The sequence below is a fragment of the Actinomyces graevenitzii C83 genome (genome assembly GCF_000239695.1).
Lineage (GTDB): Bacteria > Actinomycetota > Actinomycetes > Actinomycetales > Actinomycetaceae > Actinomyces > Actinomyces graevenitzii.
In genome coordinates, this window is sequence record NZ_JH470338.1 from 1,201,830 (window position 1) to 1,259,500 (window position 57,671).

The following is a 57,671-nucleotide window of genomic DNA, read 5'->3' on the forward strand; positions in this document are numbered from 1 at the left end:
CAGGAATAATATGGCGCTCACCGTATGCACGCGGAGCAATCAAGTCCATACGGCCAAATAGCCCATCACGTGCGATATCTTGCGCATAACTTAGCGGGTCTAGCGCAAAGCTATAGGCCTTGACATTAGAGCCATCCATAGGGGCCTGGGCATTAAAGCCAAAGTTGTTTAGGCAGTTAGCTCGCGCGATCGTTTCACTGGTAACTGAGAGCCCCGCAGCGTTAAAGGTTACTGCTTTCCCACCGGTAGCTAATGCGCCAGCTGAAGCCAGTTCACCGCCCAGCGAGTGACCGGTAAAGTCAACGTTTTCACGGCCCACCGCTAGAGCCAATTTAGTAGACACATCTATTGCATCCGACACCTGAAACGATGTAACAACAGCACCCTCAATATCATTGCGAAGATCTAAACCTGGTTGTCGATCAAGCTCAGTACCACGGAAAGCCAGCACATACTTACCGTCAGCATTCTGGTAGATAGTGGCCTGCATACCGTTTTCAGTGTCTAAGTCAGAGGGGTCAATCCCTAGCTTCTTCAGCTCGTCAGCATCAACCTTGCGCCAACCATCAGGGATCGGGTCGCCAGTTTCATAAGCAGCCTGAGCCAGACGCGCATAGTCCGCATCGCGTCCAGCTTCACCCTCGCGCGGTTTGCCGTTGTAAGGATCCGAACCAGAAGAACCATTTGCAGCTTTAGCAGCTGAACCTGCCCCAGCTGTACTCGCAGAGCCATTAACAGCGGAGGCTTTCTCCTGCTCATCAGCCTGCTGGTTAAGGTTAGTGTTGCGCTCACGCAGAGAGTCCACCACATTACGCACCAAAGCGGTCAGGTTTGAATCCCAATCAGCTTTAAAGGTGTCGGCGTCTTCGCCCACCCAGCCAGCGCTGTGCAGCTGCCCATTAATTGAGCTCACAACGTCTTCAAGTGAAGTCGCCTTGTCACCAAACAACTGCGCTAAAGCACGTAACTGCTCAACATCAGCACCAACACTAGCCACGAGCAACCCTTCCTAAACAAATTTCGCTGCGCGTCACTGACGCAACGCAATAACAGCTGCACCCAAATTACCCTGTTTAAACGAGCCTATGGGAGCAAAACCCCATTAGTGACTCAACTCAGATCCACTAAAAGCAGGGTTTTAGCTTTCTACTGAACGCTCAGGAATCTCCACAAAATCGGTGGGATATTGGGTGCTCAGCTTAGGCAGATCAGGCAGATAATTGATGGGGCTAGCGCCATCACCAAAAACATGCACGCCCTGCTGACCAAACTTGCCGCCCGCAGCGATCCCGCTGACCGCAAAACTGCCACTTGAGCCGGTTACGCCGGCATCTGCGAAGCTACCGCTCGAACCGCTTATACCGGCATCCTCAAAACTGCCAGTTGAGCCGGTTATGCCGGCGCTGCCACCACCGCCACCAAAACTACCGCTCGAACCGGTTACACCAGCGCCGCCATAGCTACTCCCGCCGACGCCGCCAGCGCCACCACCGCCGGAAGCCTGCTCCTGCTCGTCAGCGTTACGGTTTAGATCCCAGCCAGCTTGCGCCAGTGCCTGCGCAGCATTGCGCAGTTGCGGGGCTAAGACACTATCCCAGTCATCCTTGAACTTATCGCCGTCGCTACCTTCCCAATCCGTAGCAGAAACTAAGGCTTTTAAAGCCAAGTTGACGTCATTATCTAGAACCTGAGATTTATTGTTAAAAGTCTGTGCCAGCTGCCGCAGGCTCTCAACGTCTGCCCCATAAAGCGCCATAGAAACCCCTCAAACGGTGGTGTCAGAAAAGTTTTCTTAAAAAATCTTAAGCGAAAGTGAGGGCCGAGGCGCTTATAAAGCACCTCGGCCCCACTTTTAACACGCTAGAAGCCAATCAAGGCTGCTGCGATCAGTGACCAGAAGCCTGCTCCTGCTCGTCAGCGTTGTTGTTAGCGGTGGTCTGAGCCTGACGTAGAGCGTCAGCAACGTTGCGCAGCTGGGAGGACAGGGTGCCTTCCCACTCGCTCTTGAACTGGTCGGCGTCGGTACCCTTCCAGTCAACGGACTGGACCTGGCCGGAGATGGTGGAGATTACGTCCTCGACGGTCTGAGCCTTCTCACCGAACTGCTGCGCAAGTGCCCGTACGCCCTCAATGTCCATACCTAGGAATGCCATGGTATTTCCTTTCATGTAGTAGCTAAATTCCGTGCTTCAAGCCGGAACCTTTCGACAAGAAAATAATGCAACCTATCGCCACACCCAACAATGGGGACCAATCCCCCTACCAGCCCGGTTAAGTAGCAATTGCTTGCAAAACCGCCACTATCTGGGCTTTAACTAGCCACAATTTGCACCTTGACAGCCTTGGCGGCACTGATCCAGTACCCGCGTCCCGGCACCATTTCCCCACGCTGGATGCGCGGAGTGGGGGTGCGCAGCAGGGTTTCGCCGTCGCCCGTATCAGGCTGAATCAGCAAACCAGTACGCGAATTCTTAATCTCTGCCAGCATCGGCGAGTAACCAGACCAGCCGGAAGTCTCACCCTCAGCAATCACCAAGTGACCGCTGCGCTTAGCCTGCTTAACCGCAGCCAACAGGTCCTTTTCAACCGGCGTGCCCACAACTTCGGGGTAGTGCTCCACTACCAACACCAGCAGCGGGTGGTTGTCGGGGGCCTGCATGGCAACGTAATCCTTGATTTTCTCCAGGCCTTCCTTGATCTGCTCGTCGCCCACCATGGTCAAATCCCACAGCCCAGCCACATCGGCCAAAGCCGAGCGGCGCGGAGAAATAAACACCCGACGTACCTTGGGATCCCACTGCTTTAGCGAGCCAGCCAACCAAAGCAGCGCCGACGTCGTCGCCGCCTGAGGCGGACCCGCCACCATCATGGCCCCAGTAGGCACAAACGTGGCCGGATCCAGATCCTGCGAAGCCATACCCAACACCGGCCAGCCCTGGTAAACCTTAGGCAGATCAGCCTCGCTAAGCTCAGTAGGCAGGTTAGCGATAGCTTCAGGCTTGATGCGGCCTTGACGGCTCAGGTACTTACCGAAAGCCTCAATGAGCTGGGCCTGGGCCATCTCATTAGAAGAGTCACCCATAATCGCCAACTGCATTTCACGCCCGTCACCCATAATCATGGCGCGCCCAGGCGGGCTAGCAGGGCTGAGCACATCCTTGGCCACACCAAAGTTGATGTAGTCATCCATATTGGATTGGCGCAGCACTACCTTCATCAAGAAAGCAGACAAAACATTGCCGCGATAAGGCGTAGTCCAGTCACAGGTGGCCGCCACGTGTACGCCCACACTGCGTCCATCAGTCAAAATACGCTGCAAAATATCCAGGTTGGCAGCGCCGTAAACAGTCTTCTCATATTCACTGCGCATCGCCCCCAACCCATCAAGCAGCAGCAAAATCCGGTGATCATTGGTGTGACCACTAATGCGCTGATAGTCGCTGAGCGTGCCCGCACTAGCCGCCGTAAACCGGTCAGTGCGCTCATCAATAATGGAGCTGAGCTTACGCAGCAAACGCTCCACACCTTCAGAGTCATCGCCAGAAACAATCGTGCCCACACTGGGCAGCTTCTCCAGCACCTTCAAAGAAGCCCCGGCAAAGTCCATGCCGTAAATATCCACCGCACCCGAGCGCGGCGTAATCGAGGCTGCCAAAGCCAAACTACGCAACGCCGTCGACTTACCACTACCGGCAGCCCCAAAGAAACAAATATTGGAGTCTTTCTCAGGCAGGAAGTAAGCGGGCACCTGGCTTTGATGCACCGGATCATCCACCACACCCAGCACCAGTTTGGTGTCGCGCCGCTGCGGCAGACGGTTAAGGTCATAGGCGCTAGCCAGCTCATCGAGCCACGGTTTACGCGGCACCGGCAGGCCCGCAATGCGCGCCGCCTGACCCACCGTGGCCACCACGCGGTCAATATCCTTATCGATACTACGCCCGCTGGTTTGCACCTTCGCCACCTGCCAGGGGTTAAGGGCGCCGAAGGTCATCTCATCGACGCTCACCGACGCGCCGGTAGCCTCCGCGCTGGTACGCGCCCCCGGGTAGGCCGACTGGAACGGCGTAATACGCCCCGGACCGGTCTTAGCCGCCCCGCGTCCAGGAATTTCCGGCGGGAAGTGCGCGGCAATCTTCTCCCCCAGCACGTCTTGGGAGTCGGACTCGTCGGCCATACGCAGCGCCACACGCAAGTTAGTGTTAGCGCGCAGGTTGTCTTTAATGACGCCGGCGGGGCGCTGGGTGGCCATGATTAGGTGCAGTCCCAGCGAACGGCCACGTTGGGCGACGTCGACGACGCCGTCAACGAACTCAGGCACCTCACCTGCCAGGGCCGCGAACTCATCAACCACAATGATCAGCGACGGCGGGCACTCGGGGTCACCGGATTTTTCCAGCTCAGCCAGGTCTTTTTTGCCTTTTTCGTTAAGCAGGCGCTCGCGGTAGTGGATTTCGGCGCCCAGCGAGGTCAGGGCGCGGCGCACCATGGCGGGCGAAAGGTCAGTCACCAAACCCACACAGTGCGGCAGGTGAGTACAGGCAGCGAAAGCCGAACCACCCTTATAGTCCACAAACAGGAAGGTTAGGCGGTCAGGCGAGACCGCCTGGGCCATACCCAGCACCCAGGATTGGAGGAATTCACTCTTACCGGCACCGGTGGTACCACCCACCAGGGCGTGGGGTCCGTGCACGCGCAGATCCAGCGCCAAGGGCGCGTCGGCCCCCTGCCCCACCAGGGCGGAGAGGGAAACGGGCCGGTCCATGGGCACAGTCTTGGTGCGGTCAATGATGGAGTTGGTGGCTTGCCAACGGGCCACCTGGGCGGAGGCGTCGTCGGCCAATTCAGCGCCGGTAAGCGAGATGAAACTAATCGAACGCGGCAGGTCGGAGTCATCATCCACGGGCACACCCGCATCCACCATGGGCGACATGTGCTTAGCTAGCGCCCGCACCTGGCTTAACCCCAGATTTTCGGGGCGCACATTAGTGGCATTAACGCTGCGGCGCACAAAGCCCACAGTGGACTCATTGCCAGACACTGTCAGGTAAGAGCGGCAAGCAGCGGGCACCTGACTGGCAGCTTCAGCCACCCAAATCACGTGCACGCCCACATCCGGGCCACACTCCACAATGCGGTTAAGTCGGGCCTGATCCACCTGGGATTGGTCAACAATCACCACCACGTCGGGCACATACATGGGGTCTGTTTCTTCAACCGTGGGGTTGAGCGGGCCACGCGGGCGCGGGCGGGTTTGCAGACGCTGGAAAATGATTTCTTCCAGGTGCGAGACCAGCGAGGCGCCCACCGCTGCGTCAGCCGCTAAATGCAGCTCCCCTAGCGGCGAGAAGGGCGAAGCGGTGTGGGGTAGCCATTCAAGCCAGTCCCAGCGCGAACGCCCAGCCGGGTCGGTTAGGCAGGCCACCACCAGCTCAGCGGGTGAATGCATACACACCAGTTGGGTGATTACCGCGCGCGCCACCGGGTCAATATCGGCGCGCAGCCCGCTAATACCAAAAGCTCCGTCTTGGCGCAGGTTAACCACAATCGGCACGTCGTCGATCATGGCGTATTGGGCGCGCAGTGCCGCAATGGTGGACAGGCACTGGGGCAGCCCGTTTTTAGCTTCCTTGTCTTTTTCCATCCGGGCCACGGGCAGGTCTGTGCCCAGGCCGATACGGATCTGCATAAATTCGGGGTGCTCAGGGCGGCGCGACCACAGCAGCGGCCCACCCATTTCGGCGTGGCGCACAATGGCTTCAATGGGAGGATATTGCTGTTTACGCACTTCGCGTTCGTTAGCAAATACCTGCTCAATATGTTTTTGGGTTTCTTTAATTGAAACCTCGAAGGCTTCCAACTGCTCTTTAAGGGCGCGTTTACGCCGCCACTTGCCGTCAACCCACATACCACCCATCATCATGGGGCTCATGCATACGAACATGATCGAGTAGGGGTTGTGGGTTACTGAGTACATCATCAAACCCATAAAGGCCGGTGCCAGCATAGCGATGAACGGCAGCGGGTTTGGGTTTTGCTGGGTGGGAGCCTCAGGCAGTTTGATTTCTACCGCCGGGGTACGCGGCACTACGCGCGGGGTGCGGATGAAGTTAATGCCGGCGCTTCCGGCGGCGTCGGTGGCGCTTAGGGTGGTGGTCACCAGGGCCACCTTCACCTCAGATTTACCGATCTTGACGCTGTCTAGGGGTCCCAGCTTTAGGCGCTGGACCCGCTGGCCATTAACGACGACGCCGTTGGAGGAGTTTAGGTCACGTACTTCTACTTCGGTGCCTACTACCACCCGCATATGCTGCTTAGAAACCATCGGGTCGCTGAGGCTGACGTCTACATTGTCGTCACGCCCCACCAGGTTGGAGCCCTCATAGAGCGGGAAAACCCGGCCCCTATCAGGGCCTGAAACCACCGACAGTACAGCCACATGCTCGCCGGCCACATTAGTGTCTGCCGGGTTTTGCATTAGGGAGACTTTAGCGCCCGAGTGCAGCCCGGAGTCTTCCAGCAGGGTGTCGCTGGTTAGGGCGCGGGCGCGCCCACGCCCGGCGGTGTCAATAATGTTGATGGAGACTGTGGCCGGATCTATGGCCTGACCGGCTTCACTTGGTCCGGCGCTAGCCAGTGCGGCAGCTACGTCCCCTACCGTCGCGGTGGCGTCCGTGGTGATTTGCAGGTTATGCGAGCCGTCGCCGCGCAGTAGGTTAAGACGTAGTTTCATTCGTGGGCACCATCTAACAGGGGAAGGTCTTCAGGGGTTACCAGGCGTGAGGACAGAGCGTATTCCACTAGCTGCACGCGCCGGTGGGAGGCGTGGGAGCCGGCCCCACCGCGCATACCCTTGACTCCAGCCCGATCGAGCTTGTCACAGACATTGTCTAGCTTGCGGTTGAAACGGGTGATACCCCACCCTAGGCGCGCGGCGGCGTCGACGTTACGCGGCAGGGAAACCGTGCCGGTACCAGCCCTACGCAACCACGGCTCGGCCAAAGACAAAATCAGGAGCTTTTGGCTTTCAGTAAGCACCACCATGCCCATAGTGGCCTGACCAGCGTCACTATCTGCCTCAGCGGCCTCAGCTTCCTCTGGATCGCGGTTTTCATAGGAGGGGCAAGGCACTTCCGCCAGGATCTCATAGGTGGTAGAGCCGGCACTGAAAACCACTGCCATCTGCCCAAACACCATGGGGACGCGCACACCGGGGGTAACCCAGGCGCGTGAGGCCCCAGCCATGTCGGCCACGGTGGCCCCCAGACGCGAACCCTGGTTGTGCACCCACCATAGGCCGTTTTGGAATTCAAACACCAAGAACTTGCGGTGCAGGAAGGGGTTGTCGCTTAAAGCTAGGTCACCTTCACGGCCCACCGTGAAGGTCTGGGTGGGCTCAACCCGATAAATTTCCCCAGCAAAATCGATTACCAAGACATCTTTGCCGGTTACGTTATCGTCGGGCGTGGGCGCTACGCTCATGGTTTTACCTTCCTGTCTACGCGTTTAATAGGACTTTTATGCAATTGGGTGGCGCGGGCCGGGCGCGCTTAGTGAGCTACTGGCTAGCCGGGGTGTCGATGCAGTCAATGACTGGGTCTGATTCACGCCCTGCGCTGTCGCGGGCGGCTACTTGCACGCAGGTGCGCGGCGGTGTTGGCTTTAGCGTAGCGTGGTGGGCGCCGGTTTCCTGCAGGCCTTGCGGGGTCTGAGATTTTTGCGGGGCCCCCGAGTTGGTGACGCTGTAGAGGAACGTGGCGTTTTTGGCTTTATAGTCCCATGTGGCTTCCACCTGCCCGTTAGCATAGCTCAGCTTCAGGTTGGTGACAGGCTCAAGGTAGCCATTCACGTCCGGATCCATGGGGGCAGCAGTGCCTGCGGTGGTTACCGCCGGCTTGGGGTTAAGCCCGCCGCGTTGTAGGCCCCGGTAGGCTGCGAAAGCTATTACGCCTATTAATACCACTACTAAGGCGCTGATCAGCAGGGTTTTTAAGGATACGCTGGGGCCCTCTTGCGCCGCGCCAGCTGCCAGGGTGGAGTCGGGTGTCTCCGGTGAGAGCGGGCCCTGCTGGTTTGCGCTGCTCGCTAGGCCGCCCGGGCCGACGCCGCCGCTTTGGGCAGTGCCGACGCCGCCCGGGCCGACGGCGCCCTCTCCCGCCGCAGCTGGGGCGCCGCTTTGGGGGTTGAAGGGGCCGCCTGGGACAGTTCCTGGACCGGTCATGCCTGACAAGGCCGGATAGCCCGCGCCATAGCCAGAACCGGTATTGGCACCGGGACTGGTCGCAGAGCCCAGGGTCGTGTTGCGGTTAAAACCAGAAGTGTTACCGGTAAAAGTACGCGCGTCGGCTGGAGACTGGTGGGCGTTGGGGTAGAAAGTGCCCGAGTGGCTGCCTGAGCCAAGCGAATCACCCCAGCTATTGGCGCCGGCAGTGTTGATACGCGCATTGGTGTCGGCGGTGCGGCCAGTGTTTTCAGGGGAAATGGACACTACCGGACGCAGCCGGGTGGCGTCGTCGTCGCTACCGTCAGTAGCGATTACGGGCTGGTCCTCCCACACATCAATGTTGGTCAGCGGCAAGCCCAAAGAAGACTGAATCTGGCGTAAAGCCCGCGCGAACGCCATCGCCGAAGCAAAGCGATCTGAGGGGCGCTTAGACATGGCGGTAAACAGCACCCGCTCTAGCGCGGCGGGCACGTCATTGCGGCCAATGGGGGCGATAGAGCCGTGATGCAGGCGCTTAAGAATAGAGGCCGGGTCATTGTGCGCACCCGGGGTCATATCCACATGCGGAGGTCTACCTGCCAGCATGGTGTAGGTGGTGGCAGCTAGTGAATAGACGTCAGAAGCGGGCGTCAAAGGCCGGTTAAGCTGCTGCTCAGGCGGCGCCCAGTAGGGAGAAAACGCCGAGTCAACCCGATCGGCGGGAGTGTCTTGACTGATCGCAATTCCAAAGTCAGTCAAAACCGGGTGGCCAAAGGCGGTGAGCAAAATATTGGCCGGCTTAATGTCACGGTGAAGATAGCCGGCGCGGTGAATAGTTTCCACAGCGCCAGCAATCTTAATGGTGATTTCTAAAGCCTGCTCCACCCGCATTGGCGAAGTAGTAGAAAAGCGTTTACCCAGGTGAGGCGGCGGGCAATACTCCATGGTGAGGTAAGCACGCCCATCGCGCAGGCGCCCGGCGGCGTAAAGCGAAAGCACCGCCGGATGCGCCCCGAACTTGGCCATTAGGTCAGATTCGGCCTGGAATTTTTGTTTTTGGGCTGCACTGGCCCCCGAACGGATTACTTTAACCGCAACTTCACGCCGAGGCATGTCTTGGCGGTAAAGAAAAACGTCCGCGAAGCCGCCCGCACCGAGGAAGCGGATAAATTCCGCTCCCTCCAGGTGCGGGCCAACAGGTTCACGCAGCCGAGCAGCCATCAGGGCTCCACAGACAGAACTACACCGTCACCCAGATCAATCCGGTCGCCGTAACGCAGCAGTTCACGCTGCCCGCCGCCCAGGCGACGCGGCAACTGGCCTTCACGCAGCAGGTAGGTGCCGTTAGTGGAGTTCAGATCCTCCAAGTTCAGCTCCCAATCATCAATGTTGATGCGGCAGTGAGACTTGGAAATGGACTTGGTGGGGCTAGCCACCGCCATCAGGTGTACGCCAGCGCCAGGTGCAGCCTTAGGTAGGCGCCCCACAATGACGTCGGCATCTAAGGTTACTGACCCGCCGGTAGAAGCCACCAAAGTACCCAGGTTAGGGCGCTTTACGTGGACGATCTTGCCGTTTAGAGCCCCACCGCAGATGCGGCAGGAGCTGGCGTGTACCGGGTTGGGGTGACCGTTTACGCAGTTAATTGCCAGTACTTCAGGGCCATCACCATCTGCGTTGGCACTGTCAGCTACGGGCGGCGGCGGGGCCTGCACACCGCCGGTGGGGACAGCGATGGTGTAACCATCGTGCGTCCAGGGGGTACCCGGGGCCACGTCCAGTGCGCCGGTGGGGGCCTGCACACCGGGTAATGGCACCGCATTACCTACGGGGTTGATCTGGGTGGCTTGTGCCTCTAGCGGGAGCTCAGCGGATTGGGTTCGGGGATTGGGAACCGGATCCGACCCCGCAGTGGCGGGGTCACCACCAAAAGGGGAAGAGCTAAAGGGGTTACCCTCGTTGATACCCTGGATCGGGCCGGTAGGTTCCGCTTTTTTCTCCCCCTTTCGGCGCGAGAAGTCCAAGCCTTCGCCTTGTTCAAAGTTGAACTCTAGACCTGAAGCCTCATCATCGCGTAGTTCACGCACAGCAGCGTTCTCCACATCCACCCCAATGGTTTGGCCGTAAAGGTGGCCAAAGTACTGGTCTTCGGGGTTTTGCTGGCTCTGAGGTGCGGCCGGGGTAGCTGTAGCGCGGGCAGCGCGCGAATCAGCAATAACCAGTTCACCGGAGCCAGCCGGGGCGCTGGGTACAACCGGGGCGCTGTAAGCAGCCGGCTCCTGGAAGCTGGCAGCCGGGGCACTGGGGGCGGCCAGTGGCGCGCTAGGCACAGCCGGGGCGGCCGGCACAATCTCAGTGGGGACCGTGGCCGGGGCGTCATCCATGCGGTAGCTGGCGCCCGGGGCCACCGGTGCGCTGGGAGCCACCGGTACGCTGGGAGCTACCGGAGCCGGAGGCTGGTTTTTAGCGGCACTTGAGCCCCCCAGCATGGCAGCTAAAGCTGCGGCGGCCTTGGAAACCTTGGGTTGAGCCGGGGAGCTGGCAGGTTCTGCGCTAGCTACAGCCTCAGCGATTTCCGGGCTGGGGGCAGCCGGGGCCGGCACCGGGCCGGCACCAGCGGGCACATCCAGCAAGCTGGTGGGGGCAAAAGCGTTAGCAGCAGCTGAAGCAGCTGAGCTAGCGCTGGCCTGGCCAGGCAGGTCAACAGCTACTCGGGCAGCGTGCGCACCGCTAGGGGCTGGCGACGGCGCCGAGCTGATTGCCTCAAAATGCTCAGTGGCCGGGGTTTGAACTGCTGGGCTGGGCGCGGCAGGGCTGGAGCTAGCAGAGTTGAAGCTAGCCGGGCTGGGCACAGCCGGGCTGGCAGTGGCGATAGACAGATCCGGGTTTTGCCCAGGTACCAGCTCAGCTGCCAGTGAAGCACTGGCGGCCACCGGGTTGGGGCGGGGGCCGGCACTGCCGGCAGCTGCGGACTAGGCACACTCGGGCTGGGCGCGGCGGGGCTGAAGCTAGACGGGCTGAAGCTAGCTGGGCTTTCACTGCGCGCACTAGCGATAGCCTCACTAGGCTCCGGGGAAGGCACACTGGGCAGCAAGCCGGCTACCGGCTGGGAGCTGACCTCACTGATCGGGGTGTCTTCTAGCAGACTGCGGGCTGCTGAAGCTTCAGCGGCGCTGGGCACCACCGAGGCGGGGCTGTAAACCGAGGCGGCGCTACCGGCGCTGTAGCCAGAGTAGGCCGAGGCTACAGACTGTGCCGACCGCGTCGCCGGCGCGCTGGCTGCGCTGACTCCGCTGGCTGCCGAGTTGGAACTGTAAGCGCTGTAGACTTGACTTTTGTCGGCTCCCACCAGGCGGTTAACCTCACGTAGCTGCCAGTGCAGCATGGAGGCACGGGTAACACCACTGCGCAAAGGTAGCGCCTCAGTGCCAGCTCCGTGAGCCTGAATTACCAGGGCGGCGACGTCGTCGAGACGTACTTCCTCCCACGCAATAGGGTTAAGTGCCGAGACAGTGCGCACGAAACCATTAACCTGAGTGACCTCAGCGGTGATAGAACCACGCAGGGCCAGGTGGACGGCGCCGTCGGAGAAGACACCAGCCACAAAGTCAGGCAGGTGGAAGACGTTGTTGTTGTAGTAACCCGCCAGCACCTGCAGCAGACGCTGCAAATTAGCACCATCTTCAAGCTCGCGCCACAGGTCAAGCAACAGATCGTTGGGCCCCTCTAGGGCAACGAATCCGCTCTCGCTGACCGCACTGAGAGTGGTACCTGCGTACCAATTAACTTGAGTATTCATTCATTGTCCTTGAACATCCATGACCATTGCTCACTAGCAACCTCATCGCCGCCACGCCACGGTAGCGACCTATCCAGGGTGGGAGCATCCGGATCATAGTCCCAATCCTGCGTGCCAGGCAGGCTCTGGTGGGTCAGATCGTCATCCTCCCAAGGCGGATATGCGGCCGCAATATCCACCACGATCACCGAGATATTATCCCGACCGCCTGCGTTCCTCGCCGCTTTCACCAGCGCATCAACCACACCCTCCGGCTCACTAACCACAGCTGCGGTAGCCTCAATGAGAGTGTCGGTAACCATGGAAGAAAGCCCATCTGAACAGATGATGTAGCGGTCTCCCACACGTGCAGGCAAGACAAAATAGTCGGCGCGTACACGCGGGCCACAGCCGGCCCCTAACGCGCGCGTAATTACGTTACGACCAGGCAGGTGCTGGGCTTGTTCGGCAGAGATGAGCCCGGCATCAATCTGCTCTTGCACCTGCGAGTGGTCTTTAGTGATTTGCTCAAAGCCGTGCTTGCCTTGGTAGTAGGTGCGCGAGTCCCCAATGTTGAGTACACGCACGCACGGCATAGCCCCATTTTCGCTAAGCACCAAGCCGGTCAGGGTAGAGCCTGGCGCGGGCACACCCGGCAGGCCACTGACTGCCCGGGCTGCGCGTTTAACTGCTTTTTGCAGTTGGGAGGGGTCAACCAGATGATCCTGGGTTAGCTCAGAGAAAGCTGCCAGGGCGGTGGCGGAAGCGACGTCGCCCGCCTTGTGTCCACCCATACCGTCAGCCACTAAAAACACTGGACCGGAAGCTAGGTAGGCGTCTTCGTTGTGTTGACGCACTAATCCCACATCAGTCCCTGCGGCGTATTTGACCGCGATGCGTGTGCGCATCACTCAACCTCCAGGCGGCGGTCGCCGAAAACAATTGAATATCCCTTAGCAACTGGAACCATAGCCCCAGTAAGTACATGTGTGCGACTACCGTCAGGAGCAACCACGCTAGTGCCGTTGGTTGAGCCTAGATCGGTGACAAACATGTACTGTCCATCGACGCGCACCGCCAAGTGAGTTTTAGAGATAGAGAAGTTGGGGTCAACTACGGGCACCACGTCAGCTTGCGCCCACATGCCTGCGGGCACCGGGTTGCGCCCCAGCACCACGGCGCTGGTGACGTTAATGACGTCGCCGGTGTCAAGGCGCAAGCACTTACCTACATTGGTTTTAGCGATAGTGACATGCTCATCCCAATCCGTGCCGCTGATATCCACCTGGCCGGTTTCTTGGGCGGCGGTTGCCTCTCCCATTAATTCGTCGGGAACTACCACCGGGATGGGACCACTAAAAGGCTTGTTTGCCCCTAGCTGGCCAGAGACGGGGGCGCTGGCAGCGCTAGCTGGAGCCTGGAAGTTGTTTGGGCGCACTGGCTCCATGTCAACTTCAGTGTTGGCGCTGGGAACAATGGTTTCGTCGTAGCTGTTGCCTAGCGTCTGGGTGGAGTTGGGGGCGCTGGCACCGGGGGCGGTTTGGGCGGGAGCCTGCAGGTTCCAGTCCAGGGAAGTGATTACGCCGTCGCTGTCACGTTGGCCGCCTTCAGGGCCGGGGCTGGTTAGCTGGGGCTGGGGAGACTGGTTGGCTTGGTTTGCACTAAAACCGCCACTTTGATTGGCGACGCCGCCGGCAAAGTTGGCACTGGAGGCGGCGGGGGCTGAGGCGGAGCTGACCGCACCATTAGCTACGGCGCCAGCAGGGATACCGGCCATACCAGCGGCGCCAGCGCCGGGGGCGCCGGGGAAACCAGCGCCAGGGGCACCGTTAGCAGGCCCTACGCCACCAGGAGCGCCAGCGCCAAGGCCTGGGGCGCCACCAGGAGCGCCAGCGCCGGGGTTAAAAGCACCATTTGGGCCTGGGGCTGGGGGCATGGTGAAAGAGTTTTGGGCCATCTGTGCCGCTGCCTGTACTCCAGGTAGCTGCGGGTGCAGCCCGAACTCGTCCATATCCCCTGCCCCAGGCCCGGTTTGGGGCGCGAAAGGCTGGTTGGGAAGAGTTAGCGGGTTGCTTTGTAGACGCACCGGGTTTACGCCTTGGCGCACATTAAGCACAATCACGCCGCTAGCGCGGTCAAACCAAAAGCGGTTTAGGTGGTCGCGGCTAAGGGCGTAAATAACTAGGTTGCCGATCCCGGCAGTAACTAGGGACACCCCTAGCTGCAAGGCTAGCTTGTTGAAAGCTGCCCCACGCGGCGGGCCACTGTTTTTAAAACCGGCCCATGCTAAACCCAGTATCCGCAAACCTGGGGTTTGCCCACTGCGCATCAAAGCTACTAGGTAACCAATGCATAGCAGCACAGTTAGCGCAATTGATACACCTAGGCTAATCCAAAAAGGGGTGCGGTTAGATTGGTTGCCAGTACCAAAAAATATTACGGCCCCGCTGCCGGCACCAATGACTAGAGAAAAGATAAGCGAGTCAATTAGACGCGCAAACACCCTGGGCCAAAGTGCAGCAAGCCGGGTCCCCTGCAAATGCGCGGGGACCGGGGCCGGGCGACTATTTAGGCTCATTTCTTTCTCCTGAAGTTAGCGCGCATGGTCTGCAGCCACTGCGGCACACGCATCCCTAATGAAACTGGAGATACCGCAGCTAGCCATCGACGCGTGCGTCGCCTACTGGCACCAAGGTGCTGTTTAAGATTTTGCATCTCTAGCCATAAGGGTTCCTGGGAATCAGCTGAAAGTTGCTGCTCAGTTAGCTCCAGATTGGCGTTATTTGAACGTTTTTTAGACTTTTGTTTATCTCCAAAGCGCCCCTTGCGTTGCTTACGGTTCGCTTGGGGTGCTTCGTAACCACTTTCGGACCAAACTCCCTGGGGATCTGGCAGTTTGACGGGGTTTTGGACGCCGTCAGCGGTAGTTAGGCTCCCCTGCCCCGACTGGCCGAAAGCTACTGCGTTGACTGACAACGCAAAGTTACGCACGGATCCTGGCGGGAAGTTGGAGCCAAAGACTGGCTCTAGCGCATCGATTCTAGCCTGCGCTAGACGCTGGGAGCGTTCGCGGGCACGGGCCCATTTGGCTTTAAGGGCTTTAATGGGGTGACGACGGCGCTTCTGGCGCCCCTTTACGGGCACGTACAGGGGCGCCGCCACTGCGCCACCTGCACCACCTGCGCCACCAGCGGCTTGGCCACCGGCAAACTGGGCACCGCCTGCACCACCAGCGGCTTGGCCACCAGCAAACTGGGCGGCACCCGCCAAGCCCCCGGCGCCGTCGTTAGCAACGCCGTCGCCACCAGAGCCCGCCCCAACAGCAGCGCTACCAGCGGCGTTAGCAGCCGCAATGGCCTCCGCACCACGCAGTTTAGGCGCCAAATCAACCTGCCCACCCAGTGCCTGGGCGTTACGTTTAGCCTGCTGCTTGGCGCGCTTAGCCTGCGCTGCCTGGGCGGCGGCAGCGTCATAATCAGCCAGCGCAATATCCAAGTAGCGTGCCATCTGGGTGCGGGTGGCGTTAGTGGGCAGCTTGATGCCATAGTCGCGCATCCAGTCTTCCAGCTCCGCCCAGGCCCCCAGGGCGCTGCCAAGCTCGTCGCGGTTACGACGTCGGCGCCCACGCACCGCTTTAAGCGCCAAAATCAGCGCAAATGGGGAGCTAACCAAAGCGGCCACACCCAGCCCCTGCCCCACCAGCAGCAGGTAGTGGGCCCAGTCAAAACCATGCTTTTTCTTAGTGTCGCGGTCGTCAGACACGTCCGGGGTTAGGTCAGCTTGCTCCTGCGGAGGCGGCGGTGCCTGCAACACCTGCGGACGCGGCTTGGGCTTGGGCTGCGGCTTGGGGTTAACCAGTTTCTTGTCGCGCGGCGGGGTGGGGTCAAAAGCCACCCAGTCGCCGTCGAAGTTAACCTCCACCCAGGCGTGCGCCATAGTGCCCTTAACCTCTAACGTGCCCTTGGAGTAGTGCTCAGGGTAGAAACCCAGCACCACGCGGGCCGGGTAACCAGCCTGGCGGGCCATAAGCGCCATAGCCACGGCGTACTGCTCGTCATCACCCACCATGTAGTAGTTGGGTTCTAGCAGCTCATCGATGCGGGCGGTGCGGTGACCGGGGCGCGCCATCGAGTCTGAGCCGTCAGAGTAGTAGCCCTCATCATGGTATTTAGTGGCCATGGCGCGCACACGAGCCAGCGGGCTGTTAGCGTTACCCACAAACTCACGCAGACGCGTAGCCACCACAGCTGGCACATTAGTGTCTGTGCCATTTGCTACCTTCCCAAACCTACGCTTAGATAGCTGCGCATCCGAATAGGTAGGTACAGTAACCACATTTACGCTGTAGCTGTCGCCTTTAACCAGGGTACGGGTGCTAAGCAGGGCGCCCAGATTGGATGAATAGAACAGATCCTGAGTTAAACCCTGGCCTTTACGCGGGGTGAAGCTACGCACCTGTCCCCCACCTGGCAGCCAGTTACCCTGGTAATCAACCATGGTGAAAGTCAGGTTATGGGTTTTAGCGCCTTTAGGTAATACGCGCGTATCAACCTGGGCCCCAACCCGCTTAAAACCCTCACCGTTGTCTGACGTCCCAACTCGCATAACGTTTCCGTCATAGGCGTCCATTGTGGCGACACGGATACGCTCACCATTTTGCAACCCCGAAACCGTAAACAAAGTAGTGTCTTTTTGAGTATCCACCCAGTAGTGCAGGCGCGTAAGCGGAGCCTGATACTCGGCAATATTCAGCGGCGGCGTCACATAGCTACGCAAAACCTCACGGTTATTAGCCCCCGTCACCTGCGGGCCCAGCACCGCCCCCGCAGCCATGGCACAAGCCAGCATCAGCAGCGTGCCCAGGCGGGCTCGACGGCGCAGCCGCCCCGCCCCCAAAGCGATCAGCCCGCGCTGGCCCCGGCCGTGACGCTTATTAACCGCCCAAGCCGCCCACGCCAGCGCCACTAGCACCCCCACCAGCGCACTATCGCGCCCATAGGGAGCCTCAAAACCACCAAATAGCGCCCCCAGGGCAAACATCAGCCCAGCCGGAAGCAGCGCCCACAACTGGCCGCGCTGGTGGCGCAACACAATCGAAGCACCCAAGCCAGCACACACCATGGCACTCAAATACGGCACCACCGTAATACCCGCATAGGCGTTAGCCGGCGGCGCCAAAGTCAGCAAGTCACGCCAACTAGTCACCGCCCCCAACACCAGGGTTTGCACCATCTGCAAAGACGGAAACACCTTAGCGCTAGCCAAATTCGGTAAAGCCAAAGCCCCACCCAACAGGTAGGCAATCACCAGGGCCAAAATAGTTTCCAGCCGCCGCAACCCCAACGCATAAGCGACGCCAGTAACCACCACAGCCAGCAAAGCGCCGCCCATAGCCGCAATATAGCCAGACCAGTCCCCAAACACCGCCCCATGGCTAACACTGGCAGCTAGCATCAGCAGCGTAAAAGCAACCAGCCCCAGCCAGTTAAAAGCCCGGCGCTTACCAACCGACTCAAGCCCATCAACACTCATAGCGCCGCCTTTCGCAATAATGCCGGAAGCTCACTAAGCGCCCCCAAGTGCAGCAAATCCATTGCCCCCAAACGGTTACGCCCCGCCCGCCCCGGGCTCACCCGCAACACATAAGAACGCGCCGACACCGGCAGACGCACCCAAGCACGCTCAATTAGCTCCAAATCAGCCCCTGAACCAGTAATCAACACCGCCACCGAGGCACCCGGACAAGCCGCCACCGCCTCCTTAGTCAACTCCGGCAAGTCAGCGGCGCGCCCATCCATCTCCACCAGGCTCAACGCATCCAAAGCCCGCTTAGGGTTAGGCAGCGCCGGCACCCCCGCCTGAGTCACCAAAGTAACCTCACGGCTAGCCTTAATCGTGGCCACAATCAGCGACGCCGCCGCCGAGACAGCCACCTCAAACTCAGCCTCACTAGCCCAAGACGCCGCCCGCGTATCCAACACCACCAACAGGTGAGCCCGACGCGTCTCCTCAAACTGACGCACCATCAACTTGCCGGTGTGAGCCGTAGACTTCCAGTGAATATTGCGCCGATCATCGCCGGGCACATACTCACGCAAAGTATGAAAAGACACATCCGAGCTAGACAAATCCCGGATCGTAGCGCCCTCAATATCCTTAATGAAACCAATGGCTTCACTTTCCAAAGCCACCGTACGCGGATGCACATACAGCTCAATGCGCTGACTCCAGCGGCGCTCGCGGCGCACTAGGCCCAGCCCGTCACCGTTAACACTGCGCACTGGGCCGATTGGCACCAGGCCGCGTCGGGCGGTGGGGATAGCTAGAGGCTGGCTAATCATCTGGCCGGCGCGCAGGGAGGGCACCAGTACGTCAGCGGTGGATTTACCTACCGGTAGTTCCATCACGGCTTTGCGGGTACGCCGGGTGCCGGCGTTGGTGGCTTGTAGCTCGCCGTAGGCGTTATCGCCCACCACCACTCGCTCGTTTTGCACATACAGGTTGATGTTGTGTTTACCCAATCCCAGGGCGCTTAGCGGGGATAGTAGGGCCAGTACGCCTAGTACCAGGCCGATCACCGCCAGCTCCACCCAATGCGTTAGCAGGGCTAGGCCTAGCGCGCTTAGCGCCACTGCGGTCACGCCCCACCACAGGGGGGTGAGCACCTGGGTGGCGCGGGCGCGCAGGCGTCGCCAGCTAGTGGGTTTTTGGCCCTTTGCGCCAGGGTTTAAGTCGACGCCGCCGCGTGGGGGCGTAGAGCTAGTTTTAGCGGTCATGGTTTAGCTGTGTGCGGTGGGCGCGGGGACAGAAGCCAGAATCTGCTCAATGACACCTTCGGCGCTGGCGCCGGAGAACTGGGCGTCCACATCCAACACCAGGCGGTGAGCCCACACCACTGAGGCCAGCTCCCTGACGTCGTCGGGAATTACGTAGTTGCGCCCCTGAGCGGCAGCCCATACGCGCACCACGCGGGTCATGGCGATAGCGCCACGGGTAGAGACCCCAACGCGCACCTGCTGATGCAGGCGGGTGGCTTCAGCTAGGGCCGCAATGTAGTCCAGTACGGCGCCGTCGACATAGTTAGTTCCGGCTACATCCGCCAGCTGGGTGACCACAGCGGAGGAAACCACAGCCGACAATTTAGCGGAGCGGTCGGGGTTAGCTGAGTCAGCCAACACCTGGGCCATAGCTCCACGCTCGGGGTAGCCCACGGAGGTTTTCATCAAGAAACGGTCCAGCTGGGCTTCGGGCAGCGGGTAGGTGCCGGCCTGCTCAATGGGGTTTTGGGTGGCGATAACCATGAAGGGGCGCCCGGTGGAGTGGGTTTTGCCATCCACAGTAATTTGCGACTCTTCCATGACCTCCAGCAGCGCCGACTGGGTTTTGGGGCTGGCACGGTTGATCTCATCAGCCAGCACGATAGAGGCAAATACCGGGCCCTTGTGGAATTCCCACTGGCCGCTGCGCTGATCGTAGATAGTCACCCCGGTGATGTCGCTGGGTAGCAGGTCAGGGGTGAACTGGATACGCGAGTGGGTGCCTTGGATGGTGGCCGCCAGGGCGCGGGCCAGGGCGGTTTTGCCGGTGCCCGGGGCGTCTTCGAGCAGCAGGTGCCCCTCAGCCAGCATGGTGGTGACAGCCAGGCGAATTACCTGCTCTTTGCCCAGCAAGGCCTGCCCTACGTTAAGCACCATTTTGTTAAATAGATCAGCAAACTGGGCGGCGTTAGCCTGGGTGAGCGACATGGGTTATTCCTTTCAAAACTTTTCGCTGACGCTTATAACGACGACGCAGCTTTATGGCTGCAAAGCTGGTTTATTGGTGTGTACCTGACTCGCATTGCAAAGCGGCGTTATCTTCTTTTTCTTCCGCCGGGGTAATGCTGGTGGCGACATATAGAGTCGCTCCGCCTACAAATGAGGTGTAGCGTTTTTCTTCTTTACCGGCATCAGCGTTAATCGAGTAGGTTTTACCTGCCCAGGTAATGGTGCACTTGGTGGTGGTGCCGTCCTTCCAGTCCCACAGCTTGACGCCGTAGCGGTAGCAGTTGGGGCTGGTGCTGCCGCAGCTGCCGTTTACTACCTGGGAGCGGTCCACAAAGCCCTGGTAGTTGTTGGCTGGCTTGGGTTCTGCCGCCGACGGCGCCGCTAGGCTTTGGCAGCGCGGTTCAGATTCGCGGGTGCCGGCCTCGCTGGTTACCTGCTTGGAACTGGTGCAGATTTTTACTTCTTTACCTGCTTCAACCCCGTTTTGGAATTCCACAGTGCCGCCGCCTGCCGGCGGCTCCTGCTTATTGGTGTAGGCAGCACCAGTGCTGATGTAAGCCGAGCTGGTGGCGGTGCGCCCATTGCCGTTAGCGGGGCCAACTTGGCAGCTGACCTTAGTGCCCTCAGGGCGAGTGCAGGCCAAAGTGGGCGAGATTGGGGCGCCAAAAGGCGTCACCTTACCGGCCACTACTCCTTCAGAGCACTTACCTGAAGAGTTACAGGCGCGCACATAAATAGTGGATTCTTTACCGTTAGTTAAGCCGTTACCTGTTTTATTGGCTACCGACTGCCAGGTGTTCTGATCGGTTGACCATTCCAGGTTCTGGGAATTTTTGTCACCGCTGGTAGCCGTGAAGTCTACCGCGTTATCAGCGCCAGTAGCCTTGGGGGCTGCAGACACTGAAGGAGCAGATACTTTACCCTCCAGCTTCATAGTGTATGAGACTTCCTCAGACGTGCCGCCGCGAGTTACCGCCCTAACTGAGAACTTCACGGTCCTGTCTACGCTTGTATCAATTTCATAGGGCTTACTTAACCCATAAATCACTATGGCACTAGAGGCCGTAGGGCTATCGGTGTAAGAAAGGAGGTAGTGGGTAATCGGCAGCCCACCAGTGTTGGCTGGCGGGTTCCACGACACCAGCACCCTGGTGGTGCCATCTGAACCCTGGCCCTGTTTAACTGCCGTCAAATTAGTGGGCGGGCCAGGCTTGCCATAGGGAGTCACCGGCTGGCTAGCAGCTGATTCCTGACTGGCACCTTGAGCATTAACCGCGCGCACAGTGGCCGTATAGGCCGTGCCGTTGGTTAGGCCCGTGAAGGTAGCCTTAGGTTCGGTTACGTTCTGGCTGAGCCCACCTGGGGAGAGCGTAATTACGTAACCGGTGATACGCGAGCCGGGCGAGTTAGACCTGTTCCACGTGAAACTAGCGCTGCCGTCACCAGCCTTACCAACGGGGGCTCCGGGCGCCGTCGGCACCACACTGACTTGCACACTGGCAGTATTAGAACGCGGGGACTGACCCACCGCGTTACGGGCCACCACATAGAAGGAGTGGGTAATTCCCGGGGTGCGGCCGGGCATAATGCAGCTGGTGACCACGCCACAGTCAAGCAGGTCGCCCTGCACTGTGTCGTGGACGGTGAAGTTATTGATGTCGGCGCCGTTAGAAGCCCCGGCGGTGAAGGAAACTGTCACTGCGTCGGAGCCGTTAGCGGTGGCCCTAACCCCGCTGGGGGCGTCAGGCAAGCCGCGTACACTCACCGCAATGGTGCCCGTAACTTCACGGTCGGCGTCGTTAGTTTTATCGCCCACCCGGTAGGAGATGTTGTAGGTGCCGTGCAGGCCTTCCCGAGCGCTAATGGTTAGGGACGTGCCCGAGGCGCGCACGCTAATACCATCGCTGGAGCTAGGCGAGCCCACCAGGTGGATCGGGGTGTCAGTAAAGGGGTTAGTGGCGTAGTTGGCCACGTCAACCGTGGTGGATTTACCTGCATCCACGCTCACCTGAGCTTGGCTTAGCTGCACCAGCGGCTCTTTAGCGCCGGTGACACTAACCGGAATTACCGCTTTAGTGCTGGCTCCCTTGGCGTCGCGCACAGTCAACGCCAAGTTAGCGCTGTTGCCGCGCTTAGCCCCCGTGCCGGTCTGCACCTTGAGGGTGTGACCATCAACGCTGGCTTGGATACCATTGGCGGCCCCCGAAACCGTGTAGGTCATGGAGGCGGGGTCGTCGCCGTCGGGGTCGCTAACCCAGCTGCTCATATCCGCGCTGACGCTTTGACCACCCACGGCCACCTCAATGGCGGTGGGGCGCACCTGCGGGGGACGGTTAGCAGCGCCCGGATCCACAATCAGCGGGATCGTGAGCGTGGCAGACAGGGCTTTATCGTCGCTGCCGTCAGTTACCGTAACCGTGATTGAGGAGGGCCCGGAATAGTCAGCTTTAGCCCCAAACTCCAAGGTGGCAGAGTCTTTAACTAGTGTTGAGCCATCCCAACCGGCGGAGGCGCTAGCCTGCCCATCTTTCGGCACACTTACGCTGCGACCGCTACGTACACGCACATAATTCTTTAGTGCGATAGCGGTTTTAGTGCCGGCTTTAACATGGATAGGAGTCTTAGACACATTCAGCTCAGGGTTAGTTACCTGGTTGCCAGGCACCCACACCACAGCTGAAGCAGACAGGGAGTCCTTGTCGGTAACCGTGTAGAGCACGTAACGCCCCTGCGTGGCCGGCTCAATTAGCAGGTCTTTACCCGAAACTTTCACGCCCGGGTCAGAGCTGGTGACGCGGTCAGATTCAATATCGCCGTCGGGGTCTTCATCATTATCAAGCACAGACACCTTCACGGTGCCCTGGGCGGCGCGAACCTGCTCAACACTGACCTCGTCGTCGCGCGCAATAGGCGCAACCAGGGCGGCGTCGGGCGAAACCACCACGGTGACCAAGCCAATTACCGGCTCAGAGTGGCCGTCGCTGACCCCGTATTGCAGTGAATAGGTACCGGCTTTTTCAGGGGCCTTGAACACTACCCGTGAATGCTCAGCGCTGACCTCAATTGAGTCGTCGCTGCTGCGTACATCGTCTGCCACTAGTGAAAGTGGATCCCCATCGGGGTCAAGGTCGTTAGACAGCACCGGGACCGATACTTTCACGCCTGGACGCACCCGCACCGAGTCAGAGATAGCCACCGGCTGCTGGTTAGTGCCAGCTACGGCGCTTACCCCCACCTTGACCTGGCCGTTAGCGCTGCGCCCTAGGCGGTCGGTGACGGTGTAGCTAAACACGTCCGTGCCGGCCGCGCCGTTGGCGGCGGTGTAGGTCAGGTATGTGCCGCTAACTTCAGCGCTACCCAAAGTGGGTGAGGTTGCCAGGCCCGTCAAGCTCACCGAGTCACCTTCAGCGTCAATGCCCTGCAGCGGGATAGGAATAGTTACCTTCTCCCCCGCCACGGCGCGTGCCTGCACATCTTGCGGGTGGGGGGCGGTGTCGTTTTCAGGATCAGAGCCCACCACCGTCAAGTTCACGGCGGCACTAGCTACGTTCCCGGAGGCGTCGCGCACCGTGTAAATGAGCTTGCCGGAGCCAGGCTGGTTAGCGGCACGGAAACGCACCACATTGTCAGAGACGAAAGCTTTACCCAGGTTGGCTGACACTGAGCTTTGCAGATCAGGCTGCACGGTGAGCTTAAGCCCGCCCGGGGAGCGGTCATTGTTTAGCACCGAGATGCTACCCACGTCACCAACGCGCACCACCAGGTTGTCGTCGTTTAGCTGCGGGGGTTTAGTCATGTCAGCTGCCGGGGTGGGCACAACCCGGATAGTGCCCTGGGTGGCGCCAGACTGGTTGACGGCGGTGTAGGTCAAGCTGGCCGGCTCACTTAGGCCGCTGGGCGCCGTGATTTTCACGATCCGGTGTTCCAAAACTGCCGCCACCAGCGGGGAGCCGTCAGGGGTTTTAACTGACTGGACTGACAACACGCCCCCGGTGGGGTCGGTGTCGTTATCCAAGGCGGCTACCAAAGCCGAGCCACCCTCAGGCAGGGAAGTGACGTCGTCTTGCACAATTGGCACAGATTTTTCTGCGCTCTTAATGGCGTCAACCCTAATAAAGCCCGAGGCGGTCTTGGGGCCGTTAGAAACCTGATAGTTCAGGTAGTAGGTGCCTTCCAGACTGGGCGTGAAGGTAAGCACCCCGGTGGGCAGGTCACTGGTTACTGACAAGCCGGCAGGGGCATCAGATACCTGGGTTAGGCGCAGGGTGCCACCGTTGGGGTCAGAGTCGTTATCCATGGGGGTTAGCTGCGCGGAAACACCCACCGGAGTGACCAGGTGGTCACCGTTGGTGATGGGATCGAGGTTGCCCGGGGCTTTAACGGTCACGTTCAGGCTACCTTCGCCATCGGCGCGCCCGTCAGAGAAGATAACTTTCAGGCTTACATCGCCGGGGGAAGTGCCGGTGTCTTTAATGGTGATAGTGCCGTCAGCGCGCCAATTGACGTTCATGGTCGACGGCGCCTGCACGCTCTTGATGTAGATCTGGTCCCCATCTGGGTCTAGCCAGTCGTTAGAGACGTTGATTTGGCCCTGCGCCCCGGTGGCCAGGGTGAGCACAGAGCGGTTAGTTTGCTTGGGAGCTTCATTAACCGAGTCAGGGTGCACGGTTAGCTGCACGCTGGCTTGGGCGTTGGCACGCCCGTCACTGAGGTCATAGTTGAAGGTGCTAGAGCCGGTAGCGCCGGCATCTACCCGCACCTGCAGGGCGGCGCCGTCACGCACCGGGGCCACATTCCCCCAGCTGGGCTGGCTGAGCGGGGCAGCGGTGAGCACGTCGGCGTCTTCATCAGTGTCGTTGTTGATTACCGGTAGGTAAGCGGTACCGCCTGCGCGCACGCCGTACTCGTCGTTATTGGCTTTGGGCGGGTGGTTTTCGTCCTTGTGTTCTTTGGGGGCGTTTTGGTCGCGCTGGTTGGAGTCGTCTTCCTCGTCCTCGTTTTCCAGCTTGGATTTGACCTCTTCCCAGCCCTTTACCTCAACCATGTCCTTATCAGGCAGCCACAGCCCACCGGTTTTGACGTCGTTGAGTACGATCACGTCGCGGTTGGTGCGAAACACTGCCTGGCTGGCCTGGTTCAATGTGGAAACTTTACGGGCCAGGTCATTTTTGGTGCCGGGGCAGTCACGCAGGAAGCTACCTTGCCCACTCCAGGCCGCATATACACAGCCTCGGTGTAGCACCGGGCGCGAGGGGGAACCCTGGGCGGTTTTGGCTTTAACGGTGGTGACTTTTTTGTCATCCAGGTTTACTCGCAGCAGCGCCCCGCGCGCGCCCACCAGCACGTCTTTAGCTTCCGGGCCAGCTTCTTGTAGCTGCAGGTCGGTGCCGTTTAGGTGGACGGCCTCCCCGCTGGGCAGTACCAGCGTGTTGTTTTTGGTATCTAGCACCACTGCCTGCTTGCCTACCGCACTGACCTGCAATTTGGCGTTGTTGGCGAGTTTGGGCAGTTTAGTTTCGCTTACGTCTAACTGCTCACCTGCGGGGGTGAGGGTCTTAATTTTGCCGGCTTTTAGGCTTACTACGTGGGCGACGCCGTCGCTACCGATACTTAGCACCGCGCCGGGCATGTCGGTCACCACCGGGGAGGCGGTGGCGGGGTTGAAACTGGCGGCCTGAGCGGCGTCAGCTAGCCACACTTTGCCGGTTTTAGCATCCGCATAGCCGATACGTGAGCCGCCCATCTGGATTTTGTCAGCGCCAGCGAATTTAATGGATTCTTTCAGGGCCACGCGGGCAGGGTCTACGCGAGTAAAAGAGCCGCCATCAGTGTTAGCTACAAACACTGTGGCGCCGTTTTGGCGTACATCAAAGTTAGTGGAGTCGGTGCGTACGCGCCCGTCTAGGGCTTGGGCTTGGTAAGACAGGTGCCCAACCAGGCGCATGTCCTGGTTAGTTACCCACACGCCGCCGTCGTTGAGGTTTACTTCTTTGGAAACAATGCCCGGGTGGGCTACTGCCAGGGCCACCACGGAGGCAGTAGCTACGGCGGTGGCCGCACCGATTAGGTTGCGAAGTTTAATTCGGGCTCCCATGCCTGCACGTAAACGTGTATGGGCAGAGCTATCGGCGCCTTGGCGCTTGGAGCGCACCAACTTGGGCAGCTTCAATTTTTAACCTCACTGAAAATTTTGGAGCTGGCAGCCAGAGCTCGCGAGACTCTCACTGCTGGCCATTGTTCAGCCTGGTAGGGCCGGGGATTTGTAGGTTTATGTTGCCGCCAGCGCGCTTTGAGGGCGCAAGCAGGGCAACAAACACCCTAGGTCTAGCCTTCACCCTAGCGCGATGGGGAGCCTTCCCCATAAAACCTAGGTATTTAGTTAGCAATCTATCAGGGCATTTTTGAGCTTTGTCACCTCCTTTAGGAGCAGCCTTCGCGGCCTTCAGCACTGTTCTCAGCGCAGCCTTCAGCCCCACCCTCAGCTCGTCCTTCAGCGCTCCCCTAGCGCAATCAGCGCCCCACTCAGCGCGGCCTTCATTGCATCCCTCAGCGCAGTCTCAATTTTGTCCACCAGACAAACTGGTGATTGCACAGCCGCTCAGATGTGTTAGCATCAAACCACTATGAGTGTTTGGACCAAATTCGAATTCCCCCAGCGCATGTGCGTATGTGGATCGATTCGTGCTCGAATGTGCAGCTGACACTGTTGTCCGCCATTCACTGACCACTCCTTCGCACTAAACCATATTCATTAGTCTCACCATAACTACAGGCATATCTGTAGCTACTCCAGTGCAGCTACCAGGCGCCGCAACCAGCGCAATGCACTTATGCGAAGGCACGGTCACAAACACGAAAGTTTCTATAGTGCCTTTCTCTAACGACATTTACGCCTGCCCCTGTACCCACGACCATGAGCCCACCTTGCTCTCCTTTGAGGTTATGCCTCCGCGCAAACCCTCCCTGGAGGCCCCCTTCTGGCAGACAGTGGATCAGCTGCTGCAAGTGCGCCCCGACTTCATGTCTGTCACCTACGGGGCTGGTGGCAAGGACCGCTCAAACGCCCGCGCCACCGTGCACCGCCTGGTGGCAGACACCCCCATCCAGCCCATCGCCCACCTGACCTGCGTGGGTAACTCCACCGCTGAAGTGGTTTCCACGGTTTATGACTACCTAGACTCTGGGGTGCGTACCTTCCTAGCTCTGCGTGGTGACCCCCCAGCAGGCGAAACCAGTTGGGAGCCCGGCCCTGACGGCGTCGCCAGTGCCACTGAGCTAATCCACCTGATCCGCACGGTTGAACAGCGCCGCTGCGAAGCCCACCCCGGTGAGGCGCTGCGCTCAGCTTTTAAGCCCCTAACCATTGCGGTGGCCGCCTTCCCGGCCGGCAACCCGGCGGCTGGTACCACCCCCACCCAGGAGGTGGAGCGGCTGCTAGTTAAGCAGGCAGCCGGCGCTTCTTTCGCCATCACCCAGCTGTTTTGGAATGCAGAGGTGTACGCCTCCTTCGTGGAGCGCGCCCGCCGCGCCGGCGTACACATCCCGATTGTTCCCGGTATCCTGCCAGCCACCGACCCGGCGCGTCTGCGCCGCGTCCAAGACCTAACCGGCATTGAGGTGCCCGAACACCTGCTATCCACTTTGGCCGGCTACCAGCACCAAGAACAGCGTGACGCTTTCGGCGCCGCCTTCGGCTCCAAACTGATCCACTCGGTTTTGGAGGCGGGCGCCCCCGGCGTGCACCTATACACCTTCAACAAGGCCAAACCGGTACTAGACATTTTGTCTCTAATGGGTGTGGAGCCTACCGCGCACCACTCCCCGCTACTTGCGCGCTAAACCAGCGCCGTCGTCGTCAATCCGTAACCATCAACCATTAGCTACCCACTAGCGTGCGTCTACTTTCGTGCGCGCTAATCCAAGAAAATCAAGGAGAACACCCATGTCTGCTGCAACTACGCAGTTCCCCACCGCCACCATTTTGGCCTATCCGCGCATTGGCCGTCAGCGTCAGCTAAAGCGCGCCCTGGAGGCCTACTGGGCCGGGCGCAGCAGCGAGACTGAGCTGCTTGAAGCCGCCAGTAAGCTACGCCAGGAGAACCTGGCTCGTCTAGTTGAGCTAGGTTTGGACGCCTCTGACGCCTCCCTGGCTGACGCACCTTCCTTTTACGACCAGGTGCTAGACGCCACCGTTTTACTGGGCGCTATCCCCCCGCGTTTTGCCGGCCGGCAGGGCCTAGACCTCTACTTCGCCCTGGCCCGTGGCGACGAAAAGGTTGGCCCCGAGGAGATGACTAAGTGGTTTGACACTAACTACCACTACTTGGTCCCCGAGATCGGCCCCGACACTCCGCTGCGTTTTGCCGACGACGCCGTCACCCGTAAGTTCGTGCAGGCCCGTCAGTGGGGCTACGTGACCCGCCCGGTGCTGGTGGGCCCGCTGACCTACCTGGCACTAGCTAAGGCCGACCCGGCCACCCCCGACTTTGACCCGCTAACCCGCCTTGACGAGGCTGTGGCCGCCTACGAGCAGGCCCTAGCTTCCCTGCATGAGGCTGGCGCCCCCTGGGTGCAGCTAGATGAGCCGGCCCTGACCTCCGACAACCTCTCTCACCCCCGCGCTGAGCTGGCCAAGCTGGCTGTGGGCGTGTATGAGCGCCTAGCTAAAGCCACTAACCGCCCCCAGATCCTGGTGACCACCCCCTACGGGGACGCCTCCCAGGCTGTAGGTGCCCTAGCTAAGACCGGGGTGGAAGCTATCCACGTTGACACCCTGCGCGGTAGCCTACCTAAGGACGCGGACCTGTCTGGGGTGACCCTGGTGGTTGGCGCTGTGGATGGCCGCTACATTTGGCGCGCTGACCTGGCTGCTCTGCGCCAGACCCTGACCGCCGCCCAAGCCCTGGGCGCCACCAAGGTGGCTGTGGCTACCTCCAACTCCCTCCAGCACGTGCCTCACGACACCGCCCTGGAAACCTGGGATGACCCCACGCTGAACGAAAACCTGCACGCCTGGCTGGCTTTCGCCGACCAGAAGGTGCAGGAAGTGGTCACCCTGGCACGCGGCCTAGATGAGGGCTGGGAGGCCATTGACGGCGAGGTGGCCGAGGCGACCCGCGTCCTAGAACAGCGCGCCGCTGCCCCCGGCGTGGTACGCCCCGAGGTCCGCAGCCGCACCGCCGCCCTAACCGACGCCGACCGCGCCCGTGAGCCCTACCTGGAGCGTGAAGCTGCCCAGGCCCAGCGCCTGCACCTGCCTCCGCTGCCCACCACCACTATTGGTTCTTTCCCGCAGACCACCGAGATCCGTAAGGCTCGCGCCGCCAATGCGCGCGGCGAGCTTTCTGACGCCGACTACCAGGAGCGTATGCGTGAAGAGATCGCTGCGGTAATCAAGCTGCAGGAGGAGCTGGGCCTGGATGTGCTGGTGCACGGTGAGGCTGAGCGTAACGACATGGTGCAGTACTTCGCTGAGCTACTTGATGGTTTTGCCGCCACCCGTAACGGCTGGGTGCAGTCTTATGGTTCGCGTTGCACCCGTCCCTCAATCCTGTGGGGTGACGTGTCGCGTCCGGCCGCCATGACTGTGGGTTGGTCCAGCTACGCCCAGTCACTGACCGACAAGCCGGTTAAGGGTATGCTCACCGGCCCGGTAACCATCATTGCTTGGTCTTTCCCGCGTAATGACCTGCCCCTGGGCGAAATTGCTGACCAGATTGGTTTGGCGCTGCGTGACGAGGTTAGCGACCTGGAAGCTGCCGGCATTGGCGCCATCCAGGTGGATGAGCCGGCTCTGCGTGAGCTGCTGCCCCTGGACGCTGAGCGTCACGCCGACTACCTGGACTGGTCGGTGGGTTCCTTCCGCCTAGCCACCTCCTGCGTGCGCCCGGACACCCAGATTCACACGCACCTGTGCTACTCCGAGTTTGGCCAGATCATTGACGCTATCAAGGGTCTGGATGCGGATGTGACCTCGATTGAGGCGGCCCGCTCCAAGATGGAGGTTGTACCTGAGCTGGCTGAAGCTGGTTTCGACCACGGCATTGGCCCTGGCGTGTGGGACATTCACGCCCCGCGCGTGCCCAGCCAGGAAGAGTTGGCGCAGCTAATCGGCCTAGCTGCCGACGCCGTACCGGTTTCTCGCCTGTGGGTTAACCCCGACTGTGGGCTAAAGACTCGTGGCTACGCCGAAACCAAGGCTTCGCTGGAAAACCTGGTGGCCGCTACCCGCCAGGTGCGCGCCGAACGCGAACTGAACAACTGACGCCGCTAGGCTCAGCACTGGCAGCCCGACTCGCTGCCCTAAATAGCAGGCGAGCCCCAGAGGCTGAAGACAACTAGCTAAACCAAGGCTTGGGGGTGGAACGCTGTTCCACCCCCAAGCTGTTTATTTCAGGTTTAGTTATGTTTCTAGCTAGTTATGGGCGCGCCAAGCTTTGAGCCAGGGCGCGCCGGTCAACTTTACCGATGCCCTTATAGGGCAGCGCATCAGCTAGCAGCACCTGCTTGGGGCATTGGGCGCCACTAAGCTTTTGCTCCAGATAGACACGAATTTGGGCCAAAATAGCACCTTCATCTACCCGGCCCAGGCCCGGCATTGAAGCGGGCACCACCACTGCGGTAACCACCTGCCCCCACTGCAAATCGGGTAAACCCACCACCGCGCATTCACTCACCAGCGGGTTTAAGGCCAGTAAGGCCTCAATCGGGCCGGGTTCCACCTTAATGCCGCCGCTAATAATGACGTCATCTAGACGCCCAAGCACCTGTAGACGCCCATCTACAATCTGGCCCCTATCAGAAGTAATAAACCAGCGCCTGGCCGGCTCCCCGGCGCCCACATCAGAGCCGGCACCCGGCCCGCCCGCACCGGCCTCAGCGCCCGGTCTGGTCGCACCAGCCTCAGTGCTTTCAGGCGCGCTCGCAGTTTCACCCGCGTCGCGTGTTCCCTCGCCAGCCTGAGGGCGGCTAACAAAGCAGCGCTTAGTTAGCTCCTCATCACCCAGGTAACCGGTGGCCAGCATCGGCCCAGACAACCAAATTGCCCCGGTGGCCTGATCCACATCCATACTCACCCCAGGCAGTGGCTGGCCGTCATAGACACACCCGCCACAAGTTTCGCTCATACCATAGGTGGTAACCACCTTAATACCAGCGGCTTTAGCCTGCTCCAACAGCTGTGCATCAGCTGCCGCTCCCCCAATCAGCACCGCATCTAGCCGCGCCAAGGCACCGCGCAGCTGCTCATCATCCAAAGCCCGGCGCAACTGCGTGGGCACCAGCGAGGTATACACCGGGCAAGCCCTGCCGGAGTCGTCAGCAGCGAGCGCCCCCTCAGCCTCCCCGCCAACGCCACCAGCGCAGGAACTAACGGCGTCGTCGTCAAAGGAAGAAGCTGCGTCGCAATCAGCAGCAGCTGCGCAGGCGGCGTCGATAACCTGCGCCACATGCTGGGGGTCAAAACCACCCTCCTTATAGGCGTTAAACACGTGCGTGCCGGCCACCGCCGCCCGCACCAAAACCTGCACCCCAGCCGCGTGATAGGCGGGCAAAGCCAGCACCCAAATTCCCGGCCCACCCAGGCGTTTATGGGTGGCCCGTGCCGACGCTACCAGCGCATCCATCGACACCCCCACCAGCTTGCCAGTGCCGGTAGTTGAGCCAGACGTACGCAGCACCATATCCACCCCCACACTGCGGCCACTAGCCCGGGCCGGGATCCGCCGCGCCAAATTCGCGGCCACCTCCCGCGTGTCTTCATGGGGTGCGATCGGCACAATAATTTCGCGGCTAGGGCGCAAATACTGTTTTGCCAGCGAACGCGCCTGGGCGCGGGCCACATCCTCAGCGCTCAAACTACTGCGGCTAACCAGGCCTGGAGCGGAGGTTTGCGGCTTACGTAGGTGTCCGCCCCTACCGACGACGTCGGAAGCGTCCGCAGACATGCGCCTAGCTAACAGCTGGGCGAACTCCTCAATTTGCGCTGCACTTTGGGTGCGCTGGATGCGAAAAAGGCTCACGCTTTCAATGGTATGACTACCAAGTCACAAAAATATGGTTAAGCTGCACTTATGCGGCTTTTCCTAATGGTATTCGTGATCGCCTTGGCGTTGTATGCCCTCATTGACTGCGTGCGCACACCCGAGGAGGACATGCCTGCGCATATGCCTAAACACCTGTGGATTACGCTGATTTTAATGTTCTCCACCATTGTGCTTGGCCCCCTGGCCTGGATCATTACCTCCCGAGTAAGCGCCGCTGAGAAACGCGGCGGGCAGCTCAGTGGCGGGCTTTGGTCTGCGGAAAAAGGCGTGGAGCTGCATCTGTCACGTCAGGCTTCCGCTCCGGCTGCTCCCGACGACGACCCTGAGTTCCTGCGTAAATTAGATGAGCAGGTGCAAGCCGAAAAGCGCCGTCGTCAACGCGAACAGCTCCAACAAAACCGCTCCCAGCGCCCCCAGGCCAGCCCCAATCAGGCGGGCCGCGAACAGGCAGGCCAGTCAGCTAAGAACCCCGCAGAGCCCACTAGCGGCCCCCAGGGCAGCAGCTCGCAGCCCGGCAAACCCAAGGAGCCCGGCAGCAGCCCCAAATCTGGCAGCACCCAAGACGGCAGTTCCAACACCACCCCGGACAGCCGCGAAAAAGAAGGCGAGCAGCCCGAAAACTAAATCCAGTTACTGGAACTAGGGCCAGTTACTGGTGTCCACCTCACGGTTATAGGCACGCGCATGCAGCAACCAATCCCCCGGCAGCCAGCTACGGCCCACCAACTGGGGATGCTCAGGCAAAAACAAAGCCGCCCAAATAACCATCACTAGCTCAGCCCACTGCCCACGCAGCTTCAAACGCACGTTGCCCTGCTCATTGGTGGCCGCCAGCATCACTTCACCCACACCAGTTACCTGGCACTCGCGGATCTGCTGGTAACCGATGAACATCACGCCGTCAGGCGTGCCCAGGTAGATGCCGTGGGTGGATACGCTCAGGCGGGCGTTGGCCAGGTGGCGCCATTTTTCAACCGCGTCACGCTCGGCGCGGCGTTTGCGGCGAGAATTAACTACCGCCTGGCCCCCAAAGAAGGCCGCCATCAGCGCCAACCCGGCAGCCCCGCCAGCTAAAAAGAAGCCGCGCAGAGGCTGATAGTTGCTGTTGTCACCGCGTTTAAAAGCCAGGATTTCCCCGTCGCAAGAACCCAGAATTACTTCGCCGCTGTGAGTGGGGCGAATCGGGTCAACTACTGGAGAGACCGGGTTGGGTTTAAAACCTGCTCGCACAGCGGTGAGCACCTGCGCGGTATTCCACCAAACATAGTCTTGGCCGGTCCAGGGACGTTGGGGTTGGGGGCGCGGCTGCAGGGTGCGGCTAGCAGCTGGCACTAACTCGCCGGGAGCTGCCCCGCCGTGTCTGGGCCCGGCTGAGCTGCCGTGCGTAGTTGCCTCACCGTGCGTGGCTGAGCCACTGGGCTCGCTCGCCCCAGCTGGCTGCGACGGCGTCGTAGCCCCCTGATCTTGCGGCTGCTGAGGCGCCGACTGGCTCACGCACGACCCTCGCCGTCGCCGTCGCCAATTTTCAGCCCGGCCACGCCGGTGCCCGGCACCATGTCTTCAGCTTCATGCAGCAGCGCATTAGCCGGCTCGGTGTAGGCCAAGCCCACCAGGGTGTTGTCTTCAAAAGTTAAAGAGGTCAGGGAAGCTAAAGAGCATTGGCGTCGGCGCGGATCGTGGGCCAGAGGGCGCCCATGCAGGAACAGGCTCAGCGACCAGATCGGTAGCTGGTGTGAAACTAGTAGCGCCTCATGGCCGCGTGCCTGCACCAGGGCGCTGCGCACGGCGGCGCTCATACGCGCCACCAGCTGGGTGTAGGGCTCACCCCAGGAGGGACGCAGCGGGTTGATGTAGTAAGCCCAGTGTTCGGGGTGGGCTAGGACCCAACGGTTACGGTTTACGGCCACACCCTCAAAGTGATTTTCGGCCTCAATTAGGCGCGCATCAGTGCCGGCTTTAACGCCAAAAGCGGCAGCGGTGGGGGCACCCGATTCCACGGCCCGCTCTAGGGGCGAGGTGGTTACCACGGTAATGTCTTTGCCGGTTTCTACCAGGTAATCTGCCACCATCTGGGCCATGGCATGGCCGCGAGGGGTCAGGTGGTAGCCGGGCATACGTCCATAGAGGACGCCTTGGGGGTTATCTACCTCGCCATGACGCATGACGTGAATTGTTGTGCGCACCATGGCGCCAATTCTATGTCAGGCTTTTCAGCTCAGCACGCTTTAGTGTGCCAAGTCTGCGTCCGTAGTGATCTTCTCCAGCAGCTCAGTTAGTGTGGCCAGCTCACTGGGGGTGAAACGGTCGATTAGGTGGCGGCGCACCCCGTCAAGGTGGATGGGCGCGGTTTGAGCCAAAAACTCGTAGCCAGCCTTGGTTAGGTGGGCGTAGACGCCGCGTCGGTCATTGGGGCATGAGGAGCGCAATACGTAGCCGGCACGTTCTAGCCGCCCTACCGTGTGGGTTAGGCGTGAGCGCGAGTAGGAGACTTGGTCGGCCAGTTGACTCATGCGTACGCGCCCGGCTTCGCTTTCAAATAGGCGCACCAGGATCTCATATTCGTACATGGAGATGGCGGCGGCCTCGTCTAGCTCGTGGTTTAGGCGCGCCGACACTAGCGTGCTGGCCCCTAAAAAGGCTCGCCAGGCCCGCATTTGCGACTCGGTTAGTAGGTGCCTGTCGCCCTGCCCGCAGCCGGCAGCCGCAGCTTCTTGTCCACAGCCGCTAGCTGGCTCGCTTACTGCCTTGGTGGCTTCTTGCCCGCAGCCGACAACGGCGCCCGCAGCTGCCGTTTTAGGTGCAGCCCCCTGCCCGCAGCCGCCCGCAACACTAGAGCTAGCGGAAGCGGCGACGTCGTCGCCCATACCCGTTGCACCCGAAATTGCACTCGCTGCGCAGCTGGAGGCCATGTTTAAAGCTCTCATTTCTTACTAGATTGTGCGGCCAAAGCAGCCAACAAACTAAAGTAGTTCAATAATAAAGTAAATCTTAGCGTGAAGGTAGTTATCACGCTTAGATAAACGAAATGGCTGCCACCCTAGGGATAGCAGCCATCCAAGCGCTCACGCGCCAGGCGTCACTTCTTGTTACGACGCTGGTGGCGAGTCTTACGAAGCAGCTTGCGGTGCTTCTTCTTGGACATGCGCTTACGGCGCTTCTTAATAACAGATCCCATATGAGAACCTCACAGTCTTGCTAAGCGTGCCCAACGGCACCATGATCGGTTGCGGCCGGGCACACCGGCCACATACGTGACCAAATGAGTTTAACGCGTCTCAGGAGCCAAATGCAGCCGCGTCGCCGTGGCTCCAATCACCTAAGCCACTGGCCATGAACTCCTGGACAGCCGCCACGGGCACCCGGTAAGAACGTCCCACACGCATTGCGGGGAGCTCACCCGAGTGCACCAGGCGATACACGGTCATCTTGGACACCCGCATCATGGAGGCTACTTCCGCCACGGTCATGAAGGCGGGAGTCTGAGGCTGTGCCATCGCGCTGATTCCTGTCCTTGGGTTGGGCCCGCATTGGCGGGATCGATGTAACTATACCGGTTTAGGCTGGCAAATACAGCCGTTTTAAGTTTCGTTTTAACTACAGTAATGGCGCCTATCAGCCAAATTGGAAACCGCCATATAAATTAGGGCCAACTACCTAGACACTAACTGGGTTAAGGTAAGTAGAGAAAGATACGTGTGGGTACCTACCGGCAGGCGTCGCAACCTATTTAGCGCCCTGTCACAAGCCCCATGCTTCCTGCAAAACGTAAGGTGACCTGTTGTTTTCGCGTGCTGTGCGGGCGTTTACCGATATACGCACCTGGCTGGAGCGGGTTGGACGCCACTCCAGCGCCCGCCTAGCCACCTGCCTATTTGCTGTAATTATCGTCATTATCACAGCCCTACTTGAGCTGCCTATTGCCACCGCCAGCGGCGAGCGCGCTCCCTTCGTGGATGCTCTGTTCACCGCCACCAGCGCAGTTTGTGTAACCGGGCTTACCACTGTGGACACCGCCACCTACTGGTCTACCTTCGGCCAGGCCTGCATTATTTTGGCCACCGCCGTGGGCGGGCTGGGGGTTATGACCATTGCCTCGCTGCTGTCCTTGGCAGTTTCGCGCCACGTGGGCCTGTTCCAGCGTATGCTCACCGCCGATGAGCACCAGTCTCGTTTGGGCGACGTCGGCTCACTGCTGCGCGCGGTAATCATCGCGTCCCTGGCGGTTGAGGCTACCTTGGCTCTAGTGCTGTTCCCGCGCTTTTTAACGCTAGGCTATCCGCCACTTAAAAGCGCTTGGTATGCCTTCTTTATGGGCTTATCCATCTTCAATAATGCGGGCTTTGTGATTATGCCCGATGGCCTAGCTCCTCACGCTAGCGACTGGTGGATGTGTTTACCTATCGCGGTAGGTACTTTCGTGGGAGCTATTGGTTTCCCGGTGATTTTGGATGTGCATCGTAACTGGCGCATGCCGCGCAAGCTGTCATTACACTCCAAAATAACCATCTCTACCTATGTAATCATTTCGGTAATTAGCGCCATCTCTATCACCGCTTTTGAGTGGACTAACCCCTTTACCTACGGCCAGTTAGATACCAGCGGCAAGGTTCTTTCCGCCCTCGTCAACTCCGTAAACGCCCGCTCTAGCGGTCTAGCCACCATCCCCACCTCGCTAATGCGCGAAACCACCTGGCTACTGCAAGACGTCCTGATGTTTATTGGTGGCGGCTCAGCCTCCACTGCTGGCGGCATTAAAGTCACCACTTTGGCTGTACTGGTGCTGGCGATTGTGGCCGAAGCGCGCGGCGACAGCGACATTGAAGTATTTGGACGGCGTCTACCTACCTCCACTGTGCGCGTCTCAGTGGCCGTGGCCTTCGTGGGCGCCTCCATTGTGGTGGTAGCTACCCTGATGCTGTTGTGGCTGACCAACCTCTCTTTGGACACTATCCTCTTTGAGGTGATCAGCGCCTTCGCTACCGTGGGTCTATCTACCGGCATCACGCCACTACTGCCCCTTGAAGCCAAATACGTCATTGTGGTGCTTATGTTTGTGGGTCGTACCGGCACTATGACCGCCGCCAGCGCCCTGGCCATGCGCGATCGACGTCGCGTCATCCGCTTCCCCGAAGAGCGCCCCATGATCGGTTAGCGGCCCAAAACGACGACGCCGCTCCCCCTGCAGCGCCCAGCCACCCCGCGCCGTCGCCGCCACCCACCCGCGCTGTCATCCCAGCGCCGACCAGACCAAACAAGACAAAACCACAGCGAGACTTAAACTAGAACCATGCCCCAGGTGAACCATCAAGACTCCACACTCGTAATCGGCCTTGGCCGCTTCGGCACCGCCGTCGCCGCCACCCTCGACCGTCTAGGACGCGAAGTGCTGGCAGTTGAGCACAACCCCAACACCGTGCGTCAATGGTCCGGGCGCATCCCCCTAATCGAAGCCGACGCCACCGACATGGAAGCCCTAGAACAGTTAGGCGCCACCGAATTTGGCACCGCCGTAGTGGGGGTGGCCTCCTCCCTGGAAGCCTCCGTGCTAATCACCTCCAACCTGGTAGAGCTAGGCATCGGCCAGATTTGGGCCAAAGCCATCAGCGCCACGCACGGGCGTATTTTGCACCGCATCGGCGCCAACCACGTGGTCTACCCCGAATACGACGCCGGCCAGCGCGCCGCCCACCTAGTGTCTGGGCGCATGCTGGACTACATCGAAATGGAAAAGAACGGCTTTTCCATCATCAAGATGCGTCCGCCGCACGAGCTGCACGGCTTCACTATCGGCCAGTCCAAGGTGCGCTCACGCTACGGGGTAAACATCATTGGTTTGATGAGCCCCGGTGAGCATTTTGAATACGCTACCCCGCAAACCATGGTGGGCGCTGAGGATATTTTGGTGGTAGGTGGCGACGCTAACCTACTAGAGCACTTCGCTAACCGTCCCTGAGCAGGGATTTTCTGAGCGCTAGCAAGCGCAAACGCATTGCCTGCGCCCGCGCAGCCACCTGCACGGGCGTGCGCAAACGTATTCACAAACTGCCCACATTGCCGTCTTTTCCCCGTCTTTGCAGCCCAGCGAGCAAAATTCTGAACTGTGATCCATAGATCACTAGCTACACAATGGGGTTTGGAGTTTGCATGAGCACGGTTGCAATTCTCGGGGCAGGAATTATGGCCTCGGCACTGACTTTCCCGGTGACTGACAATGGACACCAGGTGAATCTGGTAGGCACCCACCTAGACCGAGACATTATTGACTCTATTCAGCGCACCGGCATCCACCCGGAGCTGGGCCTGAAAATGCCTGAGAATGTAACCGCTTTCCAGCTAGAAGAGGCTGAGGCCGCTTTTGCTGACGCAGATGTGGCCATGAGCGGCGTTAACTCTTTCGGGGTTGACTGGGCCGGGGCGCACCTAGCCACGCTACTAAAGCCGGGTATGAAAGTCCTATCCATCACCAAGGGTATGCAGGCTGATGAGAACGGCAAGCTGACCATGTTCCCTGACGTGCTGCGCGCAGCCGTTGGTGAGCCCCTAGCCAGCCAGGTGACCTGGTCAGCAATTGTGGGCCCCTCGATCGCCGGTGAGCTGGCGGTAGGCCACGACACCTGCGTGGTGTTCTGTGGTGAGGACCAGGCCAGCCTGGATGAACTGCAGCAAATGTGGACCACCGACTACTACCACATCTGGACTTCCACGGACTTCATTGGTCATGAGGTAGGCGCTGCCACCAAGAACATTTACGCTTTTGCCGCTGGTTTTGCTGACGGTCTGCTAGCCAAGGCCGGCAAGGAAAACGACCGTTACCGCATGTACAACTATGGGGCGGCCATCTTCGCCCAGGGGCAAACTGAGCTCACCCAGTTCATTGAGTTGCTGGGCGGCGATGTAGCCACCGCTAAGGGCCTAGGCGGCGTCGGCGACATGTTCGTCACCTCTATGGGTGGGCGTAATGTACGCGCCGGCAAGTTCGTGGGCCAAGGCATCCCCTTCTCTGAGGTGCGCGACACCCACATGAAGGGGGTAACCATGGAGGGTGTGGCCGCTATTCGCGTGATTGGTGGGGCCCTGGCACCGCTGACTGAACGTGGGGTTATCAGTGAAGATGACTTCCCGCTGCTGCGTGCGCTACACGCCATCATTGTCGACGACGCCCCGCTGGAGATCCCCTGGGACAAGTTCTTTGGTGGTCGCCGCTAAGGCACGCGGGGGTCTAACCAAAAAATTTTGGTGGCCGCCACTTAGAAAGTTGGCGGCCACCGCCACAATCTGCACACTTACCGCATTTAACTAGTTAACTTTCGAAGGAGAAAAGTCAATGACTGATTTAGCGGCCCTCTTGGATGAGGCACTCAAAGACGCCACCGACACCAAGGCCGTGGCTTTCGGGCGCGGCGCCGTGCACCGCACCGGTGAAGTATTCGCCTCCACTTTCCCCGGCAAACGCGCCGTGGTGGTGGGCGATGACAACACCTTTAACGCAGTAGGTGCCACCACCGCCGCCGGTGAGCCGGTAGCAGCTGGCCCCGCCGTCGTCGCCTCCCTAAAGCAAGCGGGCGTGGAGCTGGAAGAAAACATTATTTTCCCCGGCACCCCCACCCTCTACGGCGGCTACGACAATGTGGAAATTATCCGCGAAAAGCTACGCGGCCTAGACGCTATTGCCGTTGTAGTGGGCTCGGGCGTGCTCAACGACCTAACCAAGCTAGCCAGTGGCGAGCTGGGGCGACCCTACATGGTGGTATGCACCGCCGCCTCTATGGACGGCTACGCCTCCTTTGGCGCCTCCATCTCTAAGGACGGCTTCAAGATCACCCGCAACTGCCCCGCACCCGCCGCCGTCGTAGCTGACCTGGACGTTATGGCCGCCGCCCCCAAGCGCCTAGTGGCCACCGGCGTGGGCGACCTGATCGAGAAGATCCCCGCCGGTGAGGACTGGATCATTGCCGACATGCTCGGTGTAGAAGCCATCAACCACCAGGTGTGGCCGCTAGTGCAGGGGCCGCTGCGTGAAGCTATCAGCCAGCCTGCCCAGCTGCGTGCCGGCGACGCCGACGCCACCGCCGGCCTGGCTGCCGGGCTGCTAATGAGTGGCCTAGCCATGCAGGCCGCCCAGTCCTCCCGCCCCGCCTCGGGTGCCGGACACCAGTTCTCTCACCTGTGGGAAATGGAAGGTCACGGCCTGGACTGGGAGCCGCCGCTGACTCACGGTTTCAAGGTGGGCCTGGGCACGGTAGCTATCTGCGCCTTGTACGACGTCGCCCTGCGTAAAGACATCAGCGACCTCGACGTCGAAGCCCGCATTGCCGCCTGGCCCACCCGTGAAGGTATGGAAGCCCACGTGCGTCAGTGGAACCAAAGCGCTCCCAGCGGCCTGCTTGAGGCCGCCGTGGTGCAGACCGATGCCAAGTACCTGACCCCCGAGCAGCTCCGCGAGCGCATCCACACCCTGCAAAAGCTATGGCCGCAAATCAAGGAAACCTCCGCCAAGCAGCTGCTTAGCGCTGAGGAAATCGCCGACGTGCTTAAGACTGTAGGCGGCATCTACCACCCGGCCCAGATTGGTATCAGCCTGGAAAAGATGCGTGAGACCTACACCCGCGCCCAGATGATCCGCACCCGCTACACCATTTTGGATGTGCTGTGGGAGCTGGGCATTTTGGATGAGTGCGTAGACGAACTCTTTGCTCCTGGTGGCTACTGGGCTAGCGCGCCCGTGCCCACCGACCGCGTCAGCGGTGCTGAAGACTGAAAGCGCAAGCCCCTAGTACAAGGAAGTAATATGGAAGAGACTTACGTTCTAGGTATTGACTTTGGCACGCTATCTGGGCGTGCAGCGATTGTGCGCGTGGCTGACGGTTTAGAAAAGGCCGCTGCTGTCTACGAGTACCCCAACGCCGTCATGGATGACGTGCTCAGCGTGGCTGACGGCCAGAAGTTGCCGGCTGACTTTGCCCTGCAAAACCCGCGCGACTACATTGAGGTGTTAAAGCACGCCGTACCTGAGGCCATCGCTAAGTCCATGGTGGACCCGGCCCAGATCAAGGGTATTGGTATTGACTTCACCTCCGCCACGGTAATTGCCGCTAAGGAGGACGGCACCCCGCTGTGTGACCTGGCTAAGTTCACCAACAACCCGCATGCCTACGTCAAGCTGTGGAAGCACCACGGCGCCCAGGAGCAGGCTGACCGCATTGTGTCCCTGGCTAAGGAGCGCGGCGAGTCTTGGCTGGCCCGCTATGGTGGCATCTTGTCTGCAGAGATGCTGCTGCCCAAGGTGCTGGAAACCTACGAGAAGGCCCCCGAGGTTTACGCAGATACTGACGTGTTTGTGGACGCTTTGGACTGGATCGTGTGGCGTATGACCGGCAACCTGGTTTACTCCGCTGGTGACTCTGGTTACAAGCGTAACTTCCAGGACGGCGCCTACCCCTGCGAGGAGTTCTTGGAGCTGCTCTCGCCTGGTTTTGGCAAGGTATTTAGCGAAAAGATGCCCGGGCAGGTGTTGGCGCTAGGTGCTGAGGCCGGTAAGCTTACCGCCCACGCCGCCGCCTGGATGGGCTTGGAGCCTGGTATTAGCGTGGCTACCGGTAACATTGACGCCCACGTAACCGCTGCGGCTGTGCAGGCTGTGGAGCCGGGGCAGCTAACCGCTATTTTGGGTACTTCTGCTTGCTACATTGTCTCTGGGCCGCAGTTCCGTGAGGTTCCGGGCATGTTTGGGTGCGTCGACGGCGGCGTGGTGGATGGGCTGTGGGGCTTTGAGGCTGGTCAGTCCAGTATGGGTGACGTGTTTGCCTGGTACCTGGACAACGCTCTGCCCCACTCCTATGTGGTTGCCGCTGAAAAGGCCGGCATCAGCATCTTTGAGTTGCTGGCTGAAAAGGCCCGCGCCCAGGAGATTGGTGAACACGGCCTGGTGGCTCTGGACTGGTTCAGCGGTAACCGCTCGATCCTGGTTGACTCTGAGCTTTCTGGAGCCATTTTGGGTATCACCATGACCACCAAGCCTGAGGATATTTACCGGGCCCTGGTGGAGGCCACCTGCTTCGGGGCCCGCACCATTATCGAGTCCTTCACCAACGCCGGCGTCAAGATTGATGAGATTGTGGCTAGTGGTGGCCTGATCAAGGACCCGTTCTTTATGCAGACCTTGGCGGATATCACCTGTGTGCCGCTGAGCGTGGCCACCACCAAGCAGGGTGGAGCGCTAGGCGCTGCTGCTCACGGGGCGGTAGCTGCCGGCTTCTACCCCAGCATTAAGGAGGCTTCGCTGGCCATGGGTGGCAAGATTACGGCCGCCTACGTGCCCAACTATGACCGCACTGCCCGCTATGACGAGCTTTTCAACGAGTACCGTCAGCTGCACGACTACTTCGGTCGTGGCGAGAACGAGGTTATGCACCGCCTTAAGGACATCCGTCGCCGCGCGGTTGAACGCAAGCGCGCTGCTGCCAAGAAGCCGCAGGAGTGAAACTCGCCGAGCTAAGCCAGTCCCAGCGCGCTCAAGTAGAGCGCACCAAGCAGGTAGTAGCCGAGCTACACGCGCTACTACCTGCCTGGGAGCTGGTGGTTTGGACTGCCGGTAACGTATCTGAACGTGTGCCGGGCACAGACCTGTTTGTGATTAAGGCTTCCGGTGTGCCCTATGAGGGTATGGAGTCTGCCCACATGGTGGTGTGTGACCTGCAAGGTCAGCTGCTTGACGACGACGCTAGTGGGCTTGCTCCCTCCTCGGATACGGCAGCTCATGCCTATGTCTACCGGCACATGCCTGAAGTTGGCGGGGTGGTGCACACCCACTCCTCCTACGCCACGGCTTGGGCGGCAATTGGGGAGCCTATCCCCTGTTGCCTGACCATGATGGCTGATGAGTTTGGTGGTGACATTCCACTGGGCCCGCTAGCGATTATCGGCGACGATTCGATTGGGCGCGGAATTGTTGAAACCTTACGCAACTGCCATTCACCGGCGGTGTTGATGGCCAACCATGGCCCCTTCACCGTAGGTAAGGATGGACGTAGCGCCGTAAAAGCTGCGGTAATGTGCGAAGAGGTAGCCCGCACCGCTTATCTAGCACGTACGCTAGGTGAAGTTAAGCGGATACCTGATGACATGATCAAGCGGCTTAATGATCGCTACCAGAATGTCTACGGACAGCATTAATACAGTCATATAGTCAAAACTATGACTAGTGACTATACCTAGATAGTGTGACTAGTGAGTCCACCTAGTTCATATGACCAACGAACACGACTAGTTAGTCTGACTAGTGAACATGACTAGCGTTGGGGCCGCGTATACCGAAGTGGTATACGCGGCCCCACGTTTTATTTGTCACCGTTTATTGTGCAGTTTTGGCTAACCAGTTTTGGCTGGCGTAGCCTCAGCAAACTTGGCGTAGCTTACTGCGCTGCTCTGCCAGTTTTGGCTGGCACAGTTTAGCGCGCTGCTTTGGTTGCGTGACTTAGTTCTCGGCCCAGTAGGCGTGTAGAGCACGAGCCAGGTAGGGGCCGTCCTCAACACCGCACATCTCGCGGGCAGAGTGCATGGACAGCAGCGCAATACCTACGTCAACAGTGGTGATACCAAGACGTGAGGCAGTGATCGGACCAATGGTGGTGCCGCAAGGCACGGAGTTGTTGGAAACGAAATCCTGCGTGGGTACACCCGCCGCCTTGCAAGCACGCTTCCAGATAGCCCCGCCTACCGCGTCAGTGGCGTAGCGCTGACGGGCGTTAATCTTCAGCAGCGGACCGTGGTTAATAAGCGGACGCACCTGCGGGTCATGCAGCTGGCCATAGTTGGGGTGAACACTATGTCCGGCGTCGGCGCTAATGCAGCTAGAGCGAGCCAGCAGAGCCCGCTCGCCGTCGCCCACGAAGCCCATAACCGCAGCCAGGCCATGCAAAACATCCTGCAGGAAGGGGCCGCCCGCACCTGAGCGGGTGCCGCTACCAACCTCTTCATGGTCAAAGGCCACAAACACCGCAGCGTCAGTTTCTGTACCAGCCAGGTTTTCCAGGGCAACCAGGCCGGCGTGAACGCTAGAGAGGTTGTCTAGGCGCGAGCTGGCCAGGAACTCCTGGTGCAAACCAAAGACACTGGGGGGCTGCACCAAGTAGGTGAACACATCGTGGAAGGCTAGCTGATCAGGGCTGATACCAGCCTGCTCACACAGGTAGTTTTCAATGTCGTGGCAGCTTACCGCCTCGCCAGCCAGAGCGGTTAGCGGCAGCATGTGGGCCTGACGGTCTAGGTGCAGGTTTTCATGCGCGCTACGGTCCAGGTGGGGAGCCACCTGCGCGGTGCGGGCAATGGGGCCAGTACGCACCAGGTGGACGGCGCCGTCGTAGGTGGTCAGACGTCCCGCCAAACCAACTTCGCGGTCCAGCCAGGAGTTTTCTAGGGCACCACCATAAATTTCGGCGTTAATCATTTCCCAGCCCTCGCGCACAATCGCGCCCTGGGGCTTGAGCTTAAGCGCCGGAGAGTCAGTGTGGGCACCCACAATCCTGAAGCCAGTGCGCTCGCTAGGGGCGCTAGGCAGGCACCAGGCCGCAATGGCGCCGTCGCGAATCACATATCCGCGTGCAGGAATGGAACTATCCCAAGCCACAGTCTCATCTACGGCCTTAAAACCACGCTTTTCTAGGCGGGCGGCCACAGCCTGAGCGGCGTGGTAGCTGGTGGGAGAATCAACAACAAACTGACTGATTGCCTGCGTATAGTCAGGCACCTCAAATCCACTCATAGTTCAATTGTTGCACTTTGCGCCAAACTACCCAAAGCATTTGCGCGTCTCTCCCATGAGCGAAGCTTGCCCTGGCGCGGCAAACTTCCCTACTCAGGCCACGCAAAAACACCAAGGGCCGCACTCAGCGAGCGCGACCCTTTGGGAACCGTCGTGTAACCGACGCAGCTAGGAGCAAACCTTAGTGGCCGCCGGCCCTAACTACGCCAGAGAGCGGGATGTGGTTGAGGACAGGAGAGTTGTTGGCGTTAGTAATAGCGTTCTGGCTACCGGTTTCGCTCATGGTAACCACCGCACCCATAACGATCGGGAAGGAGGTTAGCGGAGTGTTGTTGGAGTGTACGTGCAGCACTGCACCAAAGTGGGCGTTGGTCTTGGCGCGCAGGTCATTCTTCTCATAGCGCCAGGTGCCAGAGAACGTGGATACATAAGGCGTCCAGTTGCCAATATCCGCACCCAGCTTGGCCTGAACCGCCTTGGCGTGTTCGCTAAAGCGCGAGTCAGCCAGCAACCCAGCCAGGGTATTAGCCTGCGGCTTAGACCAGGAAGCGAAGTTCAGCGAGGTGGTGGGCCAGTTGATGCCATCGGTGTTGCCGGTGACCGGCTGCCAGTCGATGTTGGAGTACTCCGCAGTGTTAATCCAGAACACCTAGTACAGACCAGTTAGGTTGGCCGGCGTACCAGCATTGGGGCTAGCCAAACCAGTGTCCTTAGTGGGATAAGTGGAGCCGTCAACGTTAGGCCAACCAACCGGAGCGAATTCTTCATTACCGTCGGAGCCGTTGTTATAGAACCCGAAGTAATAGGCCTGATCAGCATTGATGCGCGCGTCACGTTCCTGACGGGAGTCGTAGCCATTAGGGATGTTGGCCGGGGCTCCCTGGTTCCAGCTATAGCCGGAATAGACCGGGTTTAGCTGAGAAGTATTGACGGCTGCGGCGCTAGCGCACACCGCAATTGCTGGGGCAGCCCATACTGCTCCACGCAGCACCTGCCGACGTTCTACACCGCTAGGCATGTCTGTCTCCTATTTTTGACATAGATATAGTTCTGCTTAAGGGAGACCGACGACGGCGTCACACCGGTTTTGGGGGTGGGGGAGATATGACTTCCGTGGGACGGTTGGGAGGGGTACCACTAGTTTAAACCGGAGTCTAAGCAGGTGAGCACCATTGCTACGGGAATTTATCCCAAAACTAGGGGCTGGGCAATTAGTCCTGGCTTACTTAAGGCTGTGACCAGCACGTCAACAGGTAGGTCCTATAAGGGCGCTTAGTGCATTTTGCTGTAACTCTGGGGCTTTACGAGGGGGTGATTTGACGGGGCAACAATCTCAAAAGACTTAGATCACATAGCCTTCAAGTAGTTAACCATGTAGAGTTTCATCCCAGTCCCTTGGATGTAATCTGTACATATCCTCCCCTACCCATTAAAGGATTTCTCTGATAATGACTGAAATCAAGCGTCGTACCCTTGTTAAGGGCTCCGCCTGGGCCGCTCCGGCTGTTCTAGTCGCCGAGGCTGCCGCTCAGGCCGCTACCTCCCCCAATGACATCATCCCCGTGGCCCAGATGTACATGAAGATGCGCGGCACCCCCGAAAACATCAACGCTGCAGGTGTTGCTGCCGGTCGTAAGGGCCTTACCTGCACGGAAATCGGTGGTTGGCCCTACTCCGTCAACGGCCACATCAACTGGAACGACACCCTGGGTGGCGGCCGGGCCACTAACAACCCCAGCATTTCCCGTGTTGGTACCGCTTACCTGAAGCGTCAGGGCGTGAAGTTCTACTTCGGCGCCAAGTCTGACGCTGGTGAGAACGGCCTGGACATCACCGTTGCCCCCGGTGGTGCTGAGCTGGACCCCTCCCGCATCGTTAGCACCAAGGTTATGTTCCTGATGCCGAAGGCTGCTTACGGTGACACCCCGACCTTCACCAACATTGCCTCCAGCAACGAAGGTGGCCACGCCTGGGACTCTTGGGCCACCAACGGTTCCTGGACTCCGCTGACTCAGAAGGCCATGACCGCTCTGCGTAACAGCCCTGACACCGCTTCGGTGCTGAAGAAGGTTGACGCTGGTGACTTCACTGACCTGACCACCCTGAACGGCACCGTTGAGAACACCCTAAACACCAAGTGGAACGCTTGGGTTGGTGAGTACCACGGTACCTGGACCAAGTCCGCTGACGGCCGGAAGCTGACCGCTGACAGCCCCTTCGCCATGGCCCTGACCCTGAACCAGACTGGTCTGTCTCAGACCCTGACCCGTCTGATCTTCATGCCGGTCTTCGTGATCACCTACCGTATGCCTAACGGCAAGCTGGTTTACTTGCACCGTTCCAGCGTACGTAACATGTACTGGCAGCTGACCGTGACCGGTAACCCCGGTCTGGACGACAGCCTGCCGGCCGAGGACGGCAAGCGCTGCCCGGTTAGCGCCCGTGCCAACGACCACATTTAATGCCTAGACCTGCTGAGGCAGGCAAACTTAAGGGGCGTATCAGTTTTAACTGGTACGCCCCTTCTTGTTGTCTGCAGACACAGGCAAAATCAGACAAATACAGGCAAATACAGGCAAAATCATCCCTTCCCTATAATTTTTCCATGGGGTTTTATAGGGAACGGACGATATTTCAGTAACGGACGGTTTTATAAGTAACCGCACCTAGCACCGCTAGTCTTGCCACCTCTGCTTGGCAGCCACGCAGACCATCATCCCTAGCACGTTAGTCTTGCCAGCTGTGGCCTAGTGGCCGCGCGGATATCAGTGCAGCCCCGTACCTTAGTGCAGTTCTTAGTGCAGTTCCAGCGCCACTATCTGGGAGCTCTTAACGACGACGTCGCCGCCGCCCCCAGCTTCAACGTCACCTTCCGGCGTCGTCCCTAACTGCACCGAAGCAGGCCGGCGACGCAAATGCACCACTACCGCCTGCCCTGGACGCAACCAGGGATCACTGTCAGGGAGTTTGGTGGCCAATTCAGGACCCATATATTCACGTAGAGTCTCAAAAAGCAGCGGCAAACAGGGTCGATGCACACACAGCGCCAGCGGATAGATAGGTTCCAGCTGGCCCTCAGGTGCAGGCTCGCGCCTCTGCGGACCAGCAGGCCCGCGCCCGGGTAGCCCCGCAGGCTCGCGCCTCTGCGGACCAGCAGGCCCGCGCCCGGGTAGCCCCGCAGGCTCGCGCCCCTGCGGACCAGCAGGCCCAGCCTCCGACTGGCCCTCAAGCACAGACCCGCGCTCCAGCAAATCCCGGAAACTAGCCTGCATTACCTCAGGCGACGTCAACGCGCTGACCTCGGTGAACGCCTCATCACTGCGCAAATCCAGGCCACAGCCATGCGCATAGGGCGCCAGAGTGTCAACGCAGCGTTTCCAGGGCGAAGAAACCAGCTCCCCCACCCCATAGGCGCTAAGCAGAGCCGCCACGTCCCGGGCCTGGGCTTGCCCCCGACCCATCACCAAAGGCCGGGTAAGCTCGCTATTAATCCCATAGCCCCAGGTGGCGCGGCTAACCGCCTTGGCGTGGCGCACCAGCACCAAGCTACGCACCTGCAGCTGCCCGCTTTCATACCAGTCCACCAGGCGCGCCAGCAGGCGCTTGTCGTCAGCGTGGGTGAGCTTGCGGGCGGCCTTTTCCACCTTCCACCAGCGCACCTTGTCAATTTCGCGCTTGGATGCGGGCTTTACCGCAGCTCGCAGCCCCTCCCCCGGGCCGTGCTCAGGCAATACCTGGGCCGCCCAGTACAGGGTGCGTTTTTTGCGGCCGCTTACTAGACGACGGCGAGCCTTGCCCAGGTAGCGCCCCAGCACAATCTGGCGGCCGGTTTCTTCGGCTACTTCCCGGATAGCGGTGAGCACCATGGATTCGCCGGGTTCGGCTTTGCCTTTGGGGAAAGACCAGTCGTCATAGCGTGGGCGGTGCACTACCAGCACTTGCAGCTTATCGTTTTTAAGGCGCCACACCAGCGCGCCGGCGGCTAGCACCGGCGGGCGGCGTGAGGCCTTGATCCGCAAGCTTTTCTTGGGGCGCTTGCCCCGTTCCTTGCGGCGCCCGGCCTGTTTCTTGGCTTGCTGCTTGGTTTGTTTCTTAGCTTGCCGCCCGGCCTGCTGCTTGCTGCGCGCACCAGCCTTAGCTGCAAAACTCATTTAACCCGGGCCCGGGCCTGGGACATAAGCACATTTTGCACGTCCTCAAGCTCCTGTCCGTCGTCGTCATGAGTACGCCGCTGCCAGGTGCCGTCAGGAAGTAGGTGCCAGGCGCTGATGCGGCCGGAGGTTTCCAGGTCAATCAGCCAATGCAGGCGCTCCACCAGATCCGGCTGGGTGATCTTAACCAGGGCCTCCACGCGGCGGTCCAGGTTACGGTGCATCAGGTCAGCGCTACCAATGAAAATCTCGGGGTTGCCGTCGTTAGCAAAGGCGTAGATGCGCGAGTGCTCCAGGTAGCGGCCCAGGATTGAGGTGACGTGAATGTTTTCGCTTAAGCCCTCAACTCCGCAGCGGATCCCGCAAATACCGCGAACCACCAGGTCAACGCGTACACCCGCACGCGAGGCCCGGTAGAGGGCGTCAATAATGCGCTCATCAACAATGGAGTTAACCTTGATCTTGATCCAGGCTTCACGCCCAGCCAAGTGGTTGTCAATTTCGCGCTTGATACGTTCCAGCAGCCCGTTACGCAGGCCGCGCGGGGCTACCAGCAGGCGACGGAAGCGGGCGCGCGGGGCATAACCTGAAAGCTGGTTGAACAGCGTGGTCAGGTCTTGGGCGACGTCGCGGTCGCAGGTCAGCAGGCCCAGGTCCTCATAGCCACGGGCGGTCTTGGGGTGGTAGTTGCCCGTGCCCACGTGGCAGTAGCGGCGCAGGCCGTCAGTTTCCTGGCGCACCACTAGTGACAGCTTGCAGTGGGTTTTAAGCCCGATCATGCCGTAAACCACGTGTACACCGGCCCGCTCAAGCTTGCGTGCCCACACGATATTGGCTTCTTCATCAAAACGGGCCTTGATTTCCACAATAGCCACAACCTGTTTGCCCAGTTCAGCAGCCTCAATCAGGGCGTCAACAATGGGTGAGTCACCACTGGTGCGGTACAGGGTCTGCTTGATGGCCAGCACCTTGGGGTCGTGGGCGGCCTGGGAGATGAACTCCTGGACGCTGGTTGAGAAGGCGTCGTAGGGGTGGTGCAGCAAAATGTTGTGCTCACGGATGGCCGCGAAAATGCTGCGGGGCCGCGCCGATTCGCGCGGGTTGATCCCGGCCGGGGTGACCGGCACGTAGCGCTTGTATTTGAACTCGGGGATGTCCAGGTCGTGAATTTCGGACAGGTCAGACAAGTTCAGTGGCGCGGGCGAGACAAACACGTCTTCTTGCGAGATGTTTAGCTTGCGTACCAGGTAGGTGCGCACAAAATCGCTGATGGAGTCTTCTACCTCCAGGCGCACTACCCGCCCAAAACGACGGCGTCCCAGCTCTTTTTCCATGGCGGCGAGCAGGTTTTCGGCGTCGTCCTCTTCAACTTCAAGGTTTTCGTTGCGGGTGACGCGGAAGACGTGGTGCTCCACGATTTCCATGCCCGGGAAGAGGTGGTCCAGGTGGTAGGCCACGACTTCCTCAAGTGGGATTAGCGCCAGGTTGCGCGGTTTGGTGTTGGTTAGCTCGCGCCCGGGCACCTGCACGAATCGCGGCAGAGAGTCGGGCAGTTTGATGCGGGCGAAGTGGTTTTTGCCGCTGCGTGGGTTGCGCAGCATAACCGCCAGGTTCAGCGATAGGCCGGAAATGTAGGGGAAGGGGTGCGAGGGGTCCACCGCTAGCGGGGTCAGCACCGGATAGACCCGGTAGCGGAAGTAGCGGGTGAGCTTGTCGCGTTCTTCCTGGCTCAGCGATTTCCAGTCGGTAATTTCGATGCCTGCCTGGGCCATGGCCGGGCGTACGTCGTTTTGGAATAGCTCGGCTTGGGCGGCGGTGAGTTTCTTGGCGCGCGAGGTGATTAGCTCTAGCACCTGCTTGGCATCCAACCCTGAGGCACGCACGGGGGTGATTCCGGCGGCGATGCGTCGCTTTAGCCCGGCCACGCGCACCATGTAGAACTCGTCCAGGTTGGAGGAGAAGATGGATAGGAACCAGGCGCGAGTAAGTACTGGCAGGCTGCGGTCTTGGGCCTGTTCCAGCACGCGCTTGTTGAAGTCTATCCAGGTCAGTTCCCGGTCCACGAAGCGCTCAGGGAATTCGTCTAGCGCGGGCAGTTTTTCCTGCAGGCGGTCGATATCCGCCCAGTACTTCTTACTTGAGGGGTCTACAACCTCTGTAGCTTCTACTGGCTTGACGCCGTCTAGTTGCGTGCTGCCTGCGGTTTTTGCGATGCCGACGACGGAGCCCGGCTTGGCATCTTTTGTCTCACCGGCACGCTTGGCTGCGTCAGCTTTAGCGTCATTGGCGGCGGTTTTACCGCTCGCCTTTACACTGTCTACCTTGGCGCCTTTAGTGCCGGTAGCGCCCTTGGCATCAGTAACACCCTTGATGCCAGCAGCACCCTTGGCCCCAGCGGCACCGTCAGCCTTAGCTCCCACGCTAGCGGCGCCGTCGGCCTTAGTCCCAGCCCCAGCGCTACCAGCTTTAACTCCAGCGCTACCAGCTTTAGCAGAACCAGGCCCATCAGCAGTCTTTGCACCGCTAGAAGCCTTGCCTGCTTTGGCGCGCTTGGAGCCCTTAGAGGCAGCATTTTTAGCGGGCGCAGCGCTTAAGGTGCCAGTCTCGCCAGCTTTTTCATCACCAGTCTCGCCGGCTTCAAGCACTTCGATAGCAGCCTCAACGCCGCTAGCGTCAGCGTCGGAGCTTGCCTCCTCCTCAAAGTCCTCGTCCGCATAAGCGGGGCCAGCGTCATCCTCGAAATCTCGGGGGTCTGCGGTTTCAATAACGGCGGCTATGGCTGCGTCGGTGCGCTTGGCTTCTTCGACGTCGACATCCTGTGCAGCGTGATCTTGCATACTCGTATTCTGTCAGTGATAGAGGTTAATTTTTCCAGCATTATTGTACTGATATTTGGGCGCTAATGTCCCTGGGGATTAATCCAATTTCCCGACGGCGGCCTTAGCAGCTGCTTCACGTAGCTCGGCGGCGGTTGTGGCCAGGGCGCGAGCACGGGAGGTGACCACGTCGTAAAGCGGGTCATTTTCGTCAGTAATCCAGCTATCTTGCTCACTAGCGCGGCTGAGGCGTTCTAGCAGGGCGGCGCTGGCTAGTAGCGTGGGGTAAAGCTGGGATCGGCGCGACGGCGTCCGTTGGCTACCAGCGGATGCGTCGCCCAGCAGTAGCTCGTTTAGTTGGGCTTGCACCTGGGCCACACTGTCTACCCGCTGCCCCTGAGATAAGGCGGCCTCAAAGCGGGCCTGAGCAGCAGCGTCGTCGTCATTAATAGTTACTGCTGTGGCGTAACGCGACTCTACCAGGGCCGGGTCGCGCTCAATCCATTCGCGTAGCAGTAGTAGGCGCCAAAGCGCGCCAGGTAAGGTGCCCGCAGGGCTGGTGGCCCACAGCTCGCCAATCACATCTACGCCATGGGAGGCCACAACTTTGCGCAGCCCAGCGGCGGTTAGCGTGGTGTCAGTGTCCGCACCAAGGTAGCCACAAATGAGCAGCTGGGCGCTTTGGTGAGCCAGAACGGAGGTGGCGGCGGTGTCTTCAGCGCCGGTGTAACGCTCAGCTTCGGCGGGTTCCATGAGGACGGGGCGGTGGAATTGGCGGGTCATACATGCCTCCTTTAGACGTAGGCTAACAAGTCCGCTATGATGGGGGCTGTCAGTTCGCTGCGGGCCGTTCCAAAAGTCCGTTAGGCGTTGCTCGCATCCGCAAGATGCCAGCCGCGCAGCAGTGAGCAGGCCTGCCCCCTTAGCTCAGTTGGTTAGAGCTACGGACTTTTAATCCGCAGGTCGAGGGTTCGAGTCCCTCAGGGGGTACTTTTCAGTACAGTGTGCCCTCACCAAGATTTGGTAGGGGTTTTGCTTATCGTTATTTCCACAAACTCAGCAATTATGAAATGAAGTTCAGAAGGCTGGTCATAGGCGTCATTGCTTTTTCTTGCTGACAGTAGGCGCATGCACAATAACTCCAACACCTACCCCAACTCCCACTCCCGAATCTGAAGCTGCGCCCGCTCCCGCACCGGCACCAGAATCTGAATCTCAGTCGGAAGAAAATGGCGAGGCAGCTGAAGCGCCCGCCGACGACTCCAGTTCTGTTTACTACAGCAACTGCACTGAAGCTTGGAATGCTGGAGCTGCCCCTATTTACCGTGGTGAGCCTGGTTACCGAAGCAAACTAGATCACGATAACGACGGTGTTGCTTGCGAAAGGCAACCACCACATAGTCGCTAGCTGGTAACTAGCTAACTGGCCACTATTCGCTAGCAGCCTATGAAAGGCTAGAGATTTTAGAGGCTCATGAGGCATAATAGAGGCAGCCAGTTCCCGCGAGGGGACTGACTGCCTCCAGTCACTGTACTTTAGTTCTTGAGCAGTGACGCGAGGGCTACGATCAAAGCCGCTAGGGCCTGGATGAGAGCAGCGACACTCGCGATGTCAACGCTCTTCCTCCGGGCCTTTCGCTTGCCTTGACCAGTCTTGGACTTGCCAGACAATGAGCCCACCTCCTCTCAAACCCCCAATCGCTTCCCAGCCATAAGCCACTAGAAGATGTACCGGGAACGTTGGCCGCTTAAAAGAGGGCAAAATAAGCCTAGCAAGCCCTTGGCAAGTGGTGGTTCAAAATTAGAGCAGCGCTTTAAGCTCACAGCCCAGAAAAAAGGCTGGAGGCAGTAAATAAGCGTGAGGCATAATAGAGGCAGCCAATCCCCTATTTAAAGAGGACTGACTGCCTCAGCCACTGCTACTTAAGAGCGATGAGCAGTGACGCGAGGGCTCCAATCAAAGCCGCTAGGGCCTGGATGAGAGCAGTGACATTCGCGGTGTCAATGTTCTCCTTCCGGGCCTTTTGCTTACCTTGACTAGTCCTGGACTTGCCGGACATAAGCCCACCTCCCTTCTAACCCCAATCACTTGCCAGCCATAAGCCGCTAAAAGAGGTGAGCTGGTAGTGTTGGCCGCTTCAAAGAGGGGCAAGCTAAGCCTAGCTCAAGGTTGCCTGCGGTTCGAACAAATGTTGCGACCAAAATCAGCATGTTGCGACGACGCAAATCTAGCAGCCGCTAGGGCTACCCGCTGTTTGGTGGTACTTACTCTTTATAGGTAGCAGACACTTTCATAATAACTACCACTATCTGTGTAGCAACAAAGCTCGCCAATGGCCAAAAAATCAATGACTTAATATACTCCGAGGGACTTGCCAACCCCTCACCATTCTCATAAATTCCAGAAAATGAGGCAACATACACCGAAACCAGCCAGGGACTAATTAATATTAGAACCCCAAGGGCATCAACACATTTTATCCAAAAAGCTAAACTGTTCCACTTCTTCTTAGCCATTTACCCCCTTAGCTATACCACTAGCGTCACATCAGCGCATACAGCAAATGTTACTAGCCGACACATCTAACGCAACAATGCTCTAATTATTAAAACAAATCCAACCAGTGCGCTACGTGCCGCAACTATACGCAGGACCTGTCGCTTTCGTTCGTGTTTACTCACAGGAAGCTGGGTAGCTGACTGCTTAGGTATAACAAAGTTTTTATCAAAGTTAGCTACCATCTGATTTCCGATCAACCACTTTCGAAATTCTTATCTTTTATAGTTACTACAACATTAAGCCTCCTGCGCATACCGATATTTCGGCACAGCTTTTATTACTTTAGACAAAGTGTCTCTTCATAATTGGAGCTTTGATCTATCGGTTTCGAGGAATGCTTAGGTCAGGGCGTTCAAATATAGTACTAAATGTATCGAGATCTTTCAGGTGAACGATATATGAATCCTCATCATCGAAAGACCTCAGTCCTTACCTAGCCACGATGCGCCGACCCCTGCACACCACCCCCACACCCTCGAACGCGAAGAGCTACCAAATCAGCAACTATAAGAAATAAAAACCCAAAAGGTACCAATATAAAAAAAGACATTAAAAACACCAAGAGTGCCCAACCTACACCACCGCTACCTCCTTCAGAAACAAGGAGAGTAACAATGAACATTACAAATGGACTAACTATCAGAAACAGACCAATCCTGACAAATACAGTTGAAAACGCTGTTAAGATTTCGCATTTCTGACGACCTAATTCCCGCGAACTCCTACCTATCCGGGCAACCTTTTCGGACCTAGCCAGTTTTTCATTAAACGCTTTTTCCGACTGGCCATCAGGACTTGATGCATCATCAATCAGAGACAGCGTACCGAATTCAGCATCAGCTTGATCATTATTCATTTTCTAACCAGCTTTCCTGTAAACAAGATGAACTATCGCCTATTGCAGATACGACCCATACACGAATAAAATCCTCGCCAACACTAATACCGAACCAAATCTACTTACACAGATTCTCGCCAAAATCAAACATAATTAGTGCAACAACAGATAACACAAGCCCTATTGGAAAAAAAGTCATAAACATAAAAAAAATCTCCCAAGCTAAGTCATCTCCACTATCACCATGATCCCCTGGAAGAAGAGCAATAATATAAATAAATGGGATCAAGAGCATGATCACTCCCGGAATACCCAGGCAGAGTGCTGCCGTAAAGTAATTCTTCCGTTCACGCTCCCCTTCGGAGGGAAGTCCCATTTCCTGCGATAATACAACTGGAGGCGCTGGTCGTAGCTTAACCGGAGAAGCTTGTTTACTTATCCACTGCGACCTAGCCAGCTTTTCATTAAACGCCTTTTCTGACCGACTCTCACACATTTATTAGACCTCTTTAATACCAGTGCATACTCGAAACTAAATTACTCTTTGACCATGGCACCCAGACCCATCATAGCTACCGAAATATAAGATACAACAACCCCTATCGGCGTAATAGTTATGAACGCCCCGAAAGCCCTCAAATCCCAGCCATCACCATTAATACCATGATCTCCCGGCACACCCGCAATAATGTAGCCCAAAATAAATGGACTTAAGATCAGAGATACTGCCGGAATAGCAAAACAAAGCGCCAGCATAAATAAAATCAGCCGCTTACGCTTACCCTTAGCAGAAAGCACCTTTTTTGGCTGCGGCACAAAAGGCATTGGTTGCAGCAAAACCTTCGGCACTTGCCCGCTTATCTGCTGCGACCTAGCCAGCTTTTCATTAAATGCCTTTTCTGACTGACTCTCACACATTTATTAGACCTCTTTAATGCCACTACATTCTCGAAACCAGATCACTCTTTAACCCTGGCAGCCAGATACATCATAGCTACCGGAATAGCAGATATAACAGCCCCTATCGGAGTAATATATACGATCGAGAAAAAAGCCCTCGCATCCCAGCCATCACCATTAATACCATGATCTCCCGGCACACCCGCAATAATGTAACCCAAAATAAATGGACTGAAGATCAGAGACACTGCCGGAATACCAAAACAAAGCGCAAACATATAGAAAATCAGCCGCTTACGCTTACCCTTAGCAGAAAGTACCTTTTTTGGCTGCGGCACAAAAGGCATTGGCTGCAACGAAACCTGCGGCACTTGCCCACTTATCCGCTGCGACCTAGCCAGCATTTCCTTTAAAGCCTCCCCGGGCTGCTTCTCAGGTATTTCCTGTTCCATCAGCTACCACTCCGTCCGCTCAAAGCAGTCACAACCTCATTCACCAAAGTTACCACCAACCATACTCACCACAAGGACACGTATTCATAACAAGCACCTAACGCAGACACATACTGTTTCGAATAGCCATTGCAAACATGAAAGTTAAAATTCCCAATGGACTAAGCATTAACGATACCCCCGCAACAGCAAGATACCTATAAATCATATTCAATCACTTTCATTTGCAAGCAATTTCATCCTACTAGCTAAGTCCATTTCCCTTCTAACCACAATCACTTACCAGCATAAACCGTTAAAAGAGGTGAGCTGGTAGTGTTGGCCACTTCAAAGAGGGGCAAGCTAAGCCTAGCTCAAGGTTGCATTCGGTTCGAACAAATGTTGCTACCAAAATCAGCATGTTGCGACGACGCAAATCTAGCAGCCACTAAGGCTACCTGCTGTTTTGTGGTACTTACTCTTTATAGGTAGCAAACACTTTCATAATAACTACCACTATCTGTGTAACAATAAAGCCTAGTAGCGGAAAATTAATCAATGCACCCATATATCTCGTAGGATCTACAGAAGCTCCACTATCCCCATAAATTCCAAAAAACGAGGTTATATACACCATAGCCACCCAGGGACTAGCTAATATTAGAATCCCAAGAGCGTCAACACATTTTATCCAAAAAACTAAACTGTTATGTTTCTTATCGGTCATTTGCTGCTCCTCCTTTGGTACACCGTTAGTATTACATCGGCACATAACAGCACATACTGTGAGCTGATACAGCTAACGCAACGACGATCTAGTTACTAATAAACCCCCGGCTAAGAGCACAAAAATAAGCCCTATAGGGACGTAAAAAAATAAGAGGGCGATACAAAACCAGCTAAAGCTGTCAACATCATCGACATGAGCCCCTGGAACAGCAGCAAGACCGCTAGCAACAAATGGACTCATTATTAAAACAAATCCAACCAGTGCGCTATGTGTCGCAACTATACGCAGGATCTGCCGCTTACGCTTACCCTTAGCAGAAAGCACCTTTTTCGGCGGCGGCACAAAGGGCATTGGTTGCTGCATAACTGGAGGCACTTGCCCGCTTATCCGCTGCGACCTAGCCAGCATTTCCTTTAAGGCCTCCCCAGGCTGCTTCTCAGGTATTTCCTGTTCCATCAGCTACCACTCCATCCGCTCAAGGCACTCGCAAGTGATTTGATTACGTTTGATTGCAACTGCCGCCAGGGCACCCTGCTTTGGGGGCCCTGGCGGCCAGTCTATCGCGCAAAGCTCATTCCACCTGGCGCATTAGCGCCGAGAGTAGCTCAGTGTGCGCCTGTGGCCAGCCCACCAGCACGCTACCGGGGTAGCGCACATCCAAAGGCGTGCCGTCCAGGCGAGTAAATTTCACGCC

The 57,671-nt window shown here is 58.7% G+C and carries 45 protein-coding genes and 1 tRNA gene (1 of these 46 only partly in view); 12 read left to right on the forward strand and 34 right to left on the reverse strand.

Translation table 11 applies throughout. From position 1 onward, the window contains the following. The 14 genes from HMPREF0045_RS09615 to HMPREF0045_RS05255 form a co-directional block, all read right to left on the reverse strand. A partial coding sequence (locus HMPREF0045_RS09615; protein ID WP_005986191.1) for a WXG100 family type VII secretion target occupies window positions 1-997 on the reverse strand: 997 nt, incomplete at its 3' end. A 141-nt stretch (window positions 998-1,138) separates the two neighbouring features. Further along, a complete protein-coding gene (locus HMPREF0045_RS09620) occupies window positions 1,139-1,756 on the reverse strand; it encodes a WXG100 family type VII secretion target (RefSeq protein WP_005986193.1) in 618 nt (205 codons plus the stop codon). A 130-nt stretch (window positions 1,757-1,886) separates the two neighbouring features. Beyond that, window positions 1,887-2,153, reverse strand: a complete 267-nt coding sequence (locus HMPREF0045_RS05200) for a WXG100 family type VII secretion target (protein ID WP_005986194.1) — start codon at window positions 2,151-2,153, stop codon at window positions 1,887-1,889. A 158-nt stretch (window positions 2,154-2,311) separates the two neighbouring features. After that, on the reverse strand, window positions 2,312-6,733 hold the full coding sequence (locus HMPREF0045_RS05205; RefSeq protein WP_005986196.1) for an FtsK/SpoIIIE domain-containing protein: 4,422 nt from the start codon (window positions 6,731-6,733) through the stop codon (window positions 2,312-2,314). Continuing rightward, window positions 6,730-7,482 carry an FHA domain-containing protein gene (locus HMPREF0045_RS05210; RefSeq protein WP_005986198.1) on the reverse strand — a complete coding sequence of 251 codons (753 nt, stop codon included), beginning with the start codon at window positions 7,480-7,482 and terminating at the stop codon, window positions 6,730-6,732. The genes HMPREF0045_RS05205 and HMPREF0045_RS05210 overlap by 4 nt, the downstream gene beginning before the upstream one ends. A gap of 76 nt (window positions 7,483-7,558) precedes the next feature. Continuing rightward, a complete protein-coding gene (locus tag HMPREF0045_RS05215; protein ID WP_005986200.1) occupies window positions 7,559-9,424 on the reverse strand; it encodes a serine/threonine-protein kinase in 1,866 nt (621 codons plus the stop codon). Beyond that, window positions 9,424-10,692, reverse strand: a complete 1,269-nt coding sequence (locus tag HMPREF0045_RS11230) for an FHA domain-containing protein (protein WP_330932960.1) — start codon at window positions 10,690-10,692, stop codon at window positions 9,424-9,426. The genes HMPREF0045_RS05215 and HMPREF0045_RS11230 overlap by 1 nt, the downstream gene beginning before the upstream one ends. A 218-nt stretch (window positions 10,693-10,910) precedes the next feature. Beyond that, entirely contained in the window at window positions 10,911-12,002 is a 1,092-nt protein-coding gene (locus tag HMPREF0045_RS10995) for a hypothetical protein (protein WP_005986204.1), read from the reverse strand. Continuing rightward, complete coding sequence (locus tag HMPREF0045_RS05230; RefSeq protein ID WP_005986206.1) at window positions 11,999-12,889, reverse strand: PP2C family protein-serine/threonine phosphatase; 891 nt, start codon at window positions 12,887-12,889, stop codon at window positions 11,999-12,001. The genes HMPREF0045_RS10995 and HMPREF0045_RS05230 overlap by 4 nt, the downstream gene beginning before the upstream one ends. Then, window positions 12,889-14,559, reverse strand: coding sequence for an RDD family protein (locus HMPREF0045_RS05235; RefSeq protein ID WP_005986208.1), 1,671 nt, complete (start codon window positions 14,557-14,559; stop codon window positions 12,889-12,891). The genes HMPREF0045_RS05230 and HMPREF0045_RS05235 overlap by 1 nt, the downstream gene beginning before the upstream one ends. Continuing rightward, window positions 14,556-17,513, reverse strand: coding sequence for a transglutaminase TgpA family protein (locus HMPREF0045_RS05240; RefSeq protein WP_005986210.1), 2,958 nt, complete (start codon window positions 17,511-17,513; stop codon window positions 14,556-14,558). Before HMPREF0045_RS05240 ends, HMPREF0045_RS05235 begins: the two co-directional genes overlap by 4 nt. Beyond that, window positions 17,510-18,757: a DUF58 domain-containing protein gene (locus tag HMPREF0045_RS05245; RefSeq protein ID WP_005986212.1), complete on the reverse strand. Its 1,248-nt coding sequence runs from the start codon at window positions 18,755-18,757 to the stop codon at window positions 17,510-17,512. Before HMPREF0045_RS05245 ends, HMPREF0045_RS05240 begins: the two co-directional genes overlap by 4 nt. Window positions 18,758-18,760: 3 nt before the next feature. After that, window positions 18,761-19,726 (reverse strand): AAA family ATPase, encoded by a 966-nt coding sequence (locus HMPREF0045_RS05250; protein ID WP_005986214.1) that lies wholly within the window; start codon window positions 19,724-19,726, stop codon window positions 18,761-18,763. 70 nt (window positions 19,727-19,796) lie between these two features. Beyond that, window positions 19,797-25,916, reverse strand: a complete 6,120-nt coding sequence (locus HMPREF0045_RS05255) for an Ig-like domain-containing protein (protein ID WP_005986216.1) — start codon at window positions 25,914-25,916, stop codon at window positions 19,797-19,799. A 698-nt stretch (window positions 25,917-26,614) separates the two neighbouring features. On the opposite strand from HMPREF0045_RS05255, the gene HMPREF0045_RS05265 reads away from it, so the two are divergent. Further along, the gene (locus HMPREF0045_RS05265) at window positions 26,615-27,586 is read left to right on the forward strand and encodes a methylenetetrahydrofolate reductase (RefSeq protein ID WP_040315726.1); all 972 of its coding nucleotides are present in this window, start codon (window positions 26,615-26,617) and stop codon (window positions 27,584-27,586) included. 103 nt (window positions 27,587-27,689) lie between these two features. Continuing rightward, the gene (gene metE, locus HMPREF0045_RS05270; protein WP_005986220.1) at window positions 27,690-30,011 is read left to right on the forward strand and encodes a 5-methyltetrahydropteroyltriglutamate--homocysteine S-methyltransferase; all 2,322 of its coding nucleotides are present in this window, start codon (window positions 27,690-27,692) and stop codon (window positions 30,009-30,011) included. A gap of 154 nt (window positions 30,012-30,165) precedes the next feature. On the opposite strand, the gene HMPREF0045_RS05275 is transcribed toward metE, so the two are convergent. Then, window positions 30,166-31,767, reverse strand: a complete 1,602-nt coding sequence (locus tag HMPREF0045_RS05275) for an AMP-binding protein (protein ID WP_005986222.1) — start codon at window positions 31,765-31,767, stop codon at window positions 30,166-30,168. A gap of 51 nt (window positions 31,768-31,818) precedes the next feature. On the opposite strand from HMPREF0045_RS05275, the gene HMPREF0045_RS05280 reads away from it, so the two are divergent. Further along, a complete protein-coding gene (locus tag HMPREF0045_RS05280) occupies window positions 31,819-32,415 on the forward strand; it encodes a PLDc N-terminal domain-containing protein (RefSeq protein ID WP_005986224.1) in 597 nt (198 codons plus the stop codon). A gap of 15 nt (window positions 32,416-32,430) precedes the next feature. Here HMPREF0045_RS05280 and HMPREF0045_RS05285 read toward each other — a convergent pair whose 3' ends face one another. The 5 genes from HMPREF0045_RS05285 to HMPREF0045_RS05300 all read right to left on the reverse strand — a co-directional run bounded on the left by HMPREF0045_RS05285 (window position 32,431) and on the right by HMPREF0045_RS05300 (window position 35,285). After that, window positions 32,431-33,285: a hypothetical protein gene (locus tag HMPREF0045_RS05285; protein WP_005986225.1), complete on the reverse strand. Its 855-nt coding sequence runs from the start codon at window positions 33,283-33,285 to the stop codon at window positions 32,431-32,433. After that, window positions 33,282-33,977 (reverse strand): histidine phosphatase family protein, encoded by a 696-nt coding sequence (locus tag HMPREF0045_RS05290; RefSeq protein WP_005986228.1) that lies wholly within the window; start codon window positions 33,975-33,977, stop codon window positions 33,282-33,284. The genes HMPREF0045_RS05285 and HMPREF0045_RS05290 overlap by 4 nt, the downstream gene beginning before the upstream one ends. 39 nt (window positions 33,978-34,016) lie before the next feature. Then, complete coding sequence (locus tag HMPREF0045_RS09630) at window positions 34,017-34,715, reverse strand: MarR family winged helix-turn-helix transcriptional regulator (RefSeq protein ID WP_231196681.1); 699 nt, start codon at window positions 34,713-34,715, stop codon at window positions 34,017-34,019. 152 nt (window positions 34,716-34,867) lie between these two features. Next, on the reverse strand, window positions 34,868-34,966 hold the full coding sequence (locus HMPREF0045_RS10105; RefSeq protein ID WP_005504750.1) for a 30S ribosomal protein bS22: 99 nt from the start codon (window positions 34,964-34,966) through the stop codon (window positions 34,868-34,870). Between the two features lie 100 nt (window positions 34,967-35,066). Further along, window positions 35,067-35,285, reverse strand: a complete 219-nt coding sequence (locus HMPREF0045_RS05300; RefSeq protein ID WP_005986232.1) for a helix-turn-helix domain-containing protein — start codon at window positions 35,283-35,285, stop codon at window positions 35,067-35,069. 284 nt (window positions 35,286-35,569) lie between these two features. On the opposite strand from HMPREF0045_RS05300, the gene HMPREF0045_RS05305 reads away from it, so the two are divergent. The 6 genes from HMPREF0045_RS05305 to HMPREF0045_RS05330 all read left to right on the forward strand — a co-directional run bounded on the left by HMPREF0045_RS05305 (window position 35,570) and on the right by HMPREF0045_RS05330 (window position 42,963). Beyond that, window positions 35,570-36,943, forward strand: a complete 1,374-nt coding sequence (locus HMPREF0045_RS05305) for a TrkH family potassium uptake protein (protein WP_005986233.1) — start codon at window positions 35,570-35,572, stop codon at window positions 36,941-36,943. 135 nt (window positions 36,944-37,078) lie between these two features. Beyond that, the gene (locus tag HMPREF0045_RS05310; RefSeq protein WP_005986235.1) at window positions 37,079-37,744 is read left to right on the forward strand and encodes a potassium channel family protein; all 666 of its coding nucleotides are present in this window, start codon (window positions 37,079-37,081) and stop codon (window positions 37,742-37,744) included. Window positions 37,745-37,935: 191 nt separating this feature from the next. After that, window positions 37,936-38,997: an NAD(P)H-dependent glycerol-3-phosphate dehydrogenase gene (locus tag HMPREF0045_RS05315; protein ID WP_005986237.1), complete on the forward strand. Its 1,062-nt coding sequence runs from the start codon at window positions 37,936-37,938 to the stop codon at window positions 38,995-38,997. A 118-nt stretch (window positions 38,998-39,115) separates the two neighbouring features. Further along, complete coding sequence (locus HMPREF0045_RS05320; RefSeq protein WP_005986239.1) at window positions 39,116-40,549, forward strand: sn-glycerol-1-phosphate dehydrogenase; 1,434 nt, start codon at window positions 39,116-39,118, stop codon at window positions 40,547-40,549. A gap of 30 nt (window positions 40,550-40,579) precedes the next feature. Further along, window positions 40,580-42,271, forward strand: a complete 1,692-nt coding sequence (locus HMPREF0045_RS05325; RefSeq protein WP_005986242.1) for a ribulokinase — start codon at window positions 40,580-40,582, stop codon at window positions 42,269-42,271. Next, complete coding sequence (locus HMPREF0045_RS05330; protein ID WP_005986244.1) at window positions 42,268-42,963, forward strand: L-ribulose-5-phosphate 4-epimerase; 696 nt, start codon at window positions 42,268-42,270, stop codon at window positions 42,961-42,963. Before HMPREF0045_RS05325 ends, HMPREF0045_RS05330 begins: the two co-directional genes overlap by 4 nt. Before the next feature lie 301 nt (window positions 42,964-43,264). Here the strand turns inward: HMPREF0045_RS05330 and HMPREF0045_RS05335 are convergent, their stop codons facing one another. From HMPREF0045_RS05335 to HMPREF0045_RS05345, 3 genes are all read right to left on the reverse strand, one after another. After that, the gene (locus tag HMPREF0045_RS05335; RefSeq protein ID WP_005986246.1) at window positions 43,265-44,551 is read right to left on the reverse strand and encodes a M18 family aminopeptidase; all 1,287 of its coding nucleotides are present in this window, start codon (window positions 44,549-44,551) and stop codon (window positions 43,265-43,267) included. A gap of 181 nt (window positions 44,552-44,732) precedes the next feature. Continuing rightward, complete coding sequence (locus tag HMPREF0045_RS05340; RefSeq protein ID WP_005986248.1) at window positions 44,733-45,200, reverse strand: hypothetical protein; 468 nt, start codon at window positions 45,198-45,200, stop codon at window positions 44,733-44,735. Next, a complete protein-coding gene (locus HMPREF0045_RS05345) occupies window positions 45,201-45,569 on the reverse strand; it encodes a hypothetical protein (RefSeq protein ID WP_005986250.1) in 369 nt (122 codons plus the stop codon). 430 nt (window positions 45,570-45,999) lie between these two features. Between HMPREF0045_RS05345 and HMPREF0045_RS05350 the strand changes: the two genes are divergently transcribed. Beyond that, window positions 46,000-47,013, forward strand: coding sequence for a hypothetical protein (locus HMPREF0045_RS05350; RefSeq protein ID WP_005986251.1), 1,014 nt, complete (start codon window positions 46,000-46,002; stop codon window positions 47,011-47,013). A 333-nt stretch (window positions 47,014-47,346) separates the two neighbouring features. Here HMPREF0045_RS05350 and HMPREF0045_RS09635 read toward each other — a convergent pair whose 3' ends face one another. From HMPREF0045_RS09635 to HMPREF0045_RS05365, 3 genes are all read right to left on the reverse strand, one after another. Next, window positions 47,347-48,702 (reverse strand): NUDIX hydrolase, encoded by a 1,356-nt coding sequence (locus HMPREF0045_RS09635; protein ID WP_005986253.1) that lies wholly within the window; start codon window positions 48,700-48,702, stop codon window positions 47,347-47,349. After that, a complete protein-coding gene (locus tag HMPREF0045_RS05360) occupies window positions 48,699-51,539 on the reverse strand; it encodes an RNA degradosome polyphosphate kinase (protein ID WP_005986255.1) in 2,841 nt (946 codons plus the stop codon). Before HMPREF0045_RS05360 ends, HMPREF0045_RS09635 begins: the two co-directional genes overlap by 4 nt. Before the next feature lie 78 nt (window positions 51,540-51,617). After that, complete coding sequence (locus tag HMPREF0045_RS05365; protein ID WP_005986257.1) at window positions 51,618-52,301, reverse strand: hypothetical protein; 684 nt, start codon at window positions 52,299-52,301, stop codon at window positions 51,618-51,620. Window positions 52,302-52,434: 133 nt separating this feature from the next. Between HMPREF0045_RS05365 and HMPREF0045_RS05370 the strand changes: the two genes are divergently transcribed. Then, window positions 52,435-52,508, forward strand: a tRNA-Lys gene (locus tag HMPREF0045_RS05370). 121 nt (window positions 52,509-52,629) lie between these two features. Further along, window positions 52,630-52,926 carry an excalibur calcium-binding domain-containing protein gene (locus HMPREF0045_RS11335; protein ID WP_081466794.1) on the forward strand — a complete coding sequence of 99 codons (297 nt, stop codon included), beginning with the start codon at window positions 52,630-52,632 and terminating at the stop codon, window positions 52,924-52,926. Window positions 52,927-53,783: 857 nt separating this feature from the next. On the opposite strand, the gene HMPREF0045_RS05375 is transcribed toward HMPREF0045_RS11335, so the two are convergent. From HMPREF0045_RS05375 to HMPREF0045_RS05405, 8 genes are all read right to left on the reverse strand, one after another. Beyond that, window positions 53,784-54,035 carry a hypothetical protein gene (locus tag HMPREF0045_RS05375; RefSeq protein ID WP_005986262.1) on the reverse strand — a complete coding sequence of 84 codons (252 nt, stop codon included), beginning with the start codon at window positions 54,033-54,035 and terminating at the stop codon, window positions 53,784-53,786. A gap of 476 nt (window positions 54,036-54,511) precedes the next feature. After that, window positions 54,512-54,934: a hypothetical protein gene (locus HMPREF0045_RS10475; protein ID WP_155813102.1), complete on the reverse strand. Its 423-nt coding sequence runs from the start codon at window positions 54,932-54,934 to the stop codon at window positions 54,512-54,514. A gap of 100 nt (window positions 54,935-55,034) precedes the next feature. After that, window positions 55,035-55,412 (reverse strand): hypothetical protein, encoded by a 378-nt coding sequence (locus HMPREF0045_RS09640; protein WP_005986264.1) that lies wholly within the window; start codon window positions 55,410-55,412, stop codon window positions 55,035-55,037. Between the two features lie 41 nt (window positions 55,413-55,453). Next, on the reverse strand, window positions 55,454-55,834 hold the full coding sequence (locus tag HMPREF0045_RS05385) for a hypothetical protein (RefSeq protein ID WP_005986266.1): 381 nt from the start codon (window positions 55,832-55,834) through the stop codon (window positions 55,454-55,456). Window positions 55,835-55,875: 41 nt separating this feature from the next. Next, window positions 55,876-56,268, reverse strand: a complete 393-nt coding sequence (locus tag HMPREF0045_RS05390; RefSeq protein WP_005986268.1) for a hypothetical protein — start codon at window positions 56,266-56,268, stop codon at window positions 55,876-55,878. 454 nt (window positions 56,269-56,722) lie between these two features. Next, window positions 56,723-56,974, reverse strand: a complete 252-nt coding sequence (locus HMPREF0045_RS05395; RefSeq protein ID WP_005986270.1) for a hypothetical protein — start codon at window positions 56,972-56,974, stop codon at window positions 56,723-56,725. 72 nt (window positions 56,975-57,046) lie between these two features. Then, window positions 57,047-57,433, reverse strand: coding sequence for a hypothetical protein (locus HMPREF0045_RS05400; RefSeq protein ID WP_040315728.1), 387 nt, complete (start codon window positions 57,431-57,433; stop codon window positions 57,047-57,049). 115 nt (window positions 57,434-57,548) lie between these two features. Further along, a protein-coding gene (locus HMPREF0045_RS05405) for an inositol monophosphatase family protein (RefSeq protein WP_005986271.1) crosses the window boundary here: on the reverse strand, window positions 57,549-57,671 show its 3' portion. It continues 681 nt past the right edge of the window; the window shows 123 of its 804 coding nt (coding positions 682-804); its start codon lies off the right edge, out of view — the gene reads right to left on this strand; its stop codon occupies window positions 57,549-57,551.

Excerpts from the sequence above, each read along its gene's own strand:
- HMPREF0045_RS05210 (WP_005986198.1), bottom strand. The coding sequence starts at position 7,482 with ATGAGCGTAGCGCCCACGCCCGACGATAACGTAACCGGCAAAGATGTC.
- HMPREF0045_RS05385 (WP_005986266.1), bottom strand. The coding sequence starts at position 55,834 with ATGTGTGAGAGTCAGTCAGAAAAGGCATTTAATGAAAAGCTGGCTAGG.
- HMPREF0045_RS05335 (WP_005986246.1), bottom strand. The coding sequence starts at position 44,551 with ATGAGTGGATTTGAGGTGCCTGACTATACGCAGGCAATCAGTCAGTTT.
- HMPREF0045_RS09635 (WP_005986253.1), bottom strand. The coding sequence starts at position 48,702 with ATGAGTTTTGCAGCTAAGGCTGGTGCGCGCAGCAAGCAGCAGGCCGGG.
- HMPREF0045_RS05375 (WP_005986262.1), bottom strand. The coding sequence starts at position 54,035 with ATGGCTAAGAAGAAGTGGAACAGTTTAGCTTTTTGGATAAAATGTGTT.
- HMPREF0045_RS05395 (WP_005986270.1), bottom strand. The coding sequence starts at position 56,974 with ATGACCGATAAGAAACATAACAGTTTAGTTTTTTGGATAAAATGTGTT.
- HMPREF0045_RS10475 (WP_155813102.1), bottom strand. The coding sequence starts at position 54,934 with ATGAATAATGATCAAGCTGATGCTGAATTCGGTACGCTGTCTCTGATT.
- HMPREF0045_RS05290 (WP_005986228.1), bottom strand. The coding sequence starts at position 33,977 with ATGGTGCGCACAACAATTCACGTCATGCGTCATGGCGAGGTAGATAAC.
- HMPREF0045_RS05235 (WP_005986208.1), bottom strand. The coding sequence starts at position 14,559 with ATGAGCCTAAATAGTCGCCCGGCCCCGGTCCCCGCGCATTTGCAGGGG.
- HMPREF0045_RS05400 (WP_040315728.1), bottom strand. The coding sequence starts at position 57,433 with ATGGAACAGGAAATACCTGAGAAGCAGCCTGGGGAGGCCTTAAAGGAA.
- HMPREF0045_RS05215 (WP_005986200.1), bottom strand. The coding sequence starts at position 9,424 with ATGGCTGCTCGGCTGCGTGAACCTGTTGGCCCGCACCTGGAGGGAGCG.
- HMPREF0045_RS05390 (WP_005986268.1), bottom strand. The coding sequence starts at position 56,268 with ATGGAACAGGAAATACCTGAGAAGCAGCCCGGGGAGGCTTTAAAGGAA.
- HMPREF0045_RS05205 (WP_005986196.1), bottom strand. The coding sequence starts at position 6,733 with ATGAAACTACGTCTTAACCTACTGCGCGGCGACGGCTCGCATAACCTG.
- HMPREF0045_RS05300 (WP_005986232.1), bottom strand. The coding sequence starts at position 35,285 with ATGGCACAGCCTCAGACTCCCGCCTTCATGACCGTGGCGGAAGTAGCC.
- HMPREF0045_RS05310 (WP_005986235.1), top strand. The coding sequence starts at position 37,079 with ATGCCCCAGGTGAACCATCAAGACTCCACACTCGTAATCGGCCTTGGC.
- HMPREF0045_RS05350 (WP_005986251.1), top strand. The coding sequence starts at position 46,000 with ATGACTGAAATCAAGCGTCGTACCCTTGTTAAGGGCTCCGCCTGGGCC.
- HMPREF0045_RS05345 (WP_005986250.1), bottom strand. The coding sequence starts at position 45,569 with ATGCCTAGCGGTGTAGAACGTCGGCAGGTGCTGCGTGGAGCAGTATGG.
- HMPREF0045_RS09640 (WP_005986264.1), bottom strand. The coding sequence starts at position 55,412 with ATGTGTGAGAGTCGGTCAGAAAAGGCGTTTAATGAAAAGCTGGCTAGG.
- metE (WP_005986220.1), top strand. The coding sequence starts at position 27,690 with ATGTCTGCTGCAACTACGCAGTTCCCCACCGCCACCATTTTGGCCTAT.
- HMPREF0045_RS10995 (WP_005986204.1), bottom strand. The coding sequence starts at position 12,002 with ATGAATACTCAAGTTAATTGGTACGCAGGTACCACTCTCAGTGCGGTC.
- HMPREF0045_RS05320 (WP_005986239.1), top strand. The coding sequence starts at position 39,116 with ATGACTGATTTAGCGGCCCTCTTGGATGAGGCACTCAAAGACGCCACC.
- HMPREF0045_RS05325 (WP_005986242.1), top strand. The coding sequence starts at position 40,580 with ATGGAAGAGACTTACGTTCTAGGTATTGACTTTGGCACGCTATCTGGG.
- HMPREF0045_RS05365 (WP_005986257.1), bottom strand. The coding sequence starts at position 52,301 with ATGACCCGCCAATTCCACCGCCCCGTCCTCATGGAACCCGCCGAAGCT.
- HMPREF0045_RS11230 (WP_330932960.1), bottom strand. The coding sequence starts at position 10,692 with ATGCTGGGGGGCTCAAGTGCCGCTAAAAACCAGCCTCCGGCTCCGGTA.
- HMPREF0045_RS05245 (WP_005986212.1), bottom strand. The coding sequence starts at position 18,757 with ATGACCGCTAAAACTAGCTCTACGCCCCCACGCGGCGGCGTCGACTTA.
- HMPREF0045_RS05360 (WP_005986255.1), bottom strand. The coding sequence starts at position 51,539 with ATGCAAGATCACGCTGCACAGGATGTCGACGTCGAAGAAGCCAAGCGC.
- HMPREF0045_RS05315 (WP_005986237.1), top strand. The coding sequence starts at position 37,936 with ATGAGCACGGTTGCAATTCTCGGGGCAGGAATTATGGCCTCGGCACTG.
- HMPREF0045_RS09630 (WP_231196681.1), bottom strand. The coding sequence starts at position 34,715 with ATGAGAGCTTTAAACATGGCCTCCAGCTGCGCAGCGAGTGCAATTTCG.
- HMPREF0045_RS10105 (WP_005504750.1), bottom strand. The coding sequence starts at position 34,966 with ATGGGATCTGTTATTAAGAAGCGCCGTAAGCGCATGTCCAAGAAGAAG.
- HMPREF0045_RS05200 (WP_005986194.1), bottom strand. The coding sequence starts at position 2,153 with ATGGCATTCCTAGGTATGGACATTGAGGGCGTACGGGCACTTGCGCAG.
- HMPREF0045_RS05240 (WP_005986210.1), bottom strand. The coding sequence starts at position 17,513 with ATGAGTGTTGATGGGCTTGAGTCGGTTGGTAAGCGCCGGGCTTTTAAC.
- HMPREF0045_RS05250 (WP_005986214.1), bottom strand. The coding sequence starts at position 19,726 with ATGTCGCTCACCCAGGCTAACGCCGCCCAGTTTGCTGATCTATTTAAC.
- HMPREF0045_RS05280 (WP_005986224.1), top strand. The coding sequence starts at position 31,819 with ATGCGGCTTTTCCTAATGGTATTCGTGATCGCCTTGGCGTTGTATGCC.
- HMPREF0045_RS09620 (WP_005986193.1), bottom strand. The coding sequence starts at position 1,756 with ATGGCGCTTTATGGGGCAGACGTTGAGAGCCTGCGGCAGCTGGCACAG.
- HMPREF0045_RS05230 (WP_005986206.1), bottom strand. The coding sequence starts at position 12,889 with ATGCGCACACGCATCGCGGTCAAATACGCCGCAGGGACTGATGTGGGA.